This is a genomic window from Agromyces sp. S2-1-8, from assembly GCF_021129215.1.
Classification (GTDB): domain Bacteria; phylum Actinomycetota; class Actinomycetes; order Actinomycetales; family Microbacteriaceae; genus Agromyces; species Agromyces chromiiresistens.
The window spans coordinates 1,711,986-1,769,172 of sequence record NZ_JAJOLP010000001.1 but is presented as its reverse complement, the minus strand read 5'-3'; the positions used below and the strand labels follow the sequence as shown (position 1 = coordinate 1,769,172).

At 72.2% G+C, this 57,187-nt stretch carries 49 protein-coding genes and 1 pseudogene (2 of these 50 only partly in view); 21 read left to right on the top strand and 29 right to left on the bottom strand.

The genetic code is table 11. From position 1 onward, the window contains the following. Window positions 1-678 carry the 5' portion of an LLM class F420-dependent oxidoreductase gene (locus tag LR269_RS08025; RefSeq protein WP_231430216.1) on the bottom strand. 372 nt of this gene lie to the left of the window's left edge, so 678 of the gene's 1,050 nt are visible here — the first part of the coding sequence; its start codon is at window positions 676-678; the stop codon falls past the left edge of the window. 189 nt (window positions 679-867) lie between these two features. Here LR269_RS08025 and LR269_RS08020 point away from each other — a divergent pair, with 189 nt between their 5' ends. Next, window positions 868-2,043 (top strand): MarP family serine protease, encoded by a 1,176-nt coding sequence (locus LR269_RS08020; protein ID WP_231430215.1) that lies wholly within the window; start codon window positions 868-870, stop codon window positions 2,041-2,043. Window positions 2,044-2,045: 2 nt separating this feature from the next. On the opposite strand, the gene LR269_RS08015 is transcribed toward LR269_RS08020, so the two are convergent. Continuing rightward, entirely contained in the window at window positions 2,046-2,978 is a 933-nt protein-coding gene (locus LR269_RS08015) for an aldose 1-epimerase family protein (protein WP_231430214.1), read from the bottom strand. Further along, window positions 2,975-3,826, bottom strand: a complete 852-nt coding sequence (locus LR269_RS08010; protein ID WP_231430213.1) for a DeoR/GlpR family DNA-binding transcription regulator — start codon at window positions 3,824-3,826, stop codon at window positions 2,975-2,977. Before LR269_RS08010 ends, LR269_RS08015 begins: the two co-directional genes overlap by 4 nt. A 140-nt stretch (window positions 3,827-3,966) precedes the next feature. On the opposite strand from LR269_RS08010, the gene galT reads away from it, so the two are divergent. Both galT and galK read left to right on the top strand, forming a co-directional pair. After that, entirely contained in the window at window positions 3,967-5,100 is a 1,134-nt protein-coding gene (galT, locus tag LR269_RS08005; RefSeq protein WP_374201163.1) for a galactose-1-phosphate uridylyltransferase, read from the top strand. Then, window positions 5,097-6,251 carry a galactokinase gene (gene galK / locus LR269_RS08000; protein ID WP_231430212.1) on the top strand — a complete coding sequence of 385 codons (1,155 nt, stop codon included), beginning with the start codon at window positions 5,097-5,099 and terminating at the stop codon, window positions 6,249-6,251. The genes galT and galK overlap by 4 nt, the downstream gene beginning before the upstream one ends. Window positions 6,252-6,283: 32 nt before the next feature. Here the strand turns inward: galK and LR269_RS07995 are convergent, their stop codons facing one another. Together LR269_RS07995 and LR269_RS07990 are read right to left on the bottom strand one after the other, a co-directional pair. After that, a complete protein-coding gene (locus tag LR269_RS07995) occupies window positions 6,284-6,937 on the bottom strand; it encodes a helix-turn-helix transcriptional regulator (protein ID WP_231430211.1) in 654 nt (217 codons plus the stop codon). A gap of 262 nt (window positions 6,938-7,199) precedes the next feature. Next, complete coding sequence (locus tag LR269_RS07990; RefSeq protein WP_231430210.1) at window positions 7,200-7,715, bottom strand: YbaK/EbsC family protein; 516 nt, start codon at window positions 7,713-7,715, stop codon at window positions 7,200-7,202. A gap of 83 nt (window positions 7,716-7,798) precedes the next feature. Between LR269_RS07990 and LR269_RS07985 the strand changes: the two genes are divergently transcribed. Next, window positions 7,799-9,061 carry an APC family permease gene (locus tag LR269_RS07985; RefSeq protein WP_231430209.1) on the top strand — a complete coding sequence of 421 codons (1,263 nt, stop codon included), beginning with the start codon at window positions 7,799-7,801 and terminating at the stop codon, window positions 9,059-9,061. A gap of 9 nt (window positions 9,062-9,070) precedes the next feature. Continuing rightward, window positions 9,071-9,604, top strand: coding sequence for a gamma carbonic anhydrase family protein (locus tag LR269_RS07980; protein ID WP_231430208.1), 534 nt, complete (start codon window positions 9,071-9,073; stop codon window positions 9,602-9,604). A gap of 36 nt (window positions 9,605-9,640) precedes the next feature. On the opposite strand, the gene LR269_RS07975 is transcribed toward LR269_RS07980, so the two are convergent. The 5 genes from LR269_RS07975 to glyA all read right to left on the bottom strand — a co-directional run bounded on the left by LR269_RS07975 (window position 9,641) and on the right by glyA (window position 15,749). Further along, complete coding sequence (locus LR269_RS07975) at window positions 9,641-11,248, bottom strand: DUF6716 putative glycosyltransferase (protein WP_231430207.1); 1,608 nt, start codon at window positions 11,246-11,248, stop codon at window positions 9,641-9,643. Continuing rightward, on the bottom strand, window positions 11,245-12,123 hold the full coding sequence (locus LR269_RS07970) for an N-acetylneuraminate synthase family protein (RefSeq protein WP_231430206.1): 879 nt from the start codon (window positions 12,121-12,123) through the stop codon (window positions 11,245-11,247). Before LR269_RS07970 ends, LR269_RS07975 begins: the two co-directional genes overlap by 4 nt. Beyond that, window positions 12,120-13,388, bottom strand: a complete 1,269-nt coding sequence (locus LR269_RS07965; protein ID WP_231430205.1) for an acylneuraminate cytidylyltransferase — start codon at window positions 13,386-13,388, stop codon at window positions 12,120-12,122. The genes LR269_RS07970 and LR269_RS07965 overlap by 4 nt, the downstream gene beginning before the upstream one ends. Before the next feature lie 116 nt (window positions 13,389-13,504). Next, window positions 13,505-14,389 (bottom strand): bifunctional methylenetetrahydrofolate dehydrogenase/methenyltetrahydrofolate cyclohydrolase, encoded by an 885-nt coding sequence (locus tag LR269_RS07960; RefSeq protein WP_231430204.1) that lies wholly within the window; start codon window positions 14,387-14,389, stop codon window positions 13,505-13,507. Window positions 14,390-14,474: 85 nt separating this feature from the next. Continuing rightward, the gene (glyA, locus tag LR269_RS07955) at window positions 14,475-15,749 is read right to left on the bottom strand and encodes a serine hydroxymethyltransferase (protein WP_275505514.1); all 1,275 of its coding nucleotides are present in this window, start codon (window positions 15,747-15,749) and stop codon (window positions 14,475-14,477) included. Between the two features lie 312 nt (window positions 15,750-16,061). On the opposite strand from glyA, the gene LR269_RS07950 reads away from it, so the two are divergent. Further along, window positions 16,062-17,714 carry a beta-N-acetylhexosaminidase gene (locus tag LR269_RS07950; protein ID WP_231430202.1) on the top strand — a complete coding sequence of 551 codons (1,653 nt, stop codon included), beginning with the start codon at window positions 16,062-16,064 and terminating at the stop codon, window positions 17,712-17,714. A 72-nt stretch (window positions 17,715-17,786) separates the two neighbouring features. On the opposite strand, the gene LR269_RS07945 is transcribed toward LR269_RS07950, so the two are convergent. From LR269_RS07945 to LR269_RS07930, 4 genes are all read right to left on the bottom strand, one after another. Then, window positions 17,787-20,663: a discoidin domain-containing protein gene (locus LR269_RS07945; protein WP_231430201.1), complete on the bottom strand. Its 2,877-nt coding sequence runs from the start codon at window positions 20,661-20,663 to the stop codon at window positions 17,787-17,789. 189 nt (window positions 20,664-20,852) lie between these two features. Then, a complete protein-coding gene (locus tag LR269_RS07940) occupies window positions 20,853-21,782 on the bottom strand; it encodes a carbohydrate ABC transporter permease (protein ID WP_231430200.1) in 930 nt (309 codons plus the stop codon). Between the two features lie 2 nt (window positions 21,783-21,784). Then, entirely contained in the window at window positions 21,785-22,780 is a 996-nt protein-coding gene (locus LR269_RS07935) for a carbohydrate ABC transporter permease (protein ID WP_231430199.1), read from the bottom strand. 46 nt (window positions 22,781-22,826) lie between these two features. Continuing rightward, window positions 22,827-24,080, bottom strand: a complete 1,254-nt coding sequence (locus tag LR269_RS07930; protein ID WP_231430198.1) for an extracellular solute-binding protein — start codon at window positions 24,078-24,080, stop codon at window positions 22,827-22,829. Between the two features lie 396 nt (window positions 24,081-24,476). Between LR269_RS07930 and LR269_RS07925 the strand changes: the two genes are divergently transcribed. The 7 genes and pseudogenes from LR269_RS07925 to LR269_RS19090 form a co-directional block, all read left to right on the top strand. After that, window positions 24,477-25,346 (top strand): SIS domain-containing protein, encoded by an 870-nt coding sequence (locus LR269_RS07925; RefSeq protein WP_231432282.1) that lies wholly within the window; start codon window positions 24,477-24,479, stop codon window positions 25,344-25,346. Window positions 25,347-25,350: 4 nt separating this feature from the next. Continuing rightward, window positions 25,351-26,364 (top strand): ROK family protein, encoded by a 1,014-nt coding sequence (locus tag LR269_RS07920; RefSeq protein WP_231430197.1) that lies wholly within the window; start codon window positions 25,351-25,353, stop codon window positions 26,362-26,364. Next, on the top strand, window positions 26,361-27,356 hold the full coding sequence (locus LR269_RS07915) for a 1-phosphofructokinase family hexose kinase (RefSeq protein WP_231430196.1): 996 nt from the start codon (window positions 26,361-26,363) through the stop codon (window positions 27,354-27,356). Before LR269_RS07920 ends, LR269_RS07915 begins: the two co-directional genes overlap by 4 nt. After that, the gene (locus LR269_RS07910; RefSeq protein WP_231430195.1) at window positions 27,353-28,213 is read left to right on the top strand and encodes a class II fructose-bisphosphate aldolase; all 861 of its coding nucleotides are present in this window, start codon (window positions 27,353-27,355) and stop codon (window positions 28,211-28,213) included. Before LR269_RS07915 ends, LR269_RS07910 begins: the two co-directional genes overlap by 4 nt. Next, entirely contained in the window at window positions 28,210-28,995 is a 786-nt protein-coding gene (locus LR269_RS07905; protein ID WP_231430194.1) for a DeoR/GlpR family DNA-binding transcription regulator, read from the top strand. Before LR269_RS07910 ends, LR269_RS07905 begins: the two co-directional genes overlap by 4 nt. Then, on the top strand, window positions 28,996-30,171 hold the full coding sequence (gene nagA / locus LR269_RS07900; protein ID WP_231430193.1) for an N-acetylglucosamine-6-phosphate deacetylase: 1,176 nt from the start codon (window positions 28,996-28,998) through the stop codon (window positions 30,169-30,171). 356 nt (window positions 30,172-30,527) lie between these two features. After that, a pseudogene (locus LR269_RS19090) lies at window positions 30,528-31,256 on the top strand (RNA polymerase sigma factor); the annotation flags it as partial. 101 nt (window positions 31,257-31,357) lie between these two features. On the opposite strand, the gene LR269_RS07895 reads toward LR269_RS19090, so the two are convergent. Next, a complete protein-coding gene (locus LR269_RS07895) occupies window positions 31,358-31,618 on the bottom strand; it encodes a hypothetical protein (RefSeq protein WP_231430192.1) in 261 nt (86 codons plus the stop codon). Window positions 31,619-31,662: 44 nt separating this feature from the next. Here LR269_RS07895 and LR269_RS07890 point away from each other — a divergent pair, with 44 nt between their 5' ends. Genes LR269_RS07890 through LR269_RS07880 form a run of 3 tightly spaced genes read left to right on the top strand, consistent with a single transcriptional unit; the run spans window position 31,663 to window position 33,818 of the window. Continuing rightward, on the top strand, window positions 31,663-32,520 hold the full coding sequence (locus LR269_RS07890; protein WP_231430191.1) for an Ig-like domain-containing protein: 858 nt from the start codon (window positions 31,663-31,665) through the stop codon (window positions 32,518-32,520). 26 nt (window positions 32,521-32,546) lie between these two features. Then, window positions 32,547-33,419, top strand: coding sequence for a formyltetrahydrofolate deformylase (purU, locus tag LR269_RS07885; protein ID WP_231430190.1), 873 nt, complete (start codon window positions 32,547-32,549; stop codon window positions 33,417-33,419). Between the two features lie 24 nt (window positions 33,420-33,443). Then, on the top strand, window positions 33,444-33,818 hold the full coding sequence (locus LR269_RS07880; protein WP_231430189.1) for a YrdB family protein: 375 nt from the start codon (window positions 33,444-33,446) through the stop codon (window positions 33,816-33,818). A gap of 57 nt (window positions 33,819-33,875) precedes the next feature. Here LR269_RS07880 and LR269_RS07875 read toward each other — a convergent pair whose 3' ends face one another. Continuing rightward, window positions 33,876-34,931, bottom strand: coding sequence for a hypothetical protein (locus LR269_RS07875; RefSeq protein WP_231430188.1), 1,056 nt, complete (start codon window positions 34,929-34,931; stop codon window positions 33,876-33,878). 167 nt (window positions 34,932-35,098) lie between these two features. Between LR269_RS07875 and LR269_RS07870 the strand changes: the two genes are divergently transcribed. Then, a complete protein-coding gene (locus LR269_RS07870) occupies window positions 35,099-35,692 on the top strand; it encodes a TetR/AcrR family transcriptional regulator (RefSeq protein ID WP_231430187.1) in 594 nt (197 codons plus the stop codon). Between the two features lie 84 nt (window positions 35,693-35,776). On the opposite strand, the gene nagB is transcribed toward LR269_RS07870, so the two are convergent. The 9 genes from nagB to LR269_RS07825 all read right to left on the bottom strand — a co-directional run bounded on the left by nagB (window position 35,777) and on the right by LR269_RS07825 (window position 47,003). Continuing rightward, a complete protein-coding gene (gene nagB / locus LR269_RS07865; protein WP_231430186.1) occupies window positions 35,777-36,562 on the bottom strand; it encodes a glucosamine-6-phosphate deaminase in 786 nt (261 codons plus the stop codon). Then, window positions 36,547-37,509: an ROK family protein gene (locus tag LR269_RS07860; RefSeq protein ID WP_231430185.1), complete on the bottom strand. Its 963-nt coding sequence runs from the start codon at window positions 37,507-37,509 to the stop codon at window positions 36,547-36,549. The genes nagB and LR269_RS07860 overlap by 16 nt, the downstream gene beginning before the upstream one ends. Beyond that, window positions 37,506-39,038 (bottom strand): glycoside hydrolase family 3 protein, encoded by a 1,533-nt coding sequence (locus LR269_RS07855; RefSeq protein WP_231430184.1) that lies wholly within the window; start codon window positions 39,036-39,038, stop codon window positions 37,506-37,508. The genes LR269_RS07860 and LR269_RS07855 overlap by 4 nt, the downstream gene beginning before the upstream one ends. Continuing rightward, window positions 39,035-39,994 (bottom strand): carbohydrate ABC transporter permease, encoded by a 960-nt coding sequence (locus tag LR269_RS07850; protein WP_231430183.1) that lies wholly within the window; start codon window positions 39,992-39,994, stop codon window positions 39,035-39,037. The genes LR269_RS07855 and LR269_RS07850 overlap by 4 nt, the downstream gene beginning before the upstream one ends. Continuing rightward, a complete protein-coding gene (locus tag LR269_RS07845) occupies window positions 39,991-40,980 on the bottom strand; it encodes a carbohydrate ABC transporter permease (RefSeq protein ID WP_231430182.1) in 990 nt (329 codons plus the stop codon). The genes LR269_RS07850 and LR269_RS07845 overlap by 4 nt, the downstream gene beginning before the upstream one ends. A gap of 152 nt (window positions 40,981-41,132) precedes the next feature. Further along, on the bottom strand, window positions 41,133-42,380 hold the full coding sequence (locus LR269_RS07840; RefSeq protein ID WP_231430181.1) for an extracellular solute-binding protein: 1,248 nt from the start codon (window positions 42,378-42,380) through the stop codon (window positions 41,133-41,135). 70 nt (window positions 42,381-42,450) lie between these two features. Then, window positions 42,451-43,623 carry an ROK family protein gene (locus tag LR269_RS07835; RefSeq protein ID WP_374201162.1) on the bottom strand — a complete coding sequence of 391 codons (1,173 nt, stop codon included), beginning with the start codon at window positions 43,621-43,623 and terminating at the stop codon, window positions 42,451-42,453. 172 nt (window positions 43,624-43,795) lie between these two features. After that, a complete protein-coding gene (locus tag LR269_RS07830) occupies window positions 43,796-45,676 on the bottom strand; it encodes a heavy metal translocating P-type ATPase (RefSeq protein ID WP_231430180.1) in 1,881 nt (626 codons plus the stop codon). A 109-nt stretch (window positions 45,677-45,785) separates the two neighbouring features. Then, window positions 45,786-47,003 (bottom strand): NADP-dependent isocitrate dehydrogenase, encoded by a 1,218-nt coding sequence (locus tag LR269_RS07825; protein ID WP_231430179.1) that lies wholly within the window; start codon window positions 47,001-47,003, stop codon window positions 45,786-45,788. A gap of 213 nt (window positions 47,004-47,216) precedes the next feature. On the opposite strand from LR269_RS07825, the gene LR269_RS07820 reads away from it, so the two are divergent. Next, the gene (locus LR269_RS07820; protein WP_231430178.1) at window positions 47,217-47,672 is read left to right on the top strand and encodes a GNAT family N-acetyltransferase; all 456 of its coding nucleotides are present in this window, start codon (window positions 47,217-47,219) and stop codon (window positions 47,670-47,672) included. A gap of 41 nt (window positions 47,673-47,713) precedes the next feature. Next, entirely contained in the window at window positions 47,714-48,004 is a 291-nt protein-coding gene (locus LR269_RS07815) for an MGMT family protein (protein ID WP_231430177.1), read from the top strand. Between the two features lie 56 nt (window positions 48,005-48,060). Here LR269_RS07815 and LR269_RS07810 read toward each other — a convergent pair whose 3' ends face one another. Then, window positions 48,061-49,848: a sensor histidine kinase gene (locus LR269_RS07810; protein WP_231430176.1), complete on the bottom strand. Its 1,788-nt coding sequence runs from the start codon at window positions 49,846-49,848 to the stop codon at window positions 48,061-48,063. Continuing rightward, entirely contained in the window at window positions 49,848-50,513 is a 666-nt protein-coding gene (locus tag LR269_RS07805) for a response regulator transcription factor (protein WP_231430175.1), read from the bottom strand. Before LR269_RS07805 ends, LR269_RS07810 begins: the two co-directional genes overlap by 1 nt. Before the next feature lie 274 nt (window positions 50,514-50,787). On the opposite strand from LR269_RS07805, the gene LR269_RS07800 reads away from it, so the two are divergent. Next, window positions 50,788-51,543: a hypothetical protein gene (locus tag LR269_RS07800; RefSeq protein ID WP_231430174.1), complete on the top strand. Its 756-nt coding sequence runs from the start codon at window positions 50,788-50,790 to the stop codon at window positions 51,541-51,543. A gap of 75 nt (window positions 51,544-51,618) precedes the next feature. On the opposite strand, the gene LR269_RS07795 is transcribed toward LR269_RS07800, so the two are convergent. Continuing rightward, entirely contained in the window at window positions 51,619-53,424 is a 1,806-nt protein-coding gene (locus LR269_RS07795) for an ABC transporter ATP-binding protein (protein ID WP_231430173.1), read from the bottom strand. Next, entirely contained in the window at window positions 53,421-55,247 is a 1,827-nt protein-coding gene (locus tag LR269_RS07790) for an ABC transporter ATP-binding protein (RefSeq protein ID WP_231432280.1), read from the bottom strand. Before LR269_RS07790 ends, LR269_RS07795 begins: the two co-directional genes overlap by 4 nt. Window positions 55,248-55,804: 557 nt before the next feature. Between LR269_RS07790 and LR269_RS07785 the strand changes: the two genes are divergently transcribed. Then, window positions 55,805-57,187: the 5' end (the start) of an FtsX-like permease family protein gene (locus LR269_RS07785; RefSeq protein WP_231430172.1), read on the top strand. 1,635 nt of this gene lie beyond the right edge of the window; the window shows 1,383 of its 3,018 coding nt (coding positions 1-1,383); the start codon lies at window positions 55,805-55,807; its stop codon lies off the right edge, out of view.

The window sequence follows — 57,187 nt, the reverse complement described above, 5'->3', positions numbered from 1 at the left end:
GAGCGCGGGGCTCGCGAACACGTCGAGCTGGCCGAGCGCGGCATCGCGCTTCGCGGTGCCCGCGGCGAGCGCGGCACCCCACACGTCGCCCGCGCGCTCGGGGTGGTAGAACATCGGCAGCCAACCGTCGGCGATCTCGGCGGTCTGCTCGACCGACTTCTGCCCGAGGGAGGCGACGGTGATCGGGATGCGCTCGCGCACCGGGTGGTTGATGAGCTTCAGCGGCTTGCCGAGCCCGGTCCCCTCGCCCGCGGGCAGCGGGATCGTGTAGTTGCGTCCCTCGTGCACGACGGGCTCGCGCCGCCACGTCATGCGGCAGACGTCGATGATCTCGCGGGTGCGCCCGAGCGGGGCGTCGTACTTGACGCCGTGGAAGCCCTCGATGACCTGCGGTCCCGAGGCGCCGATGCCGAGCTCGAACCGGCCGCCCGACACGTAGTCGAGCCCTGCGGCCGTCATCGCGGTGAGCGTGGGCGTGCGGGTGTACAGCTGAAGGATGCCGCTCATGAGCGTGAGCCGCTCGGTGCGGGCGGCGAGGAAGCCGAGCTGGCTGACCGCGTCGAACGAGTACGCCTCGGGCACCGCGATGAGATCGACGCCGGATGCCTCGAGCTCGGCGACCTCGTCGGCCGCTTCGCGGAAGCCGCCCGCGTAGTTCAGGAACATGCCGACGCGCATCCGTCACTCCTCGTCGTGTGGGGTCGTGGTGTGCCCGGCCGTCGGCACGGGCCCATCAGAGGCTACCGAACGGCTCGGGCACCCGCCGCGCCGGTTGTGGGGTTCCGACGACCCTCAGGTTGCTCCGAGTCGGATGCCGCAGGCTGGACTCCAAACGACCGCCAGCATGCCCCGACGGGAGGAGGATCCGTGAGCTGGAGCCTCGTGCTCGACATCCTGCTCGTGCTCGTCTTCATCGGAGCCGCCGTGAACGGCTGGCGTGCGGGGCTGCTGCGCACCGCCGCGGGCCTCATCGGGCTCATCGCGGGCGGCATCGCCGCCTGGTTCGCGATGCCCTGGCTCGCCGGGCTCGTGCCCCTGCCCGAGCTGCGCGCGCCGGTCGCGATCGCCGTGGCGCTCGTGCTGCTGTCGCTCGGCGCCTGGCTCGGCGCGATCGTGGGCCGTGCGCTCCGCCGCGGCGCGCACCGGGTGAAGCTCGGCGTGCTCGACCGGGCGCTGGGTCTGGTCGGCAACCTCATCGTGACCGCGTTCGTCGTCGCCCTCGTCGCATCGGGCGTCGCGGCGATGGGCGTTCCGGTGCTCTCGCCCGCCGTGGCCGGATCGACCGTCGTCCGGGCGCTCGACCAGGTGACGCCGCCGCCGGCGAGGTCGGCCATGGCCGAGCTCCGTGCCGCGGCGCTCGGAGAGGGGCTGCCGTGGCTCGTCGACGTGCTCGACACGCCGCTGCCGACCGAGCCGCCGCCGCAGGGCGGCGTCGACTCGCCCGCGATCGCCGAGGCGTCGCGGTCGGTCGTGCGCATCACGGGCACGGCGTTCCGGTGCGGCAGCAACGTGTCGGGGTCGGGGTTCGTCGTCGCCGACGACCGCATCGTGACGAACGCGCACGTCGTCGCGGGCGTCGACGAACCGATCGTCGAAGCGCCGGGGCTCCCCGCCGTCGCCGGCCGGGTCGTCGCGTTCGACCCCGAGCACGACCTCGCGGTCATCGCGGTCGACGGGCTCGACGCCCCGGCGCTGCCCATCGACGAACCCGCCGTCGGCGACGAGGTCGCCGTCGCGGGGTACCCGTTCGGCGGGCCGCTGGAACTCAGACCGGCGCGCGTCGCGGCGAGCGGACCGCTCACGATCTCGACCGACGGCGCGACGTCGACGCGCGACGTCATGACGCTGTCGGCCGACGTCGATCCCGGCAACTCGGGCGGGCCGGTGCTCGACGTCGACGGCGAGGTCGCCGGCGTCGTGTTCGCCCGGTCCGAGACCGTCGCGACGGTGGGGTTCGCGGTTCCCGTGTCGACGCTCGCGCCGCTCGCGGCGGAGGCATCCGCCCTCGACGACCCGGTCGATTCGGGGGCGTGCGCCGCGTGAGGTCAGTCGGCTGAGAAGCCCTCGAAGCGGATGCCCCAGCTGATCTGCCATTCCTCGCCCGGGCCGAGCCACCGCAGGCCGCGGCCGGAGTTGAACGCCTCGGCCGGCGCGGTCATCGGCTCGATCGCGATCGCGACGTCGCCGCCCTCGCCCGGGTACTCCCGCGAGGTGTAGACCTGCACGTAGCCGAACTCGTCGTCGGCCCACACCGACACGCTGCGCCCGTCGGGTGCGGTGAGCGTGTGCAGCACCTGGCCGTCGTCGCTCGCGAGCTCGCCGAACGCGTCGTCGAGCTGCACGTCGCCGACCCGGCGTCCTTCGCGGAAGTCCCACTCGGTGCCGTCGACCGGGACCTCGCCGGTCGGCAGCAGGCGCTCGTCGACCTCGATGTGGCTCGCGGCGTCGAGACGCAGGACCAGGTCTTCGGTGCGGACGCCGCCGATCTTGAGGTACGGATGGGTGCCGAGCGCGACGGGGGCCGTGTCGGCGCCGAGGTTCTCGACGAAGTGCGTGACGCGCAGGCCGTCGGCGACGAGCTCGTAGTGCACGGCGGTGCCGAGCAGGAACGGGTAGCCGAGCTGCGGGTAGATGCGCGCGGCGAGCGTCACCGAGTCGCGCTCTCGGTCGACGGCGCTGTACTCGGTGTAGCGCAGCAGCCCGTGGATCGCGTTGCCGCGGGCCGGCTCCGTGATCGCGAGCTGGTGGTCGACGCCGTCGTGGCTCCACCGGCCGTCGCGGATGCGGTTCGGCCACGGCGCGAGCACGATGCCGGCGCCCATCGGCGGCGACTGGTCTTCGCCGTAGGCGGGAACGAGGTCGATGCCGTTGATGCTGAGGCTGCGGAGCCCGGCGGCGACGGCCGTGACGGTGGCCCGGATCTCACCGCTCGACGTCGTCGTCTCGAGCTCGAACTGCTCGCCCGTGGGAAGGGTCATGGACCAACTCTATGGTCTGCATCGGGTGCGTGCGCGGTGACGACCGCGAGTCCGGCCTCCTCCAGTTCGGCGACGACCGGGTGCGGCGCCGAGGCATCCGTGACGAGCTCGTCGAACGCGTCGACGGGGCCGACGCGACCGAGGTGCACCTCGCCGACCTTCGACCCGTCGGCGACGACGACGGCTCGCGCCGCCCGCTGCAGCATGAGCGCCTTCACCTGCGCCTCGGGCAGGTTCGCATTGGTGACGCCGTGCACCGGATCGACCCCGTTGCAGCCGATGACGGCGAGGTCGACGTGCACGTCGCGCAGCATCGAGCCGGCGAGCGGGTCGACGAGCGAGTGCTGGCGAGGACGCAGCGTGCCTCCCGTGACGACGACCTGGAACCTCGGGATCTCGGACTCGAGCTCGAGGGCGATCGAGAGGCCGTTAGTGAACACGACGACGTCGTCGAGGTCGCTGCGCTGCTTCAGCGCGCGCGCGACCTGCAGGGTCGTGGTGCCGACGTCGAGGATGAGGCTCTGCCCGCTGCGCACGAGACCGGCCACGTGCGCTCCGATGCGGCGCTTCGGTTCGACGGACGCCTCGAGCGCCTCCTCGAAGCTCGGCTCGCGTTCGGGCCGGTCGACGCCGGGAGCGCCGGCGGGCACGGCGCCGCCGTGCACCCGGCGGATCATGCCCTGGCGTTCGAGCGCGTCGAGGTCGGCACGGGCGGTGACGGTCGTCACGCCGAAGGCGCGGCTCAGCTCGGCGACGCGCACGAACCCGCGCTCGGCGACGAGGGCTCGCGCGAGCTCACGGCGGCGGGGCGCGTCGACCTGGGCGTCGAGCCGTGGTTGGTCGCTCATAGGGGAATCATGCGGCTTCCCACCTGACTTTGCAATACGAAAGTGGTTTGTTTGCGAAACGAAAGTCGCGTAGGGTGTGCGGCGTGACCGAGACCCGTGACCCCGCCGAGGCGTCCTCGACGCCCACCGGCGCCCCGCGCATCGTCGACCAGCACGCCGTCGACCCCCGCATCGCCGTACGACGCACGACACTCGCCGACGGTCGCGAGCTGATCTACTTCGACGACGTCGACACGACGCTGCCCGACGAGCGGTCGATCGACGAGCGCGAGCTCGGCCCTCGCCCGGCGACGGCCGAGATGCGGCAGGACGTGCTCACCGGCGAGTGGATCTCGATCGCCGCGGCCCGCCAGAACCGGGTCGTGCTCCCGCCCGCCGAGCTCGACCCGCTCGCGCCGCAGTCGCCGGGCAACCCGTCCGAGATCCCGAGCCGGTACGACGTCGCGGTGTTCGAGAACCGGTCGCCGTCGTTCGGGCCCGCCATTCGGCCGGCTCAGGGCGCCGAAGGCGGGCTCGCCGGGCTCCGCCGCGTCGGCCTCGAGCGCCGCCTGCCCTCGGTCGGCAGGTGCGAGGTGGTCTGCTTCAGCCCCGAGCACGAGGGCTCGTTCGGCACGCAGCCGGTCTCTCGCGCCCGAACCGTGATCGAGGCGTGGGCGCACCGCACGGCCGAGCTCTCGGGGCTGCCCGGGGTGCAGCAGGTCTTCCCGTTCGAGAATCGCGGCCGCGAGATCGGCGTGACGCTCGGGCATCCGCACGGTCAGATCTACGCCTACCCCTATGTGACGCCGCGCACCGAACGACTGCTCGCCTCGATCGACGGCTACGGCCCCGGACTCTTCGCCGACCTGCTCGAGCGGGAACGCGGCGGCCCGCGCATCGTGCTCGAGGGCGAGCACTGGAGCGCGTTCGTGCCGTTCGCGGCCCGCTGGCCGATCGAGGTGCACCTGCTCCCCCACCGTCACGTGCCCGACCTCGCGGCGACGAACCTCGACGAGCGGGACGAGCTCGCGGTGCTCTACCGGCGGCTCCTGCGCGGCGTCGACCGGCTCTACGAGACGCCGACGCCGTACATCGCGGCCTGGCACCAGGCGCCGGTGCACGAGCGTCGCGACGAGGTGCGGCTCATGCTGCAGCTCACGAGCCCGCGCCGCGGCGCCGACAAGCTGAAGTACCTCGCCGGCTCCGAGGCCGCGATGGGAGCATGGGTCGGGGATGTCCCGCCCGAAGCACAGGCCGAGGCGCTGCGCGCCGCGATCGAAGGAGTCGCAGAATGACCGTCGCCGACGCCGCCCACGGATTCGCCGAGTGGTTCGGCCGACGGCCGGCCGGGGTGTGGTCGGCGCCCGGCCGCGTGAACCTGATCGGCGAGCACACCGACTACAACGACGGCTTCGTGTTCCCCTTCGCGATCGACCGTCGCACGACGGTCGCGCTCGGCGACCGCGACGACCGGGTGCTGCGCGTGGCGACGAGCCACGAGCCCGAGGCGGTCGAGATCGGCCTCGACGACCTCACTCCCGACGCCGTGTCGGGGTGGGCCGCCTACCCGCTCGGCGTCGCGTGGGCGCTGCGGGAGTTCGGCGCCGATCTCGACCACGCCCGCGGGGTCGACCTCTACATCACCTCGGACGTGCCGATCGGTGCGGGCCTGTCGAGCTCGGCGGCGATCGAGTGCGCGGTCGCGCTCGCGCTCGACGAGCACTGGGGGCTCGGTCTCGACCGCCCCACGCTCGCGAAGGTCGGCCGCCTCGCCGAGAACCGCGTGGTCGGCGCCCCGACGGGCATCATGGACCAGACGGCCTCGCTGCTGGGCGCAGCCGACTCGGCGGTGTTCCTCGACTGCCGCAGCCTCGACGCCGACGTGATCCCGCTCGGCCTGGAGGCCGAGGACCTCTCGCTCCTCGTGGTCGACACCCGCGTGGCGCACGCCCACGCCTCGGGCGGCTACGCCGCGCGTCGGGCGTCGTGCGAGGCGGGTGCCCGGAGCCTCGGCGTGGAGTCGTTGCGCGACCTGCGGGTCGACGGCCTTTCCCGCGCGGCCGAGGTGCTCGACGACGAGACGTTCCGTCGGGTGCGCCACGTCGTGACCGAGAACCAGCGGGTGCTCGACACCGTGCGCACGCTGCGGGAGCACGGGGCGGGGGCGATCGGCTCCCTGCTGGATGCCTCGCACGTGTCGATGCGCGACGACTTCGAGATCTCGGTGCCGGAACTCGACCTCGCCGTGGCGACCGCGCAGTCGTCGGGCGCGATCGGCGCCCGCATGACGGGCGGAGGCTTCGGCGGTTCGGCGATCGCGCTCGTCCCCGAGGCCCTCGTTCCCGACGTGACCCGCGCGGTGACCGCGGCCTTCGCCGACCACGGCTACCGCGCACCCATCGTCTTCACGGTTCGCGCATCGGAGGGCGCCCGCCGGGACGCCTGATCGGCGCCGACCGGAGTCGCGTCGCCTCCGGATCAGGTGCCGCACTCGCAATCGCAGTCGGCCGCACAGTCGCCGGCCTCCCAGCAGTCGACACGACAACGACAATCGTCGAGCAGTATCGGATCGCGTCTCGCGAGGGATGCGGCACGCTCGAGTCGGTCTCGAAGGCGTCGCTGCGCCTCGAACCTGAGGGCGCTCGTGGTCGGCCCATCGTCGTTCACCGCATGGAGACCGCGGGCGCGCCGCTCATCACGGTGCGCTCGATGGTGGTACCAGGCGTTCGGCTCGGCACGGTCGTAGTGGATATCGGTGAGCCTCGAGCGTGGGCGGTCGTCGGGCGGGCGCACGTCGAGATGAACGGGCAGACGCCGTCCGGCGTTGTCGCGCACCCAGTCGGGCGGAATCGGGGCCATCTCGGCGCCCGACTCGTCCAGCACCGCGAGACGCATCCCCGCGAGGCCGACGAGCCGCTCGAGGTCGGCCACGTCGATGCCGTTCCGATTCGCCTCGACACGTGCGATCGCCGCGTGGCTGACGCCCAACCGTCGTGCGAGGTCTCGTTGGCTCAGGTCGAGCTGTCGACGAACCCTGAGGACCACGCCGACCACATCGAATCGAGGGGTCTGCGCAGCGACGGGTTCCCCGTCGCTCCGTCTCCCCTCCAGCGGTCCTCCGCTCTTCTCCATCGGTCCTCCGCCCCGGGCGCAACCTGCGCCACTGCAGGTGCTCTCAGGAGGCAGTGTCCTGCTCGCCACCCACATCCATCACGCCGTCGTGATTCCCTCGGCGCGACTACGACACTGAATCGCCCTGCGACTCAGTGTCGTAGTCGCGGGAGCGGGATCGACATCGGCGTGGAAGCCGGCCGCGAGCGGGATGCAGCGCAAACGCAGGCCTGTGGGCCGCAGGGAAGTTCCGCCGTGGCGCGCGGATGCCGCGCGATTCCGGTCAGGCTGACTCGGCGGCCGATTCTCGGGCGGGCTCGACGGCGCGGGGCGTGCCGCCGGTGATGCGGACGAGGTCGTCGAAGGTGGTGGGGAACACGGTCTTGGCGTGCCCGGCGGCGGCCCACACGACGGGGTGGGCGGCGAGGTCGGTGTCGACGATCGTGCGCACCGGAGCGGGGTGGCCGAGCGGCGCGACGCCGCCGATCACCTGGCCGGTCGCCGCCTTCACGGTCTCCTTCGACGCTCGCCGGATGACGCCGCCGAGCTCCGATCCCAGCCACTCGGTGTCGACGCGATGGGCGCCCGACGTGAGCACGAGGATCGGTTCGTCATCGAGCGTGAACACGAGCGAGTTGGCGATCTGGCCGACCTCGACGCCGAGCGCGTCGGCCGCGAGCTGGGCGGTCGTCACGGCGTCGTCGAACCACACGATCTCGGGCTCGAGTCCCTGCGCGGCGAGGGCCGCGGCGACGCGGTCGACGGCAGCATGCGACGGGGCGGAAGCGGGTGAGCTCATCTCCCGATCCTATGGCGCGTCGCGGCTGGTGCCGCGCTGAGCCGAGACACGGGTGCGACACCCCGATGGCGTAGAGTGCGCGCGTGCCACAGCCTTCGCTCGCCCGCCGACTCGGGCTCCGCGACGCCGTCGTGATCGGCCTCGCCGCCATGATCGGCGCCGGCGTCTTCGCCGCGTACGCCCCCGCCGCTGCCGCCGCCGGCGAGGGGCTGCTCGTCGGCCTCGCGATCGCCGCGATCGTCGCCTTCGCGAATGCGAGCTCCACCGCGCAGCTCGCTGCGCGCTACCCCGAGTCGGGCGGCGCCTACCGCTACGGGCGCGAGCGGCTCGGAGCATGGCCCGGATTCCTCGCCGGTTGGGGGTTCGTCGTCGGCAAGACCGCGAGCTGCGCCGCGATGGCCATGACGTTCGCCGCGTACCTCGTCCCGACGGCATGGCAGCGACCCGTCGCCGCCGCGGCCGTCATCGTGCTCGCCGCCGTCAACCTCCGCGGCATCACCCGCACGGCCCGGGCCGCGAGCATCATCGTCGCGGCCGTGATCTCGGTGCTGCTGCTCGTCATCGCGGCCGGCGCCGGTCCGCTCCTCCAGCGCGGCATCCCCCTCGACGGGCTGCTCGATGCCGGCTGGCCCGGCATCCTGCAGTCGGCGGGCCTCCTCTTCTTCGCCTTCGCCGGCTACGCGCGCATCGCGACCCTCGGCGAGGAGGTGCGCGACCCCGCCCGGACGATCCCGCGCGCCATCCCGGTCGCCCTCGGCATCGCGGTCGCGCTCTACGCCCTCATCGGCTCCGTCCTGCTCGCCACCCTCGGCGCCGATGCGCTCGCGACGTCGACCGCACCGCTCGTCGACCTCGTCGACGACGTCGGCTGGACCTGGGCCGCCCCGATCGTGCGCGTCGGCGCGGCCGCCGCCGCACTCGGCGCCCTCCTCGCGCTCATCGCCGGCCTCGGCCGCACCGCGCTCGCCATGGCCCGCGACGACGAGCTTCCGCGACCGCTCGCCTCGGTGCATTCGCGGTACCGGGTGCCGCACGTCGCCGAGATCGTCGTCGCGGTGGCGGTCGTCGCCCTCGTGCTCACCGTCGACCTGCGCCAGGCGATCGGCTTCTCGTCGTTCGGCGTGCTCGGCTACTACCTCGTCGCCAACCTCGCCGCGATCACCCAGCCCGCGAACGAACGCCGCGTCCCCCGCGCGCTGTCGGTGCTCGGCGCGATCGGCTGCATCGTGCTCGTCGTCACGCTGCCGCCTGGCGCGATCGCGGCGGGCGTCGCCGTCTTCGTCGTCGGCGTCGCCTGGCGCCTCGTGACCCAGGCGATCCGAAGGCGCCGCAGCCGCCGCCGATAGGCTGTCGCCATGTCCGTCGATCCCAGCGCACGCCTCATCCCACTGGCCGGCATCGCCGCCCCCGCCGTCGCCGACAGCGCGTTCGTCGCGGCCGGCGCCGTGATCGTCGGCGACGTTCGCCTCGAGGCGGATTCGAGCGTCTGGTACAACGCGGTGCTGCGCGCCGAGGCCGAGCCGATCGTGCTCGGCGAGGCGTCGAACCTGCAGGACACGGTCGTCTGCCACGTCGACGCCGGCTACCCGCTCACCGTCGGCCGTCGGGTCTCGGTCGGCCACGGCGCCGTGCTGCACGGGTGCACCGTCGAAGACGACAGCCTCGTCGGCATGAACGCCACCGTGCTCAACGGCGCGGTCATCGGCGCCGGCTCGCTCGTCGCGGCCGGTGCGGTCGTGCTCGAGGGCACGATCGTGCCGCCCGGCTCGCTCGTCGCCGGGGTGCCCGCGAAGGTGCGCCGCGAACTCAGCGACGCCGAACGCGAGGGCATCCGCCGCAACGCCGCCTCGTACCTGCAGCACGTCGGCGAGCACAGCGCCGGCGCCTGACCCGGCACTGCGATCGGCGGCGCCGCCACCGTCGGACTACGCCGCGTCGGACAGCGCCGCGTCGGCGCGCGCTTCGCCCGACGGCATCGATTCGAGCATTCCCTGCTCACGGTGGATCGACTCGGTGCCCGGCCGCGTCGTGACCGATCGCTCGCTCCGCACGGGGTCCGTGAGCACCCCGTCGGCCGGCATGGAGCCGGCGAGCACGGCGTGCGCGATCGCGGAGGACGACCCCGCCCGCGAACCGCCCGGCAACGCACGCCGCACCGCGCGCACCCGGCGCACCGCCCACCGCGTCGGCACCGCGACGACCATCGACAGCGCCCCGGCGACCGACCGATCGTACGGCCCGAGCATCCGCTTCCGCTCGAACGCCCGACGCACCGCACCGCCGACGAGGTCGTGCCGTCGAGTCGGCGCCGGCAGCAGTCCGGCCGCACGCCGGTCGAGCAGTTCCTCGAGCCGATCGGACCAGTCGTCGAAGGCCTCGCCGTGGAAGTAGTTGTCGACGAGCCAACCTTCGGCCGGCGGCTTCGCCACCCACTCCGCGACCGCCGCGCCGTCGCCGAACAGCCCGCTGCCAGCGAACACCGTGTTGATCAGCTTCGGGCCGACGCCGAACTCGTCGACGACGATCGCGGGCACCCCGGCGGCCACCGCTTCGAGCACGGCCGTCGAACTCACCGTGACGAGCATCGACGCGCGTCCGAGGTGCTTCGCCATGGGCCCGTCCTCGACGACCAGGTTCGGCGGGACGCCGCCGAGGCGGGCGCGTACCTCGGGATCGGCGAGGAGGTCGGCGTAGTCGTGCGCCTCCGCGTGGGTCTGCGCCTCGCCGCGCCGAGCCCTGACCTTGACGACGACCCGTCGGGTCGGCCGCCGCCGCGCGGCATCCGCGAGCAGGCCGAGCATGCGCACCCGGTCGTCGCGCTCGGCCGGCACCTTCGCCTGGGCGGCGAACACGAGGTCGCCGTCGGGCGGCGTCGATGCCGACGTCGACGCGAAGGCCGCCACCGGCGCAGACGCCACGTGCGGCGTCACCGGCGCGGCATCCCCGTCACCCGGCGATGCGCCGCGTCGGCGCGCCGTGAGGAACGGCAGCGTCGCGAGCCCGAACCCGACCCGCACGCCGAGCCCCGCGGCCAGCTGCTCGAACTCGCGCACCTCGCGGCGACTGTGGAGCACGACGAGATCGACCTGTTCGCGGTAGACCACCGCCTTCGGGACCGCCGGGATCGTGAGCCCCGGGAAGCCGCTCAGCAGGACCGGCCTCCCGGGCAGCGCCGCGACGATCGGCGCGACGACCCGCACGAAGGGACCGCGCAGTGCGAGCAGCACGGCATCCGGCCGGCGGGCGGCGAGGCGTCGCTCGAGCGACGCCAGGTCGAGCCGGCGCACGCCCTTCGCATGGAACGACGAGCCGGCGAGCGCGGCGCCGAGCTGCCGGTCGCTCGGCATCACGGGCGTCGTCACCACGATGAGCTCGGCATCCCAGCCGGCCGGCAGGCGTGTCGCGAACGCCGCTCCCCACTTGACGTACGAGTCGGAGTCGGCGACGACCACGAGGCGACGACGTGCCTCGGGCGCGCCAGAGGCCTCCGTGACGGCGCGACGCGCTGGTCCGCCCGCCGAACCCGCGTTCACAGCGCCGGCACCCGTCGCAGCTTCGCGCGCGGCGCCTCCTCGCCCGGGAACACGCGCTTCGCACCGTCGCCCATCGCGTCGCCGATCACCCTGATGTCGCGCACCAGGTGATCGAAGCCGGTCGGCTCGAGCGATGCGGCCTGGTCCGACCCCCACATCGCCCGGTCGAGCGTGATGTGCCGTTCGACGGCGACGGCGCCGAGTGCGACCGCGGCGAGCGAGATCTGGAGGCCGCGCTCATGCCCCGAGTACCCGACCGGGACACCCGGGTAGCGGCGTCGCAGCGCGTCGATCACGAGGAGGTTCGCCTCCTCGGGCGGCATCGGGTAGCTCGAGGTCGCGTGCATGAGCACCAGGCGCTCGGTGCCGAGCACCTCGACCGCCCGATCGATCTCGTCGAGGGTGGACATGCCGGTCGAGCAGATGACGGGCTTGCCGGTCGCGGCGATCGCCTCGAGCAGGGCGAGGTCGGTGATCGAGGCCGAGGCGACCTTGTGCGCGACGACGTCGAGGCGCTCGAGGAACGCGACCGACGGCACGTCCCACGGCGAGGCGAACCAGTCGAGCCCCGAGCGCATCGCGTACGACGCGATCTCGAGGTACTCCGACTCGCCGAACTCGACCCGGTACCGGTAGTCGAGGTAGCTCATCGTGCCCCACGGGGTCTCACGCGAGACATCCCGCATGTGCTCGGGCGTTGCGATCTCGGGCGTGCGCTTCTGGAACTTGACCGCCTGCGCACCCGCCTCGGCGGCGACGTCGATCAGGCGCTTCGCGATCTCGACGTCGCCGTTGTGGTTCAGGCCGATCTCGCCGATGACGTACACGGGCTGACCCGGGCCGACCGACGAACGGCCGATGCGGACGGTGTTCATGCGAGGGCTCCCTGCGGTGCTGTTCGGTGTGCGGAGGGTTCGGCCGCAGTGGCGGCTCGTTCGTGGGGTGCTGCGCCGGTCGCACCGTCGCGGGCCGCGAGCACGAGCTCGGCGAGCTCGCGCACCGCGCCGTCGCCGCCCCCGGCCTCGAGCACGAGGCGGGCGGCGTCGCGCACCGCGGGCACCGCATCGGCGACGGCGAGCGGCCACCCGACGAGCGCCATCGCCGGCAGGTCGCCGACGTCGTTGCCGAGGTAGGCGATGCGTGCGAGCGGGATGCCTCGGGCCTCGGCCCATTCGGCGAGCGCGGGGGCCTTGTCGTGCATGCCCTGGAGCACGTCGACCCGCAGCTTGGCCGCTCGCGCGGTCACCACGCGGTTCGTCTCGGCCGAGAGCACGAGCACCGGAACGCCCGCCGCGCGGAGGCGGGCGACGCCCTGCCCGTCGCTGCGGCTGACGCGGACGAGCTCGCGTCCCTCCGTGTCGATCCAGGCGGTGTCGTCGGTGTGCACCCCGTCGAAGTCGGTGACGACGGCGTCGACGTCGACGACGCGTGCCGGCCGGTCGATGAGCTCGACGAGCGCCCGCGCGACCACGAGGTCGGCGGCGGTGTCGATGTCGACGCCGTGCAGCTGGGGCACGACCTGCGGCGCGATCCGGCCGAAGAAGCGGTGCCGTGCCGCGCGGAAGCCCGCCGTCCGCATCGCGGTGAACGCGCCGGTCTCGCGGAACTCCGGTTCGCGCTCCTGCCTGCGGTGGCGCACCGCGGCGTCGTGGTTGGCGCCGAACACCGAGCCGTCGCCGGCGGCGCGCCACACGAAGGCGTGGCTCTCGACCGCCGCGAACACGCTGTCGGCCTCGTGGCTCACGACCCGTGCGACCGCGGCGTCGAGATCCGACGGGTCGATGAACGGCGATGTCGCCTGCACGAAGAGCGTGACCGCGGGCAGCGGGCCCCGGGCCTCGAGCTCGTCGAGTGCGTGCAGCAGCGCCGATTCGCTCGACGCCGTGTCGCCCGAGAGGTCGGCCGGCCGGTCGACGACGGTCGCCCCGGCGGCGCGCGCCACACGTGCGATCTCGTCGTCGTCGGTCGTGACCACGACCGCGCCGACGCTGCGTGCGGCATGCGCGGCCGCGACGGCGCGACCGACGAGGGAGACCCCGCCGAGGCGCATCAGGTTCTTGCCCGGCAGGCCCTTCGACCCGCCGCGCGCCGGAATGATCGCGACGGCGACGCCGCGCTGATCGGTCTTCGACTCGGCCATGCGGGCAGGCTACGGATCCGAGGTGGCGCCGGGGTGGCGCGCGCGTTGCGCACCGGTGAACGGTCGGGCATCGCCGCCCACAGATCGCGTGCCAGGGGCATCCGCCCCGGCGCGGATCAGCGCTGCAGGCCCTGCTCCGCCGCCTTCACGACGTTCGCGAGCAGCATCGCGCGGGTCATGGGGCCCACGCCGCCCGGGTTGGGCGAGAGGTGTCCCGCGACCGCTGCGACGGCGGGGTCGACGTCGCCCGTGAGCCGGCCCTTGCCGGTCTCCTCGTCCTGCACGCGGGTGATGCCGACGTCGAGCACCGCAGCGCCGGGCTTGATCCAGTCGGGCTTCACGAGGTGGGGCACGCCGACGGCGGCCACGACGATGTCGGCGCGGCGCACCTCGGCCGCGAGGTCCTGCGTGCGCGAGTGCGTGAGGGTGACGGTGGCGTCGAGGCCCTTGCGCGTGAACAGCAGGCCCAGGGGCCGGCCGACGGTGAGGCCGCGCCCGATGACCGTGACGTGGCGTCCTCTGATCGGCACGTCGTAGCGCTGCAGCATCTCCACGATGCCCGCGGGCGTGCACGGCAACGGCGAGTGCAGCTCGCCCTCGATGCCGAGCACGAGGCGGCCGAGGTTCGTGGGGTGCAGCCCGTCGGCGTCCTTGTCGGGATCGATGAGCTCGAGCATCGCGTTCTCGTCGTGCCCGGCGGGCAGCGGCAGCTGCACGATGTACCCGGTCACCTCGGCTGCGGCGTTGAGGTCGCTGATCGCCGCGCGCACGTCGGCCGCGGTCGCCGTGGCCGGCAGGTCGACGCGGATCGACTCGATGCCCACCTCGGCGCAGTCGCGGTGCTTGCCCGCGACGTACGAGCGCGACGCCGGGTCGTCGCCGACGAGCAGCGTGCCGAGGCCGGGCGTGACGCCGCGGGCCTTCAGTTCGGCGATGCGTGCGGCGAGCTCGTGCTTCACGGCGGACGCCGTGGCGACCCCGTCGAGCGTGATGGCGGTCATGGTGCTCCTCGGTGGGCGAGCGGGTGAACGGATGCGACGGGGTCGGTCCGGCCGGGGCGACGTCCGCCGCCCCGACCGGCGCGGCCTACTGCTGCAGGCCGGGGTAGAGCGGGAAGGCGGCGGTGAGCGCCTCGACCCGGGCGCGGAGCGCCGCGACATCCGCCTCGCCCTGCAGCGTCAGCGCGATGATGTCGGCGACCTCGGTGAACTCGGCGTCGCCGAAGCCCCGAGTCGCGAGCGCCGGGGTGCCGATGCGCAGGCCCGACGTGACCATCGGCGGGCGCGGGTCGAACGGCACCGCGTTGCGGTTGACGGTGATGAGCGCCTCGTGCAGCAGGTCTTCGGCCTGCTGGCCGTCGATCTTCGAGTTGCGGAGGTCGGCGAGCACGAGGTGCACGTCGGTGCCGCCCGTGAGCACGTCGACGCCGGCCGCGCGCGAGTCGTCGGCGGTCAGGCGGTCGGCGAGGATCGCGGCGCCGCGCAGCGTGCGCTCCTGGCGGTCCTTGAACTCGGCCGAGGCGGCGATCTTGAACGCGGTGGCCTTTGCGGCGATGACGTGCATGAGCGGGCCGCCCTGCTGGCCGGGGAACACGTTCGAGTTGAGCTTCTTCGCGAGCTCCATGTCGCGCGAGAGGATGAAGCCCGAGCGGGGGCCGCCGATCGTCTTGTGCACGGTCGACGACACGACGTCGGCGAAGGGCACCGGGTTCGGGTGCAGGCCCGCGGCCACGAGGCCCGCGAAGTGCGCCATGTCGACCCAGAGCTTCGCGCCGACCTCGTCGGCGATCTCGCGGAACGCGGCGAAGTCGAGCTGGCGTGGGTACGCCGACCAGCCGGCGATGATGACCTGCGGGCGGTGCTCGAGGGCCTTCTCGCGGACGACGTTCATGTCGACGAGGAAGGTCTCGGGGTCGACGCCGTAGGCGACGGCGTTGTAGAGCTTGCCCGAGAAGTTGAGCTTCATGCCGTGGGTGAGGTGGCCGCCGTGGGCGAGCTCGAGGCCGAGGATGGTGTCGCCCGGCGTCGCGATCGCGCTCAGCACGGCCGCGTTCGCGGTCGCGCCCGAGTGCGGCTGCACGTTGGCGTACTCGGCGCCGAAGAGCGACTTCGCGCGCTCGATGGCGAGCGACTCGGCGACGTCGACGTACTCGCAGCCGCCGTAGTAGCGACGACCGGGGTAGCCCTCGGCGTACTTGTTGGTGAGCACGGAGCCCTGCGACTGCAGCACCGAGACGGGAACGAAGTTCTCGCTCGCGATCATCTCGAGGTAGTCGCGCTGGCGACCGAGTTCGAGTTCGAGAACTTCGGCGATCTCGGGGTCGACCTCGGAGAGGGGCGCGTTGAAGACGGATTCGGCCAAGACTGGCTCCTTCATGACATACGGACCTAGGGGGTGCTGCCGCTGCGACTCGCGCAGCAAGCAGGCGTACCGGCCCAGGCGTGCGGTCGGTCCGTGCCAGTCGCTCCCCGATGGGAATCCATCTCAACGCCAGTCGCGACGACGCAAGCATAGCAATGGATGCCTCCTGCCGCCGCCGCTCGCGACGTGACAAGGCCGTCGGGATGCGGCACCGGGAGCCGGCGGCTCTTCCGCACGCCCGTCGTCCCGTGGCAGGATGTCCGACGAGACGATTTCGTCAAGATTCCTGTCTTTCGATTGGGAGGGGCAAAGATGCCGAACGCCGCCGTCCGCACCGCCGTGGCCGTCGCGACGGCATCGCTCCTCGTGCTGTCGGGCTGCTCGGCTGAATCGGACGCGAAGGCCGAGTTCTCCGGCATCGTGCCGGCGCCCGCGCGGTTCGAGCTCACCGACCGGGGCGCATTCACCCTCGGCGAGCGCACCCGGCTCGTCGTCTCCGGCGACGGCGCCGCCGCCGTCGCCGAGACGTTCGCCGCACCGCTCCGCACCGCGACCGGGTTCGAGCTGCCGGTCGAAGAGGGCGCGGCCGAGGCATCCGACATCGAGCTCGTCATCGACCCCGAGGTCGAAGGCGACGAGGGCTACACGCTCGACAGCGGCGCCGACGGCGTGCGGATCGCCGCGTCGGCACCCGCCGGACTGTTCTGGGGCACCCAGTCGCTGCGGCAGATGCTGCCGGGCGAGATCGAGGAGGCCGACCCGATCGAGCCCGAGGGCGGCTGGCAGGTGCCCGCGGCCTCCATCGTCGATCGGCCGCGGTTCGCGTACCGGGCCTCGCTCGTCGACGTTGCGCGCCACTTCTTCCCCGTCGACTACGTCGAGCAGCACCTCGACCGCATGGCGCTCATGAAGATGAACGTGCTGCACCTGCACCTGACCGACGACCAGGGCTGGCGCATCCAGATCGACGCGTGGCCGGAGCTCACCGGCATCGGCGCGTCGACCTCGGTCGGCGGCGACGGCGGCGGCTTCTACACGAAGGACGACTACCGCCGAATCGTCGACTACGCCGCCGACCGGTTCATCACCGTGGTGCCCGAGATCGACCTGCCCGGGCACACGAACGCGGCGCTCAGCGCGTACCCCGAGCTCAACTGCGACGGTGTCGCGCCGAAGCCGTACGAGGGCGTCGAGGTCGGCTTCTCGTCGCTGTGCGCCTCCCCGGCGCGCGCGGAGGCGACCGATCGCTTCCTCACCGAGGTGCTCGCGGAGGTGGCGGAGATGACGCCCGGCCCGTGGATCCATGTCGGGGGCGACGAGCCGCTCGCGACCGAGCCCGACGACTACCTCGACCTCGTGCGTCGCATCACGGCGGCCGCCGCGGCGACGGGCAAGACCGTGATCGCCTACCACGAGATGGGGGCCTCGACCGAACTGCCGCCCGGCACGATCGGGCACTACTGGGACCTGACCGCCGGCCACGAGATGCCGGCGAACCGGCGCGGCGAACCCGCGCGCCCGTATCCGGAGTCGGCCGGCCAGGCGCATGCGTTCCTCGAGCAGGGCGGCAGGCTCGTGCTCGCGCCGGCCGACAAGACCTACCTCGACATGATGTACCCCGACCGTCCGGCGGGCCCGCTCGGCACCGAGCTCGGCACGCGTTGGGCCGCCACCATCACGCTCGAGGAGGCCTACGGCTGGCAGCCCGAGGCGACGATCGACGGGCTCGACGAGTCCGACATCCTCGGCGTCGCCGCCTCGGTCTGGACGGAGACGCTCTCGAACGCGGCCGACTTCGAGTTCATGGTGTTCCCACGCATCGCCGCGATCGCCGAGGTCGGCTGGTCGCCCGCAGACGCGCGCGACGAGGAGGGCTTCCGTTCACGGTTGACGACGCTCGGCGCCCACCTCGACGGGCTGGGCGTCGCCTACCGGGAGGTCGGCGGGGTCGACTGGCCCGGCTAGCGGCGGATGCCTCGGGGCCGACCCCGAGGCATCCGCCGTGCGCGTGCGGGCCGAGGCGGCCCGCACGCGATCTCAGCCGCGACCTGGCGCAGGCGAGCTCGCGACCGGGGAGACGTGCCCGACCAGGTCGGTGGCACGCGCCTCGAGCGTGTGGCGTCCCGGGGCATCGACGACCACATCCTCACCGTCCCACGCCGTCCAGGAGCCGCCGTCGAGGCGGAACTCGACGCTCGCGATGCCGGCGCCGTCGTCGTGCGCCTCGATCGTGAACCGCACCGGACTCCTCGGGCTGCTCACCGCGGGCCGGCGGTCTGCACCGACCTCCACCGACGGTGCGACCGTGTCGACCTTGACGATGCCGTATCCCGCGACCCGCCGATCACCGACGGTCGCCCGGTACTCGACCCGCTGCTCCCCCTGTGCGCCGATCTCGACGGGGCCGTCGGCGGCCGACCACTCGCCGTCGCCGATCCGCACCTCGACGCCCGAGGGCGCGCCCTCGGTGCCGCCGGCGGCGAAGCTCGCGCTCGGGGCGGAGGTGTACCAGCCGTCGGGGCCGTCGGGGGCCTCCGGCGAGAGTTCGGCCGAGATCCATGCCCCGGCCTCCGCGATCGACGGCACCGTGAGCTCGAAGAGGCTGAGGTACGGGCTCAGGTTCTTCGCCGTGACCGTCACGCGGACATGGCGTGCGTCGACCGGCTCGAACGCCACGGTGTCGACGCGCGCCCCCGCGGCCTGCCCGGTCATCGTCGCGGCGGTGGTCCAGGTCGCCCCGTCGTCGGAGACCTCGACGACGTAGTCCTTCGCCGAGGCTCCCTCCCAGGCGAGCACGACCTCGCCGAACTGCTGCTCCGACCCGAGGTCCACGGCGATCCACGGCTGTGCGACGTAGTTCGCCGACCAGCGCGTCTTGTCGTCCCCGTCGATCGCGAGGCTCGGCGGGAATGCTGCGGCCTCGACGCCTGAGGCGGTCGCCGTGGCGCCGCTCGTGAGCGGCTCGGGTGCGAAGACCGACATCCGCCAGGCGCCGAGGTCGCCGCCGTCGGCGCGGATGTCCCGCACGGCGACGTACCGCGCCGACAGCGAGCCCAGCTCGACCGATGCGGCGGTGCCGTCCACGTCGTCGGCGACCTGCTGCCAGAACACGCCGTCGTCGGAGACCGCGACGTCGTAGCTCGCCGGCGCGATCCCGGCCCAGTCGACCTCGAACCGGCCGACCGGCGCCGCCTCGGCGAGTTCGATCCGGACGTCCGCCGTGTCCTCGGTCGTCGCCCACCGAGTGAGGGCGAGACCGTCGGTCAACGACTCGGCCGGCGTGCCCTCGCCGCTCGACGACGCGGTGACGGCCGCCCCGAGACTCAGCTCGCCGGACCGCGCGACTCCCGTCCGGTCGATCGTCGTGAGCCCCGGACCCGAGCCGATCCGCCGCTGCACGGCGACGAACTCGCCGTACGACCGTGTCGGGGTCTGCGAGTCCCAGGTCTTCTGCGCGATCACGGGGAAGGAGTCGCGCACGAGGCCGTGCACGTCGAGTTCGGTGTACTCCTCGTGCACGAGGTCGTTCCAGACCGCGAACATCGCACCCTCGGGCGCCCCTTCGGGCACGACGGCCGTCGAGCCGAGCCGGTTGGGAAGCCACGTGGCGTAGAGGCCCGCGTTGTTCAGACCGTTGCCGTGGTAGTAGTTCGCGAACGGCACGACGTAGAGGTCGCCGTCGTTCGTGTTGATGTAGCGGTACCCGTCGGCCTCGGCCTTGGCCATGCCGTACCAGCCGTTGTTCCAGGCGTTGATGATCACGTCGCGGTCGTATCCGTCGGCCGAGCCGTGCATGACGCTCATGCTGCCCCAGGCCCGCGGCTGCTTGCCGAGCGAGCGGATGTGCTCGGCCATGGTGTTGAAGAACTCGCGGTACTGGTCGGCGCCCGAGCGCGGGTACTCGTCGGCGCCGAAGTGCACGTCGGGGCCCTCGAACCAGGGCACGAACTCGTCGAAGACGGCCTTGATCGTCTCGGTCGACTCGGGCTTGGAGAGGTCGAGGTGGTCGGAGTCGCCGCCGTTGAAGCCGAGTTCGGGCTTCCATCGGATGAACGAGCGCGAGTGCGCCGGTGCGTCGATCTCGGGGATGATCACGACCGCGTGCGCGGCCGCGGTGTCTTCGAAGCTCTGCCAGTCGGCGCGGTCGTAGGCGCCGTCCTCCGACGCGAGCCCGGCGAACGCGGGGTCGTCGCTCTTCAGCCGGAAGCCGTCGTACGCGTCCTTCCAGCCGCCCGCCGGACGGGCGATCTCGTTGTCGTTGAGGTGGATCTGGAACTCGTTGAGCTTGTACCAGCTCATCATGGTGATGTAGTCGCGCACGAACTCGGGCGTGAAGAAGCGGCGCCCGACGTCGAGCGAGAATCCGCGCACGCCGTGGTTCGGCCAGTCGACGGTCTCGCCCGCGGGCAGCGAGTTGCGCTGGGGCGACTGCACGAGCCCCTGCAGCACGGTCCGAGTGCCGTAGAAGGCGCCCTGCGAGGCCGGGGCGACGATCTCCACCCCGTCGCCGTCGATCGTCAGCCGGTAGCCCTCGGCGCGGAACAGCTCGCCGCCGTCGGCGTGCTCGAGGCCCGGGTCGAGATCCAGCGTGAGGTCACCGGGGCGCGCATCGGCGCCGACCGCGACCTCGGCCGCGAAGCCGGTCGTGGCCTCGAGATCGTCGGCGAACTGGCGCGCGACCGACTCGAGGTCGGCGTCGGCGACGATCCGGCTCTCGGCGCCGAGGACGAAGGCGCCCTCGCCCCCGGTCCACGTCTGCAGCGCGGGAATGACCTCGGGGGCGTCGTTGGTCGCCGCCTGCGCCGGCGCGGGGGTCGTCGCGAGCAGTCCCGCCATCAGCCCGAGCGCCGCGATCGCCGCCGCGCCCCTTCGCCGAGCCGCTCGATGCGTACTGGGAGTTCGTGTGCCGCTCACCCTGGACCTCCTCGTCCTCGCCAACTTCATTGAGTAAACAAACTAAGTTGGCTCGAACCTAGGAGATGCCGGCGGTCCCCGTCAAGGCCGGGACTCCCCGGGGCCGTGCCCGGGCGATCGCCGCGAACGACGAGGGCGGACGACTCGGGTCGACCCCGAGGCATCCGCCCTCTGCACTACGACGAGCGCCTACTTGACGCTGCCCGCCGTGAGGCCGCCGACGAGGCGCTTCTCGATGAGCATGAACAGCACGACGACGGGGATGATCGCCACGATCGACACGCCGAACACGTACTGCCAGCTCGTCGAGTACTGGCCGACGAACTTGGTGAGCGCGACCGACATCGGCTGGTTGCCCGCCGTCGAGAGGATGACGAGCGAGGCCGCGAACTCGTTCCAGCAGGCGACGAAGGTGAACACGATCGCGGTCACGATGCCCGGCCAGACGAGCGGCAGGTTGATCTTGAAGAGCACCGTGAGCCGGCCGGCGCCGTCGATCTGGGCGGCCTCGTCGACCTCCTTCGGGATGCCCGCGAAGAAGGAGTGCATGATCCACACGGCGAACGACAGGTTGAACGCCGCGTTGATGAAGATCATCGCCGCCCAGGTGTCGATCATGCCGAGCGCGGTGAACTGCCGGAACAGGCCCGAGGTGAGCACCGCCGGCTGCAGCATCTGCGTGACGATCACGAGGAAGAGGAACACGAAGCGGAACGGGAACTTGAACCGCGCCGTGTAGTACGCCGCGGGCAGCGCGACCGCGAGCACGAGCAGCGTCGCGAAGACCGAGATCACGATCGTCGAGACCATGTTCTGCGGCAGCGGCGTCTCGGGCGTCGACCACATGTCGAGGTAGTTCTCCCAGTGCCACTCCGTGGGGAAGTAGGTGGGGTCGACCGACAGGATCTGCGACTTCGTCTTCACCGAGCCGAAGAACATGATGAGGTACGGCACGATGAAGACCGCGAGCACGATGAGCCCGGCGAACATGCGCAGCAGCACACGGCCGAGGGGCACCTGGTCTTCGGTGTAGCGACGCTTGCGGGGCGGGGTCTGGCGGCCGGATGCCCCGTGGCCGGCGTCACTCGCGAGCATCGCGCGGGTTTCGGTGACGGTCACGGTCAGACCTCCTTCATGGGCTTGACGACCTTCACGTACACCGCGACGATCACGATGACGATGACGAACGCGACGACCGAGAGCGCGGACGCGACGTCGACCTTGTGCTGGTTCTGGATGTACTTGAAGATCATCGTCATGATCGTGTCGGCGTCGTAGCCCGGGATCGACCCGGTCATCACCCGCAGGATCGGCAGCGAGTTGAAGACGTTGATGATGTTGATGAGCACCGCGACGCTGAGCGCCCCGCGCAGCTGCGGCAGCACGATCGTGAAGTAGGTGCGCACGGAGCCAGCGCCGTCCATCTTCGCGGCCTCGAGCGTGTCGCCGGGCACGGTCGCGAGTCCCGCGAGGATCGTGTAGGTCGTGAACGGCAGCGACACGAAGATCGCGACGATGATCGACCACATGAACGCGGTGGTCGGGTTCTTCGTCCAGCCGTAGCCCTCGGGGGTGTCGACGAGTCCGATGTCGACGAGGAACTTGTTGATGATGCCGAAGTACGGTTCGAGGCCGTAGTAGACGACCATCGTCGTCATCACGACCGAGGCCGCCCACGGGATGATCACGACGAGCCGCACGAGCTGTCGGCCAGGGAAGGCCTTGTTGAGGATCTGGGCGAGGCCGAGCGAGATCACGACGGTGAACGCCACGACCACGACGACCCAGACGATCGTGCGGAAGAAGATCGGCCAGAAGTACGGGAACTGGAAGACCTCGACGTAGTTGTCGAAGCCGACCGAGCCCTTGTCGAGCCCCGAGAGCGAGATGTCGCGGGTCGAGTTGTAGAACATGACGACGGCCGGGAACAGCACGACGCCGAAGATGAGGATCAGCGCGGGGGTGATCCAGGGAAGGGCGGCGGCGAGGTCGCGGCCGCCGGGCTTGCCTCGGCGGGCGGGCTTCGCGCCCTTCCCGCCTGCCGGCGATCCCCCGGAACGGGGGCGGCCTGCGGCCGCCCCCGTCGGGTTCGGTGATGCGTCGGTCGTGGAGCTCATGGTGCGAGGATCACCGAACCCTTTCCGTGTGGGATCGAGGCGAGCGTCAGCTCGCGTCGACCTGCGCCTGGATCTCGGTCAGCACGTCCTGCGCGGGCTTCGACTGGATCTGGCCGAACAGCGACTTGAACGCGCCGTCGGTGGCCTGCCACTTGGGGTTCGAGCTCGGGTAGAACTGCGCGTCGGGCAGCACCTCGAGGAACGGCGCGAGCGCCTCGTCGTCCTTCAGCTGCTCGGCACCCGACTTGGTGACGGGGAGGAAGCCCTCGGCCTGCACCCACGGCACGTACACGTCGGCCGAGTAGTAGTAGTCGAAGAACTTCTTGATCGCGTCCTGCTTGTCGCCGTCGTTCTGGAAGGCCATGAGCTGGTCCATGACGCCGAGCGTGAAGGGCGAGCCGTCCTTCGTCGGGATCGGGACGATCGAGTAGTTCAGGTCGGGGTTGCCGTCCTCGATCTGGCCGACGGTCGGCGGGAGGCCGACCTGCATGCCGATCTTGCCCTGGACGAAGATCTCCATGAGCGGGGTGCGGTCGGTCGAGCCCGGGTCGGCCTGCGTGGCGCCCGCGTCGATCATCTTCTTGATCTGGTCGGCGCCCGGCAGGTTCTCGGGGATGTCGACCGTGATCTCCTCGGCGTCGCCGAAGGTGCCGCCGCCGCCCCAGAGCCACACGGCCGCCTCGGCCTGCGCCTCTTCCGAGCCGAGCGGCATGCCGTAGCCGGCCACGCCGCCGCCGAGCTTCGAGATCTTGGTGGCCGCGTCGAGCAGCTCGTCCCAGTTGGTCGGCGCAGCGCTCACGCCGGCCTGCTCGAGGAGGTCGTTGTTGACGAACAGCGCGCGGGCCGAGGCGATGAGGGGCAGCGCGTACGCGGTGCCGTCGACCTCGGCGTTCGCGAGGAACGAGTCCTGGAAGTCGCTGTAGGTGTCGTCGGAGACGACGTCCTTCGTCTCGTAGAGCAGGCCGTCGGCCGCGAAGCCGGCGAAGGGGCCGCCGTTGTAGATGTCGGGGGCCTCGCCGCCCTGGATCTTCGTCGTGATGACCGACTCGAGGTTGTCCCACGACTGGACCTCGAGCTTGACGTCGATGTCGGGGTTCTCCTTCTCGAAGCCCTCGATGACGGTGTCCCAGTTGTCCTGGGTGGCGTCGGAGTAGCTCGGAACGAGCATGTTGAGCGTGGTCTTGCCGGAGGCGTCGCCGCCGTCGCTGCCGTTGCCGCCGCCGAAACCGCACGACGCGAGCGTCAGCGACGCGGTGGCCGCGAGCGCGATCGCGGCGCCCAGGCGCAGTGACTTCTTCATTGAATGCTTCCTCACTCTGGTGGTCGGCGCACCGGCGGCGAAGGGTCACGCGCCAGTGCGTTCGCTCGAAAGCTGCAGTGATCGTGAAATCAATTGCAGTTTCATGAACGTTTCGTCGAACAAATGATCAGGTGCGTTCATTCGACGCTGGGCAATCTATTCCGGATGCCTCACGGCCGTCAAGCCGCGGAAGCCATTTGTTATCAGATTTTGTTCAGATCCCTCACAAACCCCGTGTTTGCGGGGTAGTGATGGGAAACGATCTTTTCAATGATCGCTGGACACGGATTGCAGTCATCTGCAATCATTGCTGCGTCAGTGCCCTGCGTCGCCGGGCCCGCCCCACCGACTGGAGATCCCGTGACCGTGCCCAGCGCATCCGCCCCCGCCGCCCACATGGCCGCCGAGCTCGCCTCGCAGCCCGAGACGTGGGCGCGCGCGGCCGAGCTGCGCGACGAGCAGTCGCGCCTCCCCCGGCGCGGCGAGCGCATCGCGGTCGTCGGCTGCGGAACCAGCTGGTTCATGGCGCAGTCGTACGCGTGGCTGCGCGAGTCGGGCGGCCACGGCGAGACCGACGCGTTCGCCGCCTCCGAGGCGTTCGCGCTCCGCGGCTACGACGCGGTGGTCGCCCTCACGCGCTCCGGCACCACGACCGAGGTGCTGCAACTCGTCGAGGAGCTGCGCGGCGAGGTCCGCACGGTGGGGGTCATCGGCGACGCCTCGTCGCCGCTCGTCGGCCTCGTCGACGACGCGATCACCCTGCCGTTCGCCGACGAGCAGTCGGTCGTGCAGACCCGGTTCGCGACGACGGCGCTCGCCCTGTTCCGCGCCTCGCTCGGCGAGGACCTCGCCCCCGCGATCGCCGATGCCGAGCGTGCGCTCGCGAGCGACCTCGACCCCGCGCTCGTCGAGGCGGACCAGTACACGTTCCTGGGCCGCGGCTGGGGCGTCGGCCTCGCCCACGAGGCAGCGCTCAAGATGCGCGAGGCGTCGCAGTCGTGGACCGAGTCGTACCCGTCGATGGAATACCGCCACGGGCCGATCGCGATCGCCGCGCCCGGCCGGGTGACCTGGCAGTTCGGCGAGGCGCCCGAGGGCCTCGCCGCCGATGTGGCCGCGACCGGCGCCCGGTTCGAGACGAGCACGCTCGACCCCATGGCCGACCTCGTGCGCGCGCAGCGCGTCTCGCTCGCCCGTGCGCTCGCCCGCGGGCTCGACCCCGACCAGCCCCGCAACCTCACGCGGTCCGTCATCCTCGAGGGCTGACCCGATGACCGCCGAGCCGATGAGGGAGGACCCGGCTCCGCTGGGTCCCGGCGCCGCCGTGCTCGCATTCGACGTCGGCGGCACCGACACCAAGTCGGGTCTCGTGGATGCCTCGGGCCGGGTGCTCGGGCTCCGCCGCACGCCGACGCCGCTCGACGCGCACGACCCGGCCGGCGCGATCGCGCGATCGTTCGCCGAGCTCGCCGACGCGCTCCGCGCCGACGCGCCCGGCGTCGTCCCGGTCGCCGTCGGCGTCAGTGTTCCGGGGCTCGTCGACGAAGTGGCCGGCATCGGCATCTTCTCGTCGAACCTCGGCTGGCGCGATGCGCCCATCCGCGACCTCGCCGAGGGCGCGCTCGGCCTCCCGGTCGCCTTCGGGCACGACGTCCGCGCCGCGGGCGACGCCGAGCACCGGCTCGGCGCGGCGCGCGGCTACGACGACGCCGTCGTGCTCGCGATCGGCACGGGCATCGCGAGTTCGATCCTGATCGGAGGACGTCCGTACGCCGGCGGCGGCTACGCCGGGGAGTTCGGGCACTCGCTCGCCGACCCGGCGGGTGAACGCTGCGCGTGCGGGGCGATCGGATGCCTCGAGACGATCGCCTCAGCCGGCGCGATCGCGCGCCGGTACGCCACCGCGACCGGTCGGCCGGTCGCGGGCGCACGGGCGGTGCTCGCTGCCGCGAGCGCCGGCGACGCCACCGCGCGCGGCATCTGGGACGACGCGATCGAGGCTCTGGCCCAGGCCCTCGCACGACTCGTCGCGAACCTCGCTCCCGAGGCCGTGGTCATCGGCGGCGGCCTGTCGCAGGCCGGCCCGGCGCTGTTCGACCCCCTGGGCGACCGCCTCGACGCGCTGCTGAGCTTCCACCGGCGGCCCGTGCTCGTGCGCGCGTCGCTCGGCGACGATGCGGGCCTGCTCGGCACGGCGCTCGCCGCGCGCGACCTCGCGGCATCCCATGGTTCGGAGTACGACGCGCGGGTGCCTCGAAACCCCGGCGAGGAGACGGCATCGTGATCCTCACCGTGACGGCGAACCCCGCCGAAGACCTCACCTGGCACGTCGACGCGCTGCGCCCCGGGGAGACCCACCGTGTGCCCGCGGGAGTCTCGCGCGCGGGCGGCAAGGGCCTCAACGTCGCGCGCGTGCTCGCCGATGAGGGCCACGACGTGCTCGCGCTCACGACCGCCGGGGGCGCAGCCGGCGACCGGCTCGTCGCCGATCTCGAACGCAGCGGCATCGCCCACCGCACCGTGACCGTCGCGGGCGAGACCCGGCGCAGCCTCGCGTTCGTCGACGAGGCGAGCGGCGAGACCACGATCTTCAACGAGCTCGGCGCCCCGCTCGAGGCCGCGGAGTCCGCGCAGTTCCTCGCCGAGGCCACCCGGCTCGGTCGTACGGCCTCGGTCGTCGCCGTCTCGGGCAGCCTGCCGCCGGGGCTCGACCCCGCCGATCTCGCGGCCCTCGTGGCGGAGCTCGTCGCAGCCGGCACCGCCGTCATCGTCGACACGAGCGGCCCGGCGCTCGTCGCGGCCGCCCGTGCCGGTGCGACCGTGCTGAAGCCCAACCGCGACGAACTCGCCGAGGTCACCGGCCTCACCGACCCGATGGCGGGCGCCCGCGTCCTCATCGAGGCCGGTGCCCGCCTCGTCGTCGTCTCGCTCGGTTCCGACGGGCTCATGGTCGTCGCCGCGGCGGAGGCCGGAGGCATCCGCGCCCGCCTCGCCGAGCCGTTGCGCGGCAACGCGACCGGCGCCGGCGACGCCGCCGTCGCCGCGATCGCCGCGGCCCTCGCCGCCGCACCGACACTCGCGACCGACCCGGCCGAGCAAGGGGCGCGCGTCGCGCTCGCACGCCGGGCCACGGCGTGGTCGGCGTCGGCCGTGCTCATGCCGCTCGCCGGCGCGCTCTCGCCCGAGCACGCGAGCCTCGAGTCCCGGGTCGTCGTCGAGATCGACGGCGGCCCGGAGACCCCGCTCTCCACCTCCGAACCGAAGGCCACCGCATGACGCTCACGTCCACCCGCACCATCCTCGAGGCCGCGGCCGCCGCCGGTACGGGCGTCGGCGCGTTCAACGTGCTCCACCTCGAGACGGCAGAGGCGCTCGCGGGCGCCGCCGAGGAGACCGGGCTGCCCGTGATCCTGCAGCTCTCGGAGAACTGCGTGCACTACCACGGCGCGTTCGAACCGATCGCACGGGCCACGCTCGCGGTCGCCGAGGCGTCGACGGCGCGGGTCGCCGTGCACCTCGACCACGCGGAGGACGCCGGGCTCGCGCTGCGTGCGATCGACCTCGGGTTCGGCTCGGTCATGTACGACGGGGCGAAGCTCGACTTCGCCGACAACGTCGCGACCACGCAGCGGGTCGTCGCCGCAGCGGCGACGCGCGGCGTGCTCGTCGAGGCCGAGCTCGGCGAGATCGGCGGAAAGGACGGCGCGCACGCCCCCGGCGTCCGCACCGACCCCGACGAGGCGGCCCGCTTCGTCGCCGAGACGGGCGTCGACGCGCTCGCGGTGGCCGTCGGCTCGTCGCACGCGATGACCGAGCGCGTCGCCGCGCTCGACCTCGAGCTCATCGCCCGGCTGCACGCCGCCGTGCCGGTGCCGCTCGTGCTGCACGGGTCGTCGGGCGTGCCCGACGAGACGATCGTCGCCGGCATCGCCGCCGGCCTCACCAAGATCAACGTGTCGACGCACCTGAACAAGGCGTTCACGGGGGCGATCCGGGAGTTCCTCGCGGAGCACCCCGCCGCCGTAGACTCTCGCAAGTACGTCGCGGCGGGCCGCGACGCGGTGCGCATCGAAGCGGGCCGGATGCTGCGGCTCTTCGCCTCGGCCGGGGCCGGGAAGGACGGGATCGGATGAATCGCGCGGAACGGCTGAGCGCCGTCCTCGATCTTCTCGCCGACGGCGGGCAGGTCGAGGTCGAGCAGATCGTCGAACGGCTGAACGTGTCGCCCGCGACCGCCCGTCGCGACCTCGACGCGCTCGCGAGCCAGCAACTGCTCACCCGCACCCGTGGCGGCGCGGTCGCGCATTCGGTCGCGTACGACCTTCCCATCCGGTACAAGAACCAGCAGAACCCCGAGTCCAAGGCCGCGATCGCGCGGGCCGCGAGCGCGATGGTGCCGCGCGGCGCCGTGATCGGGCTGTGCGGCGGCACGACGGCGACCGCGATCGTCGAGGCGCTCATGTCGCGTGCCGACATCATGGAGCCGGCGACCGACCCGAGCCTCACCGTCGTGACGAACGCGATCAACATCGCCATGCAGCTCGCGATCCGGCCCCAGATCAAGACGGTCGTCACGGGCGGCGTCGTGCACGCGCGCTCGTACGAGCTCGTCGGCGCCTACACCGACGCGGTGCTCGGCAGCGTCACGCTCGACTACGCCTTCATCGGGGTCAACGGCATCGACCCGGCGCTCGGCCCGACCTCGCACGACGAACGGGAGGCGGCGGTCAACGCGCTGATGGCGTCGCGCGCGACGCACCCCGTGATCGTCGCCGACTCGTCGAAGCTCGACAAGCGGGCATTCGCGGCGATCGGACCGCGGCGGCTCTTCTCGACGATCATCACCGATTCGGGGGTCACCGAGGAGCAGCTGGCCCGTCTCGCCGACCACGGGTACGACGTTATCGTTGCTTAGGTGAGCACCCCCGACGAATCCTCGCCTGCTTCGACCGTCATCCACTCGGCGCGCCTCGTGTCGGGCTTCGACAGCGTCCCCGACGCGTGGGTGCGGTTCGAGGGCGGCCGCGTCGCCGAGCGCGGGCTCGGCGACGGATGGCGCGCTGCACTCGACCCGGCGACGAGCGTGACGGATGCCTCGGGGCGGTTCCTCGTACCCGGGTTCATCGACCTGCACTGCCACGGCGCCGGCGGCTTCGCCGCCGACGAGGGCGACGAGGCGATCGAGGCCATCCTCGCGGTGCACAACGCGCACGGCACGACGCGCTCGGTGCTCTCGCTCGTGACCGCTTCCGTCGATCGGCTCGCCGAGCAGGTCGCCTCGATCGCGCGGTTCGCGGCGCGCGACCCGCGGGTGCTCGGTTCGCATCTCGAAGGGCCGTTCCTCGACGACGGGTACCGCGGTGCGCACGACCCGGCGCTCCTGCGTGCGCCCGACACCGGGGCGGTCGACCTGCTGCTCGCCGCCGCGGGCGGAACGCTGCGCCAGATCACCATCGCCCCCGAGCACGACGGCGCCGCCGCGGCGATCGCGCGGTTCGTCGATGCGGGGGTCGTCGTCGCCGTCGGGCACACGGGCGCCGACTTCGCGACGGCGCTCGCGGCGTTCGATGCGGGGGCGTCGATCCTGACGCACGCGTTCAACGGCATGCGAGGCATCCACCACCGTGCCCCCGGGCCGGTCGTGGCGGCGATGCACGCCGACCACGTGACCCTCGAGATCATCAACGACGGCGTGCACGTGCACCCCGACGTCGTGAGGCTCGCGTTCTCGGGCGCCCCCGGCAGGGTCGCCCTCATCACGGACGCGATGGCCGCGGCCGGCGCCGCCGACGGCGAGTACGTCCTGGGGTCGCTCGAGGTCGTCGTCGCCGACGGCATCGCGCGCCTGCGCGAGGGCGGATCGATCGCCGGCTCGACGCTCACGCTCGACGAGGCGCTCCGCCGCACGGTCGTCGAGTGCGGGATCCCGTTCGACCAGGCGATCGCGGCGCTCACGATGGTGCCCGCAGCGGCGATCGGCCGAGCGCACGACCTCGGCCGGCTCGATCGCGGCTACGCGGCGGATGCGGTGCTGCTCGGCGAGCAGCTCGACGTGCAGGCCGTGTGGTCGGGCGGCGTCCGGCTGGTCTGATCTCCGGGGGCGCGCAGTCCTGAGCGCTGCCCTGTTCCCGATCGCGTCTGACGAGAGAGGGTGGGCCAGTCGAGAGCGAGGGCGGGGCCCCGAGGCGTGTTCCCCATCGCCTCCGGACCCCAGCCCGATCGAGCGACGCGCCTCCCCCGGCGCGACCGCTGCTCCGCCGGCGGGTACCCGGCGGCCGTCTCGGTCTTCGGGTCCCCGAGACGGCGGTTCTCGGAGGGCGATTCTCACGCCCTCACCCCATGAGACGGGGTCGATGCGGATCTATGACGCGATTCCCGGAGAAATCTGCTGGAATTGGTGACATCCGCCCGGGCGCGTCATGATCAGCCCGTTCTCGCGTCTCTCGGGTGGGCCACCACTCGCGCCCGCGGGTGACGACCCGATCCGCCGACCGCACCCCACTGATCAGAAGGAGCCGCGTGCCCCCCGTGCGCACCGACCATGCCGCCGACGCGGCGCTCATCGAGCGCACCCGCCGGGGCGACTCCGCGGCGTACGGCGAGCTCTGGCAGCGGCATGCGGCCTCGGGCAGGACCGTCGCCCGCTCGTACAGCTCGCTCGATCCCGACGACCTCGTCGCCGAGTCGTTCACGCGCATCTACGACGCGATTCTCGCGGGCAAGGGCCCGACGGCCGCGTTCCGCCCGTATCTGTTCACGACCATCCGGAACACGGCCGCGAGCTGGGGCCGCGCACGCCACGAGACGAACCTCGAGACCCTCGAGTCGTTCGAGGACCCCGAGACGAGCGAGTCGGCGACCCTCGAGGCGCTCGACCGCTCGACGACGGCGCAGGCCTTCCGATCCTTGCCCACCAGGTGGCAGGAGGTGCTCTGGTACAGCGAGGTCGAGGGGATGACGCCGCAGCAGATCGCTCCGCTCGTCGGCATGAGCGCGAACTCGACGGCTGCGCTCGCGTACCGGGCGCGCGAGGGTCTCCGCCAGGCGTGGATCCAGGCGCACCTCAAGAACGCGACCGAGCCAGAGTGCCGCTGGACGATCGATCGGCTCGGCACGTACACCCGCGGCAAGCTGCGCGCCCGCGACACGGCGAAGCTCGAGGCCCATCTCGACGACTGCGCCCGCTGCACGATCGTGGCGGCCGAGGCCCGGGAGGTCGGTTCGCGCCTCGCGCTCGTGCTGCTGCCGCTCGCGGCCGGCATCGGCGGTGCGACCGCCTATTCGGCCTGGCTGTCCCAGGGCACGGCCGTCACGACCCTCGCCATGGGTGCCGGCGGCGTGGGCGCTGCAGGAGCCGGCGCCGCGTCGACCGGGACGGCGGGCGCGGCAAGCGCGGCCGGTTCCTCTGGTGCTGCGTCGTCGACGGGAGCCGCGGGCTCGGCCGGTGCCGCCGGCTCGGGGGTCGCGGTCGGCACGGGTGTCGCGATCGGCGCGGGGGCACTGGTGCTCGCCGCGGCGGCCGTCGCGATCGCCGTCATCGCACCGAGCCTGGTCGCGACGAACGATCCCGTCGCCGCCCCCCGTGAACGACGCCGTCGGCGAGCCGCCGGCAGCCCCCGAGGCAGCCGAGGCGCCGGCCCCCGCCGCACCGCCCCCACCCGTCGACGAGTCGGCGCCGGTTCCGCCCGTCGACGATGCCGTCGCGGACCCCGCCCCTGCGCCGGGCGACACCGAGGCGCGATCCACGCCGCCGGCTCCCGCACCGACACCGTCGCCCACGCCGGCCCCCACGCCGACGCCGACCCCCACGCCGACGCCCACGCCCACGCCCACGCCCACGCCGACGCCCACGCCGATCGACACCGAGGCGCTGGCGCCCGAGGTCTTCGAACCGGACACCGGCGGGGGGCTCGTCGAGCCCGTCGTCTCGGGCACCGCCGAGCCCGGAGCGACGGTCACGGTGAGCGCCGGCGCCGGAGCCGCACGAATCGCGGCGACGTCTTCGACCGCGGGCGGCTGGCAGACCACCGCCGACGCCGATGGCGCCTGGTCGCTGACCCTCGACGGCGTGCCTGCAGGCGATTCCGTCTACCGCGCCGTGCAGGTCGACGTGGCGGGCAACCAGTCCGAACCGACCGAGTTCGCGGTGCACCTCGCGACGCCGCCGAGGCTCAAGCTCTTCGTCTGGAAGGGCATCCTCTGGCGCATCGACGTGAGTGACGGGATCGCGGGCGCCGACGCCGATCTCGTCGTCGACGGCTCGACGTGGCACACGTTCACGCTCGACCGACGCGGTTCGGCGCGCTTCCGGCTCGTCGACGACGCCGAGTCGCTCCGGTCGATGACCGTGCGCTACCGCGTCGGCGACCGAGTGGGTCCCGTCGGCCAGGCCACGTCCTCCCAGGACGAGCCGGTCACGGCCTCCCCGAGCGCCGGCTGAGGCCGCGCGCCCGGTAATCTGGGCGGATGACGACGGATGCCGCGCCAGAACGCCTGTACCACTGGGTCGTGACCCTGAGCTGCGTCGACGGACCGGGCATCGTGCACGCGATCTCAGGTGCCATCGTCGCCTCCGGCGGCAACATCACCGAGAGCCAGCAGTTCGCGAGCCTCGACACCGGCCGCTTCTTCATGCGGTTGCAGGTCGAGTCGCCGGCCACCCGTGCCGACTTCGAGGCCGCGCTCGCGCCGGTGACCGAGCGCTGGAGCATGCAGTGGCACCTCGACGAGGTCGGCCGGCCGCTGCGCACGCTCGTGCTCGCCTCGACGGCCGGGCACTGCGTCAACGACCTGCTGTTCCGCCAGCGTGCGGGGCAGCTGCCGGTCGAGATCCCACTCGTGCTCTCGAACCACGGCACGCTGCGCGACCTCGTCGACTTCTACGGGGTCCCGTTCGAGTCGGCCGCGGTCACCAGCCCCGCCGAGAAGGCCGAGTTCGAGCGGCGCGTGCTCGCCGCGATCGACGAGCACGACATCGAGCTCGTCGTGCTCGCCCGGTACATGCAGATCCTCTCCCCCGAGCTGTGCGAGGCCCTCGCGGGCCGCTGCATCAACATCCACCATTCGTTCCTGCCGGGATTCAAGGGCGCGAACCCCTATCGGCAGGCCCACGCGCGCGGCGTGAAGCTCATCGGGGCGACGGCGCACTTCGTGACGAGCGACCTCGACGAGGGCCCGATCATCGAGCAGAACGTCGTGCGCGTCGACCACTCGCGATCCGTCGCCGAGCTCGTCGCGATCGGCCAGGACGAGGAGAGCCGCACCCTCAGCCAGGCGGTCAAGTGGTTCGCCGAGCGCCGCGTGCTGCTCGACGGCGCCCGCACCATCATCTTCCGCTGAGTCGCGCGGGTAGACTCGAGGGTTGTGAGCAACGCACCCCAGCCCGCGCAGTCCGCCCAGCCGAAGATCGGGCCGAACGACATCCTGCGGTTCTTCCTCGAGCTGTTCGCGATCGTCTCGCTCGGCATCTTCGGCTTCACCGCGTTCGCGCTGCCGTGGCCGGGCATCCTCGTCGGCATCGGCGCCCCCGCGCTGGCGATCCTGCTCTGGGGCCTGTTCCGCTCACCCAAGGCCGTCTTCCGGGTCGACCCGTTCGTGAAGGCGCTCGTCGAGATCGCCGTGTTCTCGTCGGCCGCGATCGCGTGGTGGATCATGGGCCAGCCCGTCGTCGCCGTCGTCTTCGCCGTGATCGCCGCAGTGAGCGGCATCATCAACGGGCGCAAGGAACTGGCGGGCTGACGACGCGACCCCGCTCCGCCTGCCGGGCGGGCGGGGTGCGTGGTCGCTGCCGAGCCTTCAGGCCTCCACGGCCGCCTCGGCATCGGGCTCCGCGCCGCCCGCCGTGCGGAAGTGCCCCACCACGCTGAGCAGCAGCCCGCCGACGGCCCACGCGGCGAGCACGAGCCACGGGAAGGTCGTGTCGGCCGCCGGGAAGTACGAGAGGTCGCGCACGAGCGTCGCGGCGGCGCCCGGCGGGAACCATTGGCCGATCTCGCCCCATGGCTCGGCGATGAACTCCTTCGGGATCGCCGCCGCCGAGATCGGGTTGGCGAACAGCAGCATGACGACGGGACCCACGGCGATGCCGGCCCGGCCGAAGAGGGCGACGAAGCCCGTGATCGGCGCCGCGATCGCTGCGAGGGCGAGTCCGATCGCGGCGGCGTTGAGCCAGTAGTCGCCCTGCAGCGCACCGAACCAGCCCTGCAGGATGCCGGCGAGCACGAGCCCGCCCGCGGCGGCGTAGACCACGACGGCGAGCACCCGGCGCATCGCGCCGATCACCGAGAGCGAGATGGCGATGCCGCCGAGCATGCCGCCGAGCACGAGCGGGAAGAGCGCGGCCGCGAGCCCCGTGCCGCGCGGGTCGGTGTCGGCGAGCGGTACGACATCGGTGACCGCGACGTCGATGTGCGGCGGCGCGGTCGGAGCACCGGCCGCCTCTGCGGCGGCCGCCGCCTGCGCGTTGACGCCCTCTTCGAGGTTCGTCGCGACCGTGCCGAGCAGTTGGGCGACGACGAGGCTCCCGGCCGACGTGGTGAGCACCTCTGGCGCCTGGCCGAGCACCACGGCGCCGTAGACCTCGCGGGTCTCGATCGCGCTGACGGCGGCATCACGGTCGTCGACCTCGACGAACGCGATCGCGCCCGGCTGCTGCTCGTCGACGGCCGCCTCGGCCGCATCGACGGCCTCGGCCGGGCCGGTGATCGCGATCGGCAGGTCCTTCGCCTCCGCCGTGACCGACGGCCACGAGAAGGCGAGCACGATGACCGCGACGACGGCGGCGAGGGCGAGGCCGAGTCCGACGACGCGTGCGATGGGGGTATGCCGGTTCACGGCATCGGCGTGGGGCATGGTTGGCGCCTCCTCAGGGCGAGCGGCCGTGGCGGCGGGCAGCGGCGTTCGGCCCGGCCGGCCCGCCTCATCGGCATCTATAAAACGAATGTTCGTTCTTTATAAGAATGCGCCCGCAGCCTATGCTTGTCAAGAACGTTCATTCTGTTTGCGACGAGGAGGCGACCATGCCGAAGGTCACCGCCGAGCATCGCGCCGCCCGCCGCGACGAGATCCTCGACGCCGCGCTGCGCGCCTTCTCGGAGAAGGGCTTCCAGCGCACCTCGATGGCCGACATCATCTCGGAGTCGGGCTTGTCGGCGGGCGCGATCTACGGGCACTTCACCGGCAAGCGCGACCTCGTCGCGGCCGTCGCCGCGCGAACGCTCGAGGCCCGTCGATCCGAGCTGCTCGCCCGCCGCGCCGACGACGGGCGCCCGCTCTCGCCCGGCGAGGTCATGGCCACGATCGTCGACGGCATGCGCCACGAGGGGTTCAGCCGCATCCTGCTGCAGCTCTGGGCCGAGGCCGCGATCGACGACGAGATCCGCGAACTCGTGCAGGGCGTGCTCGTGCGCCTGCGCGAGACGCTGCGCACCCAGCTCGTCGAGTGGGGCGAGGCCAATGCCGACCGCATCGACGGCGCCCCCGAGGCATGGGCGGCTCGCCTCACGCCGGTGCTCATCGCCCTCGGGCCGGGCTTCGTCGTGCAACGGCAGCTCGTCGACGGCTTCGACGAGGATGCGTACCTCGCAGCCCTCCCCGAGGCCCTCCCCCACTGACCCGCGTCGGGCCCGTCACGGGCGACGACGACGGATGCCTCGGAGCGACGCGCGCCCGAGGCATCCGTACTCGTGGAGCGGCGGTCAGATGCCCTGCCAGGCCGGCTTGTTCGCCCAGGCGTGCCGGTAGTAGTCGAGGTTGGCGAGCCGCGATGCGGCCGCGGCGTCGACGATCACCGTCGCGTGCGGGTGCAGCTGGATCGCCGATCCGGGCTGGCTCGCGGAGACCCCGCCCTCGACCGCGGCGGCGACCGCCTCGGCCTTGGCCTCGCCGAAGGCGAGGAGCACGAGATGCCGCGCCCGCAGGATCGTGCCGATCCCCTGCGTGATGCAGTGCATCGGCACGTCGTCGGGCGAGTCGAAGAACCGTGCGTTGTCGATGCGGGTCGGCTCGGTGAGCGTCTTCACGCGGGTGAGCGACGCGAGCGACGAGCCCGGCTCGTTGAAGCCGATGTGGCCCGTGCGGCCGATGCCGAGGATCTGCAGGTCGACCCCGCCGGCCGCGGTGATCGCGGCCTCGTAGTCCGCGCCCGCGTGCTCGATCGTCGCCGGGTCGCCGTTCGGCACTCGCACGAGCTCGGGCGTGAGGCCGAGCGGTTCGACGACTTCGCGGGTGATGACGGCCCGATAGCTCTCGGGGTGGCCCGCCGGGAGCCCCACGTACTCGTCGAGCGCGAACCCGCGCACGCCCCGCACGTCGATCGACTCGGCCGAGATTCGCGCGGCGAGGGCGCGATAGCTCGCGAGCGGGGTCGAACCGGTGGCGAGCCCGAGCACCGCATCGGGCTTCCGCCTGATGAGCGAGACGATCGCGTCGGCGACGAGCTCGCCGGCGGCCTCGTCGCTGTCGACGATTACGACTTCTGCCATTGCGCTACTCCAACCAGGGCAGCGCCCACTGCCGCTGCCGGGAAACCGAGGGGGATGACCTGGACCCGCTCAGCGAGATCCAGTGAGGCGAGGAACGCCGAGTCGGCGGCCCACTCGTTCAGGATACGGCGCGTGCCGACGACGAGCGGGTCGCCGAGCGCGGCGAGCCCCCCGCCGATGACGACGTCGTCGACGTCGGCGGTCAGCACGAGGAGCCGCACCGCGGCGGCGACGCCCCAGAGGAACCGCTCGCGCACCCGCACCGCCTCGGCGTCACCGGCCTCGGCCGCGTCGAAGAGTTCTCGGGCGGGCAGCTCGGCGAGCGTCGGCCAGGTTCTCGCGATCGCCGACCCCGACGCGAACGTCTCGAGGCAGCCGCGCTGCCCGCACCCGCACCGATCACCGGCCGGATCGACCGGGATGTGCCCGATCTCGCCGGCGACGCCGTGCCCGCCGCGCAGCAGGCGCCGGCCCTGCACGATGCCTGCGGCGAGACCGGTGCCGAGGTTCAGGTAGGCCATCGACCGTTCGCCGACGACGCCTGCGTCCGCCCGGTCGTCCGTGCGGCCGAGCAGGTGGTGGGCGCCGAGCGCCGCGGCCTTGACGTCGTTCTCGATGCGCACGTCGATGCCCAGCCGGTCGGCGAGCCGCGCGCCGAGGTCGAGGCCCTCGAGCCCGAGGTTCACGGCATGCGCGACCCGACCCGTCTCGTTGTCGACGGCTCCGGGGATGCCGATGCCGATCGAGGTGAAGGCGCCCGTGCCGAGCCCCGAGACCTCCGCCATGCGTTCGACGGTGCGCAGGGCGGTCTCGACCACCGCGTCGGCGCCGAACCCGGTCGGCATGCGCACCTGGTCGCTCAGTTCGCCGCCGTCGCCGATCGCCACTGCGGCGGTCTTCGTACCGCCGATGTCGATGCCGAGCCGCACGACGCCACCGAGGCTCACCGGGCCGCCAACGGCGCGAGTGCGCCGTCGACGAAGGCGAGCACCGCATCGCCGACCAGGCGGGAGGCCCCGAAGGTCGCGACGTCCGCATAGGCGCGATCGTGCGACGGCCAGCCCATGTCGATCGTCACGACGTCGTCGCGCACGGCGCGGAGCGCGTCGATCGCGGCGCGGGCGAACGCGTGCCGGTGCAGGTCCTTGCCGACGACGAGCACCGAGCCGGAGAGGGCGGCGGGGTCGGCGAGTCCGGACCCCTCGTCGAGGGGGACGATCTCGGCACGGCTCAGCCACGACGGGCGCTCGGCGACCGCCTCGGCCGCGAACGGCCCCCACGGCGCGACGCCGATGGCGATGTTCGCCACCGTGTCGACGCGGATCACCGTGCCGATGCCCGACGTTCGCGAGAGGCGTTCGCTCGCGTCATCCGACACCTCGAACGCCCCGACCACGCGGGCGATCTCCTCGTCGTCGTGGGCGGGCTCGATCACATCGGGCGCGGCGGGGCCCTCGGGCACCGCCGGGGCCGTGGCCCCGAGGGCACGCACCCGTGCCGCGGCGTCGCGAACCCGATCGACCGGGAGCCGGCCGGACGCGATCGCCTGTGCGACGGCGTCGACGATCTCGCTGATCTGGGCGTCGGTGTTGTCGGCGCCGATGCACAGCAGGTCGCAACCGGCGGCGAGGGCGCGCACAGCGGCTTCGGGTATGCCGTGCACGCCGCTCGCCCCCTTCATGTCGAGGGCGTCACTCACGATGACGCCCTCGAACCCCAGCTCCCCGCGGAGCAGGCCGTGCAGAATACGCGGGGAGAGGGTGGCCGGGTTCTCCGCATCGAGCTGCGGGATGAGGATGTGCGAGGTCATGATCGTGCGGGTGCCCGCCGCGATCGCCGCCTCGAACGGCGCGAGCTCGCGATCGCGCAGCGTCGCGAGCGGCACGTCGACGACCGGAAGCGCGAGGTGCGAGTCGGTCGCGGTGTCGCCGTGCCCGGGGAAGTGCTTGGCGCTCGCGGCGATGCCGGTCTGCTGCAGGCCCTCGACCCATGCGGCGCTGTGCCGCGAGACGAGCGCCGGGTCGGCGCCGAAGCTCCGCACGCCGATCACCGGGTTGTCGGGGTTGGCGTTCACGTCGACGTCGGGCCCGAAGGTCACCGTGCAGCCGGTCGCGGCGAGCGCACGACCCACCTCGGCCGCGACCCGACGGGTGAGCTCGGGTTCGTCGATGCGGCCGAGCACGGCGTTGCCGGGGAACGGCGCCCCGCGGTCGTAGAAGAGCCGGGTGACATCGCCGCCCTCCTCGTCGATCGCGATGACGGCCTCGGGGTTCGCCTCGCGCAGGCTCGCGTTGAGCGCGCGCAACTGCTCGGGGTCGACGACGTTCTCGCCGAAGAGGCAGATGCCGCCGAGGCCGGCGCGCAGCCGGGCGAGCACCCACTCGGGGGCCACCGGCCCCACGAATGCGGGAAGCAGGGTCGTCAGGATGTCCCGGTGCAGCGCCACGGCATCACCGGTCTGAGTGGCGGCGCTCATCCCTTGACGGCTCCGGCCACGAGGCCGCCGACCATCCGCCGCTGCACGAACAGGAAGAAGATCACGACGGGCAGGGTGATGAGGGTCGAACCGGCCATGACGGCGCCCCAGTTGGTCGCCTCGGTCGCCGACTGGAACGAGTTCAGCCACGGCGGGAGGGTGAGGTTGTAGCCCTTGAGCAGGAGCAGGGCCATCAGGAACTCGTTCCAGCTCTGGATGAAGGCGAAGATGCCGGTCGAGACGAGCGCGGGCGCCATGAGCGGGAAGGTGACCTTCCAGAATGCCTGGGCCTTGGTGCAGCCGTCGATCATGGCCGCCTCCTCGAGCTCCTCGGGCACGCCCTTGACGAAGCCGCGCAGCGTCCAGATCGTGAACGGCACGACCGCGGCGAGGTGCACGATGAACAGGCCCAGCAGGGTGTTCATGAGGCGCCAGTCGTCGATCATGTTGTAGATCGTGAACATCATCGCCTCGCCCGGCACCATCTGCACGACGAGGACCGCGACGATGAAGAACACCCGGCCGCGGAACGCGAAGCGCGAGAGCGCGATCGACGCGAGGAAGGCGAAGACCGCGCCCACCACGACGACCGCGACGGCGACGATGATGCTGGAGCCGAGCGCGTGCGGGAAGTCGGTCTGGCCGGGCGCCGCCTCGCGGGTCCATGCCGTGACGTAGTTCTTGAACGTGAAGTCGAGCGGCAGCAGGCTCGGGTTGCGGCTGATGATCTGGTTCGAGGGGGTGAACGACATGTTCACCATCCAGTAGACCGGGAAGATCGAGCACACGATGATGACGAGTGCCCAGGCGTTGAGGCCGATGCGGCCGAACAGGCCCTTGCGGCGGCCGGCGCGCCGGCCGAGGCGGCCGCCGTCGCGGATCGTGGTGGCGGCGCGCGTGTCGGCCGCGACCGACCCGGGCTCTTCGGCGAGCTGCATTCCGGGACTGATGCTCACAGCTCTTCCTCGTCTTTCAGGGAGTTGCGGACGTTGAAGTAGGAGATGCTCATCAGCAGGATCATCATGAACACGCCGATCGCGGCGGTCGTGCCGAACTCGCCGATGCCCTGGCGGAACAGGTAGGTCGGCAGCACGTTCGTCTCGCTCGCGAGGCCGCCCTGCTGCTGCAGGGAGTACACCTGCGTGAAGATGCGCAGGTTCCAGATGGTCTCGAGCACGAGCACGGCGGTGATGACGTTGCGCATGTACGGCAGGATGATGAGCCGGAACCGCTGCCAGGCGCTCGCGCCGTCGAGCGACGACGCCTCGATGACCTCGTCGGGGACCTGGCCGAGGCCCGCGTAGAAGGTGATCGCGGCGAAGGGGATGCTCTGCCACGTGACGATGATGACGAGCACCATCATGAACGACCACGGGTTCTCGAGCCAGCCGTGGCCGCGCCAGTCCTGCGTGCCGGTGATCGTGTTGAGGGCCCAGTTGACGACGCCGTAGTCGGTGTCGAACATCCAGCCCCAGACGACGGTCGCGGCGAGCGGCGGCATCGCCCAGGCGAACAGCAGCGCGATCGAGACGGCGAGGCGCCAGGCCTTCGAGAGCTTCGTCAGGGTCAGCCCGATGAGCATGCCGAACACGACGATGAGCACGGTGAGCACGACCATGAGGCCGAGGCTGCGGGCGAGCACCTGGGGGAACTGCGAGTCGGTGAAGATCTCGAGGTAGTTGTCGAACCCGACGAAGTCGGGCGCCGTGCCGAGCATCTTGTTCTTGATCTCGAGGTTCGTGAACGAGGTGATGAACATCACGATCGTCGGGTAGACGACCATCACGATGAGGAGGGCGATGCTGGGGCCGAGCAGCGCCCAGGGCGCCCACGGCAGCGGCTTCTTCTTGCGGGCGCCTGCGGAGGAGCCCTTCGGGGGACGGGGTGGTCTGGTGGTCGGCGTGCGCGGCGCTGCGTCAGGCTCGGTGAGGGTTGCGCTCATGGCTGCTCCTCTGGGTGACCGCGAGGGGGACGCGGGTATGACTGATGGTACGACTCGCGGCACCGGCGCCGCTCGATCCGCTTCCGGCCGTGGCCGGGCAGAGGAGCGGGGGCGGAGCTGTGTGGGACTCCGCCCCCGCGGGGCTCAACAGGCTAGCTGTTGAGGATCTCCTCGATCTGCTTGTCGAGGTCGGCCGCGATGGTCGGCACGTCGCCACCCTGGGCGATCTTCACGAGCGCCTCCTGGATGATCTGCGAGGCCTCGACCTCGGCCCACTTCGGAGTGGTCGGGGTGACCTTCGAGTTCTCGAGCGCGGTGGCCTGGGCCTTCGCGATCGGGGTGTCGGGCAGCGACGACGCAGCCGCCGTCAGACCCGGGGTGAGGCCGCCCTCGGCGAGGAGCTTCTGGTAGCCCTCGCCCGCCATGATGTCGAGCGCGGCGCGAGCCTGCTCGGGGTTCGCGCTCTTCGTCGCGACGGCGATGTTCGAGCCACCGGCGAAGATCGGCGCGGTCTCACCGGCCGTGCCGCCCGGGAGCGGGAAGGCCTGGAGGTCCTTGCCGTAGGTGTCGGGGCAGCCGGGCGCCTCGGCGTCGGCCGGAGCCGTGATCGACCACTGCACCCACGCGGGTGCCGAGAGGAAGAGGACCTCACCGGCGCAGAACGGCACCTGGGGGTCGGTCTCGTCGCCGTCCTTCGGCGCGTTCGACGCCTTGAGGTAGACCTGCTGCAGCTGCGTCAGGCCCTCGATGCCGCCCTCGCTCGAGAAGCCGGCCTTCCACTCGTCGCCCTCCTGCTCGGCGATGAAGCCGCCGTGCTCCCAGACGTAGGGCAGCGCGTTGTACCAGTCGCGGCCCGGAGCCCAGATGCCCGAGACGGTGTCGGTCTTGCGAGCCTCGCCCGTCGCGACGTACTCGTCGAGCGTCGTGGGGAGGGCGGTGTCGCCGAGGACCTCGGGGCTGTAGAACACGATGCGGCCGCCGGCGTAGTACGGTGCGGCGTAGAGCTCGCCGTCGTAGGTCGCCGAGTCGACGAGGCCCGGCAGGTACGCCGAGCTGTCGAAGTCGTCGAGCGGGAGGAAGAGGCCCTGGTCGGCGAAGCTCGCCGTCTGGGTGTTCCCGACCTCGACCACGTCGGGCGAGTCGTTGGACTGGAGCGCGGCGGCGTAGGTGTCGCTCACGTCGGCCCAGGTCTTCTCCTCGACGTTGAGGGTCCAGCCCTTGTTCTCGGACTCGAAGGTGTCCTTGAGGTAGGCGCGGGCCTCCTTCGGGGTGTCGGTGCCGACGACCCAGACGGTGATCTCGCCGCCGTCGGCGGAACCGTTGTCGCCGCCACCGGTGCTGCAACCGGCGAGGGTCAGGGCAGCCGCGGCACCGAGGGCCACAATGCCGAGTTTCCTCATTTGTCGTTTCCTTTCATGGGGGTTGGGCTGGCAGCGGGGGTTCGCTGTCACCCTTGGTGCGTGGAGTCCCTCACGAGACCCCGAGTTGTCCGGAGAGGACCATGACGGCCGCGCCGCGGAGGACGACGTCCTCCGCCTGCTCGGACATCCGGAGCCTCAGATCACGGTTGAGCACCGCCATCGTCCGCTGCCGGAGGGTGTCGACGGTCGCGTCGTGGAACGGGCCGTCGAGCAGTTCGGCGGGGCCGCTGAGCACGACCTCCGTCAGATTCAGTGCGCCCACCACGGGCGCGAGCACGATGCCGAGCCGACGCCCGGCCTCGCGCAGGATCTCGTCGCGCGCGGCCTGCACGGCGGCGGGCTCGCCCGCGAGCGAGTCGAGCTGCTCGGTCAGTCGCGGAACGGCGAGCCAGGCTTCGAGGCATCCGTCCTTGCCGCACGCGCAGCGGGGGCCGCCGTCGGTGCCGACCACGACATGGCCGATCTCGCCGGCCGCGAAGCCGCCGCCGATGACCGGGCGGCCGCCGACGATGAGGCCGGCGCCGACACCGTGGCCGATCTTGATGAGCAGGAGGTCGTCGAGCGGGGTCGCGCCGTGCTCGGCGAGCACGGCGACGTTCGCGTCGTTCGCGACGTGCACGGGCAGTTCGGTGCGGGCCGCCAGCCGGGCCTGCAGCGGCAGGTCGAACCACCCGAGGTTCGGCGCCGACCGCACGACGCCGAGCGGGTCGACGACACCGGGCGATCCGACGCCGATGCCGAGCACCGGCGCGGTCGCGCGGCCGAGCAGGCGCTCGACGATCGACTCGACGAGTTCGACGGCCTGCTCGCCGGTGGCGCCGGCGCGCTCGAGCGAGACCCGCTCGAGGATGGTGCCGTCGAGGGCGGTCACGACGCCGTGGAACACCTCGTGCCCCGAGAGGTCGAGGCCGAGGATCTGGAACGCGGCGCGGTCGACGTCGATGATCGTCGCCGGCTTGCCGGGCCGGACGCCCTCGCGCGGGCCGAGCTCGACGACGAGGCCCTCGGCGATGAGCTCGGCGACGAGGTCGGAGACGGTGACCCGGGTCAGCCCGGTCTCACGTGCGACGTCGGCGCGGCTCTGGCCGCCCGCCGTGTAGAGGGTCTGCAGCACGAGCGCGCGGTTGTGGCTCCGGGCGTGCTCGGGCAGCACCTTGCTCGTGGGCCGCAGGGCGCGCGAGCGGGTGAAGATCGGCGCACCCGCGAACGGAACGGTGAGCAGGTCGGAAGCCGCCACCGAGGTGGTGTGCGTCGGCTCCGCAGTGACCGGGCCTCGCTGCGTTTCCGTTGCAGTCACGTTTGTTAGTAAACATTACGAACAAACCTCGCGCAAGTGTTCGCCCGGATTTTCTCGGCCCGTTACCGAGTTGTGACGGTCACCGGCCGGGCGTCGCTCAGGCCGCCTGACGAGCGGGGGCGGATGCCTCGGCGCGGGCCTCGCTCGCGGCATCCAGACGGCCGCCGATGGCGCGCAGCGCCGCGAGGATCGTGACGAGGTCGACCACCTCCTGCAGCAGCGCGCCCACGGTCGCCGGAATCACGCCGAAGGCCGCGACGAGCATGAGCGCGACGCTCACGACGATGCCGATCCAGATGCTCTGCAGTGCGATCCGCACGGTGTCGCGGCCGATCTCGACGGCCTTCGCCGTGCGCGAGATGTCGTCGACGAGGATCACCGCCGACGCCGACTCGCTCGCCGCCGTCGCCCCCTTCGCGCCCATCGCGATGCCGACGTCGGCGGCGGCGAGCACCGGCGCGTCGTTGACGCCGTCGCCCACCATGATGACCGGCCGGGCGGCGATCGCGGCGACCTCGCGCACCTTGTCGGCCGGCAGGCACTCGGCGTGCACGCGCGAGATGCCGAGCTCGGCGGCGATGTGGTCGGCCGTCGCCTTCGCGTCGCCCGTGAGCATCATCGTGTCGTGCACGCCGAGCTCGTCGAGGCGCTCGAGGGTCGATCGCGCATTCTCGCGCAGCCGGTCGCTCGCGAGCAGCGCACCGCCGTACCGGCCGTCGACCGCGACGTAGACGGCGAGCTCGCCGGGGTCGATCGGCGTGCGCTCGGCCTCCGGCGCGTGCGCGCGGACGAACGCGAACTTGCCGACGACGACCTCGCGTCCGCCGATCGTCGCGACGACGCCGTTCGTCGCCTCCTCGCGCGCGGCATCGGCCTCGGCGAGCGCGAGCCCGCGTTCCCGAGCCGCGTCGATCATCGACGCGGCGAGCACGTGCGACGAGTACTGCTCGGCCGACGCGACGAGCGCCAGCAGCTCGTCGTCGCCGAGTCCGCCCGCCGGGCGGACGGCGACGAGCGTCGGCTCGCCGTGCGTGAGCGTGCCCGTCTTGTCGAACACGGCCGTCTTCGCTGCAGCGAGCGACTCGAGCACGCCGCCCGCCTTCACGATGACGCCGTTGCGTGCGGCGCGGCTCATGCCGCCGATGAATGCGACCGGCGCCGCGATGAGCAGCGGGCACGGGGTCGCGAGCACGAGCACCTCGGCGAACCGCACCGGATCGCCCGACAGCCACCAGGCGACGCCCGCGAGCGCGAGCGAGAACAGCGTGAACGGCACCGCGTACCGATCGGCGAGGCGCACGACGGGGGCCCTCGACTCGGCTGCGCCGGCGACGAGCGCGACGATCTGCTGGTACTGGCTGTCGGCGGCCGTCGCCGTCGCCCTGATCTCGACCGCCGACTGGCCGTTCACCGATCCGCTCAGCACTGCGTCGCCCGCGCGCTTCTCGACCGGCACGCTCTCGCCCGTGATCGACGACTCGTCGAACGCCGCCTCGTGCGAGCGCAGCTCGCCGTCGACCGGCACGATCTCGCTCGGGCGCACGAGCAGCACGTCGCCCGCGACGACCCGGTCGACCGGCACCTCGACGAGTTCGTCGCCCTCGAGCCGGTGCGCGAGCTGCGGCGACCGGGTCAGCAGGGCGTCGAGCTCGCGCTTCGCGCGGCGGTTGGCGTAGTCCTCGAGCGCCGCTCCCCCGGTGAGCATGAGCACGACGAGCAGTGCCGCCACGTACTCGCCGACGAGCACCGTCGCGACGATGGCGGTCACGGCGAGGATGTCGAGTCCCCAGTGCCCGCGCAGGATGTCGCGGACCATCAGCACCGCCTGCCACGCGGCGACGGCGAGCGCGTACGCGCTGAACAGCCATTGCACGGCGACGCCCGCTCCGGACAGCGCGAGCACGATGCCCACGAGTCCGATCGCGAGCGTGAGCGTGACGACCCAGTACCGGCGGGCGAGCTTCACGAGGCGAGCCATGCTTCCCATCCTCCCCCGTGCGGGCCGCGAACGCGACGAAGGGGCGGATGCCCGGGAGCATCCACCCCTTCGTCCCTTCGTCGAGCGCCGCGCGGGCGGCCGGCGGGACCTACGCGCCCAGGCGCGCCTTGAGGTTCGCGTCGATCGTGTCGAGGAACTCCTCGGTCGTCTGGTACCCCTGCTCGGGGCCGACGAGGAGCGCCAGGTCCTTCGTCATCGCACCGGACTCGACGGTCTTGATGACGACGTCCTCGAGGGTCGCGGCGAACTCGATGAGCTCCTGGTTGCCGTCGAGCTTGCCGCGGTGCGCGAGGCCGCGCGTCCAGGCGTAGATCGAGGCGATCGGGTTGGTCGAGGTGGGCTTGCCCTGCTGGTGCTGGCGGTAGTGACGGGTGACGGTGCCGTGCGCCGCCTCGGCCTCGACGACCTTGCCGTCGGGCGTCGCCAGCACGCTCGTCATGAGGCCGAGCGAGCCGAAGCCCTGCGCGACCGTGTCGGACTGCACGTCGCCGTCGTAGTTCTTGCACGCCCAGACGTAGCCGCCCTCCCACTTCAGCGAGGAGGCGACCATGTCGTCGATGAGACGGTGCTCGTAGGTGAGGCCGGCGGCGTCGAACTGCTCCTTGAACTCGGTGTCGAACACCTCCTGGAAGAGGTCCTTGAAGCGGCCGTCGTACGCCTTCAGGATCGTGTTCTTCGTCGAGAGGTACACCGGGTAGTTGCGGGCGAGGCCGTAGTTGAGCGACGCGCGCGCGAAGTCCTTGATCGACTCGTCGAGGTTGTACATGCCCATCGCGACGCCCGACCCCGGCGACTGGAAGACCTCGAACTGCTGGGGCTCCGAGCCGTCCTTCGGGGTGAAGGTCATCGTGAGGGTGCCCTCGCCCTCGAAGCGGAAGTCGGTGGCGCGGTACTGGTCGCCGAACGCGTGACGGCCGACGACGATCGGCTTGTTCCAGCCGGGCACGAGGCGCGGGATGTTCGAGATGATGATCGGCTCGCGGAAGATCACGCCGCCGAGGATGTTGCGGATCGTGCCGTTGGGCGAACGCCACATCTTCTTGAGGCCGAACTCCTCGACGCGGGCCTCGTCGGGGGTGATGGTCGCGCACTTGACGCCGACGCCGTGCTTCTTGATCGCGTTGGCCGCGTCGACCGTGATCTGGTCGTCGGTCTCGTCGCGCTTCTGGATCGAGAGGTCGTAGTACTCGAGGTTCACGTCGAGGTACGGGTGGATGAGCTGGTCCTTGATGGCCTGCCAGATGATGCGGGTCATCTCGTCGCCGTCGAGCTCGACGACCGTGCCTTCAACCTTGATCTTGGACAACGTGGATCTCTCCTTGGATCTCTCGGGGAATCGAGGAAGTCTCGTAGGGCGGATACGCCGCCTGCCAGCTTACCGCGTCACGCAGATATCTCGACATCGAGACAAACCCGGATGCCTCGTGCACGCGTGACGCGACCGCTCGGGGTCCGCTCGGGGTCGGCTCGGGGTCATCCCTGCTACCCCGGTGCGCGATCGACGGGTTAGCCTTGGCGCATGGCTGAGCTGAGACTGGAAGAACTGTCCGCCTCGAACATCGTGGCGGCGAACACGTTGTCGCTGAAGCCCGGCCAGGAACAGTTCATCGCACCCGTCACCTACTCCGCAGAGGCCTCGGTCGTGAATCCGCAGACCGCGTGGCAGCGCGTCGCCCTCGACGCCGACGAGAAGGTCGTGGGCTTCATCCACGGCAACTTCGACCCCGAGAACCCGCACGAGGAGTTCCGTGCGTGCATCTGGCGCATCAACGTCGACGCCGAGGTGCAGGGCAAGGGCGTCGGCCGGTTCCTCGCGACCGCGCTCGCCGAAGAGGCGAAGCGCCGCGGCTTCGACCGCATCACGGTGCTGTGGGAGCCGGGCGAACTCGGCCCCGAGAAGTTCTTCCACCGGGTCGGCTTCGTCGACGTCGGCGAGACCCAGTACGGCGACATCATCGGGGCGCTCGAACTCTGAACGAGTTCCCCGGGCACGTCGAGGGGCCGGCCGCGGGCTTCGTGGAGGCGGTGCTCGCCGTCGTCGCCGACATCCCGCCGGGGTGCGTCGCCACCTACGGCGACGTCGCCGCGCTGCTCGGTTCGCGCGGCGCCCGCGCGGTCGGGCAGGTGATGGCCAGGTACGGGGCGGATGTCGCGTGGTGGCGCGTGATCCGCGCCGGCGGCCGCCCGCCGTCGGGCCACGCCGAGCGCGCCCGCGAGCACTACGACCGCGAGGGCACGCCGCTCATCGCGACCCGCGACGACGACGGCTACCGCGTCGACCTCGCCGCCGCGCGCTGGCGCCCCTGACGACCCACGCCGTCATCGCCGCTCCGATGCGCGTCGCCCCTGTGCGTCGGCGCCGCTCAACCGGCGGCGGGTGACGGCACCGGGATGCGGATCGTGATCGTCGTGCCGGCGCCGCGCGGGCTGTCGATCGCGAGGTCGCCGCCGACGGCGTCGACCCGGTCGGCGATGCCGAGCATGCCGCCGCCGTCGGGCGCGGCCCCGCCGACGCCGTTGTCGCGCACGACGATCTCGAGCACCCCGTCGACGAGGTGGGCGCGCACCCACGCGCGCGTCGCCTGCGCGTGCTTGGCGATGTTCGCGAGCGACTCCGCCACGGCGAAGTACGCGGTCGACTCGACGACCTCGGGCAGCCGCCCCTCGGCCTGGACGTCGATCTCGACCGGCACGGGGCAGCGCCCGGCGAGCTCGGGCACGGCGAGCGCGAGACCGCCCGACGAGAGCAGCGACGGGTGGATGCCGTGCGCGAGTTCGCGCAGCTCCTTGAGCGCATCGTTCAGCATCGCGATGTTGCCGTCGAGTTCGACGCCGAGCGGCTCCATGCCGCGGTCACGGGCCTGGTTCGCGGCGAGCCTGAGTCGCATGCCGAGCGAGACGAGGCGCTGCTGGGCGCCGTCGTGCAGGTCGCGCTCGATGCGGCGGCGCGCCTCGTCGCCCGCCTCGACGATGCGGGCTCGCGACTGCCGCACCTGATCGAGCGTGCGCTCGATCTCCGACCGGAGCCGCCCGTTGTCGACCGAGAGGCGGAGCGCGCTCGACACGCCGTCGAGCAGGCGCATGTTGTCGGTGAGCACCCGGTCGTGGCGGATGAGTGCGATCGGCATGCCGGTCGGCGAGGCGACGGGCAGCAGGCCGTGGTCTCCGTGACGGTCGGCGGGATCGTGCACGATGGGCTCGCCCGAGGCATCCGCGTACCGCCCGCGCTCCTCGTCCCACCAGTACACCCGCACGGAGGCGTCGCGCAGGGTGCGGGCGAGCGACTCGGCCCAGAGTCCGCGGTCGGCGCCCTCGCGCGTGATGCGCATGAGGTCGGCGACGCGGGCACGCATGTTGCGGGTGTGCGCGATCCCCGCGACGAAGCTCACGGGGATCGACGCGATGGCGACGAGCGAGACCGTCGCGAGCACCTGGTCGGCGGTGCCCGACGCCGCGTACGTGACGGCCTGCGCGGCGAGCGTCGTCGCCCACGCGAACAGCGCGAGGGGCATGAGGAAGGCGACGGTGCGGGCGGGCACGCTGCCGCGCACCCAGCGAACGAGCAGGCGCGCCGCGATGACGAGGGCGAGGAGCACCCCGACGAGCCGGTACCCGATGTCGATCGCGGCGTACAGGACCGGCGCTTCGCCCACCGCGTACGGGTTCGGTGCGCACGAGCAGATCTCCTCCGGCGGCTGCGCGAGCAGCACCGTGCCGAGCAGGAACACGAGCGAGGCGCCGAACGCGATGCCGGCGACCCAGCGCGCGAGGCGCCCGTCGAGGTCGCCGCGCGGGTAGAGCAGCACGAGGACGCCCGTGAGCACCCCCCACCAGAGATGCACGCCGTAGAGCAGCGGCCACAGCCAGCCGAGGCCCTCCACGACGCGGAGGAACGGCACCGGGATCCAGAACACGGGGAACAGCACCATGAGCCGGGCCGGCACCCGCGACGGCCCGATGGCCCAGGCCACGCCCGCGCACGCCGCGAACACGAGCGGCACGATCGCGTGCAGGGTCGTGTAGCCGACCTCGGGGCGTTCGGCCGCGGGGGTCGCGACGAAGCCGGCGACCTCCATGCCGAGGCTCAGCGCGACCACGATGCCGATCGTGATGCTGCGCCTGATGATCCGGCCCTTGCGGCCGGGCGCCATCACCTCGCGCCGAGGAGCGTCAGCACCGCGAGCACGCGCCGGTGGTGCTCGGGTGACTCCTCGAGGTCGAGCTTCTGCAGGATCGACCGGACGTGGGTCTCGACCGTCTTCAGTCCGAGGAAGAGCGTCTGCGCGATGCCGCCGTTCGAGTACCCCTGCGCCATGAGCTCGAGCACCGAGCGCTCGCGCTCGGTCAGGCGCGACAGCGGATCATCGGCCCGGGTGCGGTGCACCAGCTGCTCGACCACCTCGGGGTCGACGACCGATCCGCCCGAGGCGACCGTCTCGACCGCCCGCACGAGCGTCTGCGGCTCGGAGACCCGCTCCTTCAGCAGGTAGCCCGTGCCGCTGCCCGCGCCCATGACGCGGAGCGCGTACTCGGGGGTCGCGTACATCGAGAGCAGCAGGACGCCGATGGTCGATCCGCCCGCGCGCAGCTCCTCCAGCGCGAGGATGCCCTCGTCGCGGAAGCTCGGGGGCATGCGGATGTCGAGCACCGCGGCGTCGATGCCGCCCGCCCGTACCGTCTCGACGAGCTCGTCGCCCGTGCCCACCGAGGCCACGACGTCGAGGCCGCCGCCCTCGAGCACCTTGGCGATGCCCTCGCGCAGCAGCAGCGCGTCGTCGGCGATGGCCACCCGCAGCGGCCGGGATGCCTCGACCATCGCACCTCTTCTCGTTTCGCCGATCCGGACCGCAGGGAACGAACCGGTCTGAAGGCGCGGATGACCGGACCGGTCGCCCCCGCCTGACTCGACCGTAGCGCGTTCGCGCGCCGCGCCGCGCCCCCGATTCAGGGGGTACCCGGATCCGGCCGGGGCGAGGGTGTGGCAGGCTGCCCGGGCGACGTGCGCGCCGCCGGAGGATCAGGGTCAGCACCTGATCGTTTTCGTGGGCGGCCATGACGCGGCGACCGCGACCGTGCGCGACACTTCCGGCATGTCCACGATCGAGCGCCTCCGAATCTCCCCCGCCGCGGGCCGCCGCGTGGCCGGCGCCCGTCGGCGCACCTCCTCCGCGACGACCGCCACCGCCCCGATCTCCGACCGCCTGCTCGCCCTGCGGGGTGAGCTGCCGGAGGCCGGTCTCGTCGTGTCGACCCGGTCGCTGCAGGACCCGGCGGGCATCCGGGCGGCCGACGCGTTCGGCGCCGCATTCGCCGTCGACTCGCACCGCGAGATCGACCGCCTCGAGCGCGAGCGCGTGACGATCGGCCGGTGCCTGCACGCACGGCCCGCCGCCCCCGTCGCCGAGATCACGGGCGCGTACCTGCGCGGAGTCCGCCTGTTCGTCATCGGCGGCCCCGACGAGCTCGCGAACTTCCGGGAGCTTCCCGAGGTCGCGGTGCTCGTGCGGCTCTCGTTCGGCGGCGTCCGGCGTCACGACCGCGGCGTCGCCCCGCGCGCCGCCGCACGCACCGTCCGCGCCTGCCGGGCGGCGGGGATCCGGGTGGCCGGGTTCACCCTCCAGCTCGACGGAGTCGCGCATCGGCGCGGACGCAGGATCCGCAGGACCGTCGCCATCATGCGGCGGCTCGAACGCGGCGGGCTGTCCGCCTTCGACACGCTCGACCTCGACCTCGGCGGGCTCGACGCCCGCCACGAGGCATCCCGCGCGCGACTCGTCCGCGACCTGCACGCGGCGGTGCGCGGAGCCGCTCGGCGCTACCGGGTCGTCGCCCGGCGCGCGGCCTGAGCGCGTCGACGCGAACGGGAACGCCCCGCACCCGTCACCGGGTGCGGGGCGTTCCGCGAGCAGGACTGCGGCCGCTCAGACGAGCGAGTCGCGCCACGCGGCATGCAGCGCGGCGAACCGCCCCTCGCCGCCGATGAGGTCGACGGGCGCGCCGTCCTCGACGATGCGGCCGTGCTCCATGACCAGCACCCGGTCGGCGATCGCGACCGTGGAGAGGCGGTGCGCGATGATGATCGCGGTGCGGTCGGCCAGCAGCTTCGTCAGGCCCTCCTGCACGAGTCGCTCGCTCGGGATGTCGAGCGAGCTCGTCGCCTCGTCGAGGATGAGCACCGCCGGGTCGGCGAGGAACGCGCGCGCGAACGAGATGAGCTGGCGCTGCCCCGCGCTCACGCGCCCGCCGCGCTTGTTCACGTCGGTGTCGTACCCGTTCGGCAGCCCCTCGATGAACTCGTGGGCGCCGACCGCCATGGCCGCCCGCACGATCTCGTCGAACGTCGCGTCGGGCTTGCCGAGCGCGATGTTGTCGGCGACCGAGCCGGAGAACAGGTACGCCTCCTGCGTGACCATGACGATCGCCCGGCGCAGGTCCTTCGGGTGGAGCTCGGCGAGCGAGACCCCGTCGAGCGAGACGACGCCCTCGCTCGGGTCGTAGAACCGGGCGATGAGCTTCGCGAGGGTGGACTTGCCGGCGCCCGTCGAGCCGACGAGCGCGATCGTCTGGCCGGCCGGGATGTCGAGGTCGAACCGGGGCAGGATGCTGCGGCCCTCGACGTACGAGAACTCGACGCCGTCGAACTGGACCCGGCCCTCGGCGTTCCAGAGGTCGACCGGGTGGGCCGGGTCGGGAACGCTCGGCTCCTCCTCGAGGACGCCCGAGATCTTCTCGAGCGCCGATGAGGCGGACTGGTACCCGTTGTAGAACATCGCGAGGTCCTCCATCGGGTCGAAGAACCGCTTCGTGTAGAGCACCGCGGCGAGCAGCACGCCGACCTCGAGGCCGCCGTCGATGACCCGGAATCCGCCGAGCACGATCGTCACCGCGACCGCGGTGTTGCCGATGAGCGCGAGGCCCGGGTTGAAGACGACGAAGAGGCCGAGCACCTTCGCGTTGACGTCGCGGTAGTCCTCGACGAGGCCGCCGAACTCGTGCTCGTTGCGGCGCTCCTTGCGGAAGGCCTGCACCGCGCGGATGCCCGTCATCGTCTCGACGAACTGCACGATGAGCTTCGCCGACGCCACCCGGGAGCGGCGGAACAGCGACTGCGACCGCACCTGGAACCACCGGGTGAGGATGCCGAGCGGGATGAGGGCGACGAGCAGCACGAACCCCGAGGGCGCGTCGAGGATGAACAGCATGATCGCGGTGAAGACCATGTACATGAGGCCGCGCACGAGCAGCGTGAGCCCCTCGTCCATGAGCTCGCGGATGGCGTCGAGGTCGCTCGTCTGCCGCGAGATGATGCGCCCGGAGGTGTAGGTCTCGTGGAACTCGAGCGACAGCTTCTGCGTGTGCAGGAACACCCGCGTGCGCAGGTCGATGAGCACGGCCTGGGCGACGCGCGCCGACAGCCTGATGTACGCCGAGATGAGGAACGCCCCGACGAGGCCGGTCACGAGGTAGGCGACCCCGGCGAACGCCGCGGGCATCCAGTCCTGCGCCATGAGCGCTGGGATGCCCTGGTCGATGCCGTACGCGATGATCGCCGGGCCCGCGACCTGCGCCGCCGACGAGACCACGACCGCCGCCGCGGTCAGCCACAGCTTGCCCGTGAGCGGTCGCAGCAGCGACCCGAGCAGACGCCGCGATCGGACGCGGATGTGTCGCGACTCGGCCTTCGAGTACTGGTCGCGCTCTTCGCCCTGCACGCCGGTGACGCTCATGATGCGGCCTCCTCTCGTTCGAATTCGGATGCCTCGTCGGCATCGCCCCCGTCTGCCGGCCGGGACGCCGGCGAGGGGTGCGGACGCGACTCGAGGTCGCGGCGCTCCTCGTCCTCCAGGCTCGAGATGACGAAGCGGTAGTGCTCGCTCTCGCGGAGGAGCTCGGAATGGGTGCCGACGGCCGTGATGCGACCCGCCTCGAGGAGGGCCACCCGGTCGGCGAGCATGACCGTCGACGGCCGGTGCGCGACGACGAGCGCGGTCGTTTCGGCGAGCACCGCGCGGAGCTCGGCCTCGACCTTCGCCTCGGTCGCGACGTCGAGCGCCGACAGCGGGTCGTCGAGCACGAGCACCGCGGGCTTCGCCGCGACCGCCCGGGCGAGCGCGAGCCGCTGGCGCTGGCCGCCCGAGAGGCTCATGCCCTCTTCGCCGACCTTCGTGTCGACGCCGTCGGGGAGGTCGTACGCGAAGCCGGCCTGGGCGATGCGCAGGGCCTCGTCGAGCACCCGCTCCGCCTCGGCGCGCACGTCGGGGTCGTCGCCGGCGAGCTCGGGCCGGCCGAGCAGCACGTTCTCGCGCACCGACGCGCTGAACAGCGTCGCGTCCTCGAACGCCATCGCGATGTGCCTGCGCAGCTCTTCTCTCGTGAAGGCGCGCACATCCACGCCGTCGAGGGTCACCGAGCCGCCGGTGACGTCGTAGAGACGCGTCGTGAGCGCCGTCATCGTCGTCTTGCCGCAGCCGGTGAGGCCGACGAGCGCCATCGTCTCCCCCGGTTCGACGACGAGGTCGACGCCGTCGAGCAGGTCGCCGAACCGCTCGGGCGAGTCCTGGTAGCGGAAGTGCACGCCCGTGAACGCGAGCTCGCCGCGCGGGCGGTCGACGTGCTGCGGGTCGGCCGGATCGACGATCGTGTTCTCGCTGTCGATGATGTCGAAGAACCGGTCGGTCGCCGTGCGCGCGTCGAGCGCGAACGCGAGCATGAAGCCGATCGACTCGATCGGCCACGCGAGCACCGTCGCGGTCGCGAAGAATGCGACGAGCTCGCCGACCGAGAGCTGCCCGTTCGCGGAGAGCCAGATGCCGACGACGAGGCAGAGCGCGAGCGCCACGGTCGGCACGACCATGATCCACACCCAGATGTTCGCGTCGAGGCGCGCCTTCTCGATCTCGGTCGACCGCAGCGACTCTGCCTGGGCGCGGAAGCTCGACAGCGCGAACTTGCCGCGGCCGAACGCCTTGAGCACGCGGATGCCGTGCACCGACTCCTCGACCGCGGTCGCGAGGTCGCCCTGCTGGTCCTGGCTGAGGCGCGACTTCTCCGAATAGCGACCCTCGAACCGCCAGCCGGCCCACCAGAGCGGCAGCGAGCAGACGAGGAAGATGAGTCCCAGCATCCAGTTCATCGACATGAGGATGCCGACGCCGACCACGATGATGACGAGGTTCGCTCCCGTGAGCACGAGGCCGAAACTCAGCCATCGGCGGATGAGGCCGAGATCGCTCACCGCGCGCGAGAGCAGCTGGCCGCTCGGCCAGCGGTCGTGGAAGCTCACCGGCAGGTCCTGCAGCTTCGCGTAGAGCGCGTTGCGCATGCGCGCCTCGACCTTCGTGCCCGGGCCGACGACGAGCCAGCGGCGCAGTGCGTAGAGCAGTGACTCGGCCGCACCGAGCGCGAACACGAGCAGCGCGAGCGGCACGATCGCCGAGGCGTCGCCGTCGGCGAGCGGGCCGTCGACGATCTGCTCGAAGACCTGCGGGATGGTGAGGGCGATGAGCTGCGCGACGAGCGCCGCCGCCATGCTGGCCATGAACGCGGGCATCGCGGGCCCGGCGAACTCGCGCAGGCGCCAGAGCGCGCGCACCGCGCCGAGTCGCTCGGGTGTGGGCTGTTCGGACAAGGACGGGTCCTCTCGAGAGGGGGTGGCCGCGGGCTCGGTCGACGAGCCTCTGCGGCGGAAGGATGGAAGGTCGCGACGCACTCGGCGTCGATGCGCGGACGGAGCCGCGGAGCGCGGCAGGCGGAGCCTGCGGGGCGTGCGGGCGGCGCTACCCGGCGAACTCGGCGGGTGCGGGCACGGCCCCGACGAGCGAGGATCGGGTGCGGGCAGCACCACCGGCCGCGGGGCGGGCGTGGATGTCTGTCTGCATGATGTCCTCCTGCGTCGTCGTCTTCGAAACCTTCGTGGCCGCGCAGTAGGGCGGCGTCGGCCAGCCTTACAGACTAGGACCATTTCGCTGTGGCGTGCAAGACCGTCCTCGGGAGTAGGCTGTGCGGATTCGTCGTCACGCGGGCTCGCGTGCAACCGCTCTCCCCTTCGGTGGCGCGCCCGGCCCTGCACCGCCCGCGTGCCCGGACCCGATTCGATGAGGAGCGCGCGTGGGAGCAGCACGTACGGCATTCGCTCGCGCGAACGCCCGGATCGGCGTGCTGGCCGGCATCGCAGCCGTGGTGCTCCTGCTCTCGGGGCTCGGCAGCGCCGTCATCGAGTCGCTCGCAGGATCGGCCGCGAGCGGCCTGCGAGACGGCGTCGCCGCCGCCGCGGGCTCGAGCGGCGCGACGCGCTGGCAGATCCGCCTCGCGAGCGACGCCGAGGCGCAGTCCGACGAGGCGGCCGCGGTGCTCGACCGCATGATCGTGCCGCACGGCGCCGCCTGGGAACGCAGCGTGCAGACGATGCCGGTCGCGGCGACCGCGGGCGACGCGACGTTCGGCGCCGTGCTGACCGCGGACCCGGCCGTGCCCGTGCGCGCCGAGCTCGTCGAGGGCGACTGGCCGGCCGACGCCGCGAAGTCGGGCGACGCGGTGCCGACGGCCGTGAACGCCGCCGCCGCCGAGGCGCTCGGGCTCGAGACCGGCTCGACGGTCGCGCTCGACGGCGGGATCGAGCTCGAGGTCGTCGGCCTCTGGCAGCCCGAGGACGTCCTCGATCCGAGGTGGTTCGGCGAACCCATCGTCTCGACCGGCTCGGCCGCCGGCGGCTCCGGACCGTTCCTCGTCGACGAGCCGGCGACGGTCGGCGTGCCCGCCGCGGCGATCGTGCGGTGGACGGCCACGGCCGACCCGGCGATCGCGGTCGACGAGGCCGCCGCGCTGCGGGCGGTGCTGCCCGACGTCGAGCCCGCCCTCCGCGACCAGCCCGACATGGGCGCGAGCGGGCTCAGCGCCTCCGGCGGGCTCGGCGGCACGCTCACGCGACTGCTCGCGGGCATCGGTGCGGTCCGCGCACTGGCGCCGGTGCCGGTGCTGCTCCTCGCCATCACGGGCTTCGCCACGCTGTGGCGGCTCGCGGCGCTGCTCGGGGCCGCACGCCGGTCGGAGACGGTGCTGTTGCGGGCGCGAGGCGCTTCGGCGACCCGGCTCGCCCGCGACACCGCGCTCGAGGTGCTCGCCGTCGGCGTGCCCGCGGCGGCGATCGGCGGTGCGGCCGCCGCACTGGTCGTCGGGCTCGTGCGCCCCGGCGACGCCCGAGAACCCGCGATCACCTGGCTCGTCGCCGCGATCGCGGTCGCGGCGGCCGTCGTGCTCGTCGCCGGCCGGGCGTTCGTCGACGCGGCCCGCCCGGTCCACCGCGGCGCCGGCGACGAAGTCGGGCGCGCACCGCGCACGGCGATCGCGGGCGGCGTGCTGCTCGTCGTCGTGGTCGCGGCGCTCTCGCTGTGGCAGTTCAGCCTCTACGGGTCGCCGCTCGTCACGAGCGCGTCGGGCTCCGTCGACGTCGACCCGCTCGCCGTGCTCGCACCCGTGCTCGTGCTGTTCGCA

Excerpts from the sequence above, each read along its gene's own strand:
- LR269_RS08015 (WP_231430214.1), bottom strand. The coding sequence starts at position 2,978 with ATGACCCTTCCCACGGGCGAGCAGTTCGAGCTCGAGACGACGACGTCG.
- LR269_RS08010 (WP_231430213.1), bottom strand. The coding sequence starts at position 3,826 with ATGAGCGACCAACCACGGCTCGACGCCCAGGTCGACGCGCCCCGCCGC.
- galK (WP_231430212.1), top strand. The coding sequence starts at position 5,097 with ATGACCGTCGCCGACGCCGCCCACGGATTCGCCGAGTGGTTCGGCCGA.
- LR269_RS07995 (WP_231430211.1), bottom strand. The coding sequence starts at position 6,937 with ATGGAGAAGAGCGGAGGACCGCTGGAGGGGAGACGGAGCGACGGGGAA.
- LR269_RS07990 (WP_231430210.1), bottom strand. The coding sequence starts at position 7,715 with ATGAGCTCACCCGCTTCCGCCCCGTCGCATGCTGCCGTCGACCGCGTC.
- LR269_RS07980 (WP_231430208.1), top strand. The coding sequence starts at position 9,071 with ATGTCCGTCGATCCCAGCGCACGCCTCATCCCACTGGCCGGCATCGCC.
- LR269_RS07970 (WP_231430206.1), bottom strand. The coding sequence starts at position 12,123 with ATGAACACCGTCCGCATCGGCCGTTCGTCGGTCGGCCCGGGTCAGCCC.
- LR269_RS07965 (WP_231430205.1), bottom strand. The coding sequence starts at position 13,388 with ATGGCCGAGTCGAAGACCGATCAGCGCGGCGTCGCCGTCGCGATCATT.
- LR269_RS07960 (WP_231430204.1), bottom strand. The coding sequence starts at position 14,389 with ATGACCGCCATCACGCTCGACGGGGTCGCCACGGCGTCCGCCGTGAAG.
- LR269_RS07950 (WP_231430202.1), top strand. The coding sequence starts at position 16,062 with ATGCCGAACGCCGCCGTCCGCACCGCCGTGGCCGTCGCGACGGCATCG.
- LR269_RS07935 (WP_231430199.1), bottom strand. The coding sequence starts at position 22,780 with ATGAGCTCCACGACCGACGCATCACCGAACCCGACGGGGGCGGCCGCA.
- LR269_RS07930 (WP_231430198.1), bottom strand. The coding sequence starts at position 24,080 with ATGAAGAAGTCACTGCGCCTGGGCGCCGCGATCGCGCTCGCGGCCACC.
- LR269_RS07925 (WP_231432282.1), top strand. The coding sequence starts at position 24,477 with ATGGCCGCCGAGCTCGCCTCGCAGCCCGAGACGTGGGCGCGCGCGGCC.
- LR269_RS07920 (WP_231430197.1), top strand. The coding sequence starts at position 25,351 with ATGACCGCCGAGCCGATGAGGGAGGACCCGGCTCCGCTGGGTCCCGGC.
- LR269_RS07910 (WP_231430195.1), top strand. The coding sequence starts at position 27,353 with ATGACGCTCACGTCCACCCGCACCATCCTCGAGGCCGCGGCCGCCGCC.
- LR269_RS07905 (WP_231430194.1), top strand. The coding sequence starts at position 28,210 with ATGAATCGCGCGGAACGGCTGAGCGCCGTCCTCGATCTTCTCGCCGAC.
- LR269_RS07895 (WP_231430192.1), bottom strand. The coding sequence starts at position 31,618 with ATGACGGCGATCGCGACGGCCGCCGCGGCGAGCACCAGTGCCCCCGCG.
- purU (WP_231430190.1), top strand. The coding sequence starts at position 32,547 with ATGACGACGGATGCCGCGCCAGAACGCCTGTACCACTGGGTCGTGACC.
- LR269_RS07875 (WP_231430188.1), bottom strand. The coding sequence starts at position 34,931 with ATGCCCCACGCCGATGCCGTGAACCGGCATACCCCCATCGCACGCGTC.
- LR269_RS07870 (WP_231430187.1), top strand. The coding sequence starts at position 35,099 with ATGCCGAAGGTCACCGCCGAGCATCGCGCCGCCCGCCGCGACGAGATC.
- nagB (WP_231430186.1), bottom strand. The coding sequence starts at position 36,562 with ATGGCAGAAGTCGTAATCGTCGACAGCGACGAGGCCGCCGGCGAGCTC.
- LR269_RS07855 (WP_231430184.1), bottom strand. The coding sequence starts at position 39,038 with ATGAGCGCCGCCACTCAGACCGGTGATGCCGTGGCGCTGCACCGGGAC.
- LR269_RS07845 (WP_231430182.1), bottom strand. The coding sequence starts at position 40,980 with ATGAGCGCAACCCTCACCGAGCCTGACGCAGCGCCGCGCACGCCGACC.
- LR269_RS07840 (WP_231430181.1), bottom strand. The coding sequence starts at position 42,380 with ATGAGGAAACTCGGCATTGTGGCCCTCGGTGCCGCGGCTGCCCTGACC.
- LR269_RS07830 (WP_231430180.1), bottom strand. The coding sequence starts at position 45,676 with ATGGCTCGCCTCGTGAAGCTCGCCCGCCGGTACTGGGTCGTCACGCTC.
- LR269_RS07820 (WP_231430178.1), top strand. The coding sequence starts at position 47,217 with ATGGCTGAGCTGAGACTGGAAGAACTGTCCGCCTCGAACATCGTGGCG.
- LR269_RS07810 (WP_231430176.1), bottom strand. The coding sequence starts at position 49,848 with ATGGCGCCCGGCCGCAAGGGCCGGATCATCAGGCGCAGCATCACGATC.
- LR269_RS07805 (WP_231430175.1), bottom strand. The coding sequence starts at position 50,513 with ATGGTCGAGGCATCCCGGCCGCTGCGGGTGGCCATCGCCGACGACGCG.
- LR269_RS07800 (WP_231430174.1), top strand. The coding sequence starts at position 50,788 with ATGTCCACGATCGAGCGCCTCCGAATCTCCCCCGCCGCGGGCCGCCGC.
- LR269_RS07795 (WP_231430173.1), bottom strand. The coding sequence starts at position 53,424 with ATGAGCGTCACCGGCGTGCAGGGCGAAGAGCGCGACCAGTACTCGAAG.
- LR269_RS07790 (WP_231432280.1), bottom strand. The coding sequence starts at position 55,247 with ATGCCCGCGTTCATGGCCAGCATGGCGGCGGCGCTCGTCGCGCAGCTC.